General features: G+C 37.4%; 68 protein-coding genes (2 of these 68 cut by a window edge). 14 read left to right on the top strand and 54 right to left on the bottom strand.

Annotated features, from left to right (window positions below):
• The 7 genes from ACQKTA_RS09245 to ACQKTA_RS09215 all read right to left on the bottom strand — a co-directional run.
• On the bottom strand, positions 1-105 hold the 5' end (the start) of the coding sequence (locus tag ACQKTA_RS09245; RefSeq protein ID WP_407855862.1) for a ketose-bisphosphate aldolase. Its footprint begins 795 nt before the window's first position; the window shows 105 of its 900 coding nt (coding positions 1-105); its start codon is at positions 103-105; its stop codon lies off the left edge, out of view.
• 15 nt (positions 106-120) lie between these two features.
• On the bottom strand, positions 121-972 hold the full coding sequence (locus ACQKTA_RS09240; protein WP_332580212.1) for a class II fructose-bisphosphate aldolase: 852 nt from the start codon (positions 970-972) through the stop codon (positions 121-123).
• Between the two features lie 111 nt (positions 973-1,083).
• Positions 1,084-2,169, bottom strand: coding sequence for a PTS fructose transporter subunit IIC (locus ACQKTA_RS09235; protein WP_407855860.1), 1,086 nt, complete (start codon positions 2,167-2,169; stop codon positions 1,084-1,086).
• A 40-nt stretch (positions 2,170-2,209) separates the two neighbouring features.
• Positions 2,210-2,524, bottom strand: a complete 315-nt coding sequence (locus ACQKTA_RS09230; RefSeq protein ID WP_071858019.1) for a PTS fructose transporter subunit IIB — start codon at positions 2,522-2,524, stop codon at positions 2,210-2,212.
• 28 nt (positions 2,525-2,552) lie between these two features.
• The gene (locus ACQKTA_RS09225) at positions 2,553-3,050 is read right to left on the bottom strand and encodes a PTS sugar transporter subunit IIA (RefSeq protein ID WP_427813537.1); all 498 of its coding nucleotides are present in this window, start codon (positions 3,048-3,050) and stop codon (positions 2,553-2,555) included.
• 1 nt (position 3,051) lies between these two features.
• Positions 3,052-4,521 (bottom strand): BglG family transcription antiterminator, encoded by a 1,470-nt coding sequence (locus ACQKTA_RS09220; protein ID WP_427813536.1) that lies wholly within the window; start codon positions 4,519-4,521, stop codon positions 3,052-3,054.
• A gap of 304 nt (positions 4,522-4,825) precedes the next feature.
• Positions 4,826-5,428 (bottom strand): DUF1054 domain-containing protein, encoded by a 603-nt coding sequence (locus ACQKTA_RS09215; RefSeq protein ID WP_427813535.1) that lies wholly within the window; start codon positions 5,426-5,428, stop codon positions 4,826-4,828.
• Between the two features lie 258 nt (positions 5,429-5,686).
• On the opposite strand from ACQKTA_RS09215, the gene ACQKTA_RS09210 reads away from it, so the two are divergent.
• On the top strand, positions 5,687-6,694 hold the full coding sequence (locus tag ACQKTA_RS09210) for an alcohol dehydrogenase catalytic domain-containing protein (RefSeq protein ID WP_427813534.1): 1,008 nt from the start codon (positions 5,687-5,689) through the stop codon (positions 6,692-6,694).
• Positions 6,695-6,915: 221 nt separating this feature from the next.
• Entirely contained in the window at positions 6,916-7,647 is a 732-nt protein-coding gene (locus tag ACQKTA_RS09205; RefSeq protein WP_332580218.1) for an MIP/aquaporin family protein, read from the top strand.
• 265 nt (positions 7,648-7,912) lie between these two features.
• Here ACQKTA_RS09205 and ACQKTA_RS09200 read toward each other — a convergent pair whose 3' ends face one another.
• The 3 genes from ACQKTA_RS09200 to ACQKTA_RS09190 form a co-directional block, all read right to left on the bottom strand.
• Positions 7,913-8,866: a Gfo/Idh/MocA family protein gene (locus ACQKTA_RS09200; protein WP_427813533.1), complete on the bottom strand. Its 954-nt coding sequence runs from the start codon at positions 8,864-8,866 to the stop codon at positions 7,913-7,915.
• Positions 8,867-8,927: 61 nt separating this feature from the next.
• Positions 8,928-9,542 carry a TVP38/TMEM64 family protein gene (locus ACQKTA_RS09195; protein ID WP_427813532.1) on the bottom strand — a complete coding sequence of 205 codons (615 nt, stop codon included), beginning with the start codon at positions 9,540-9,542 and terminating at the stop codon, positions 8,928-8,930.
• 56 nt (positions 9,543-9,598) lie between these two features.
• Positions 9,599-10,471 carry an alpha/beta hydrolase fold domain-containing protein gene (locus ACQKTA_RS09190; RefSeq protein WP_407857167.1) on the bottom strand — a complete coding sequence of 291 codons (873 nt, stop codon included), beginning with the start codon at positions 10,469-10,471 and terminating at the stop codon, positions 9,599-9,601.
• 158 nt (positions 10,472-10,629) lie between these two features.
• Between ACQKTA_RS09190 and ACQKTA_RS09185 the strand changes: the two genes are divergently transcribed.
• Entirely contained in the window at positions 10,630-11,628 is a 999-nt protein-coding gene (locus tag ACQKTA_RS09185; protein ID WP_427813531.1) for an acyltransferase family protein, read from the top strand.
• A 33-nt stretch (positions 11,629-11,661) separates the two neighbouring features.
• Here the strand turns inward: ACQKTA_RS09185 and ACQKTA_RS09180 are convergent, their stop codons facing one another.
• The 15 genes from ACQKTA_RS09180 to ACQKTA_RS09110 form a co-directional block, all read right to left on the bottom strand.
• Positions 11,662-12,849, bottom strand: coding sequence for an iron-containing alcohol dehydrogenase (locus ACQKTA_RS09180; RefSeq protein WP_427813530.1), 1,188 nt, complete (start codon positions 12,847-12,849; stop codon positions 11,662-11,664).
• Between the two features lie 61 nt (positions 12,850-12,910).
• On the bottom strand, positions 12,911-13,663 hold the full coding sequence (locus ACQKTA_RS09175) for an alpha/beta fold hydrolase (RefSeq protein ID WP_407855852.1): 753 nt from the start codon (positions 13,661-13,663) through the stop codon (positions 12,911-12,913).
• Positions 13,664-13,808: 145 nt separating this feature from the next.
• Positions 13,809-14,513: a purine-nucleoside phosphorylase gene (gene deoD, locus ACQKTA_RS09170; RefSeq protein ID WP_332580224.1), complete on the bottom strand. Its 705-nt coding sequence runs from the start codon at positions 14,511-14,513 to the stop codon at positions 13,809-13,811.
• 37 nt (positions 14,514-14,550) lie between these two features.
• Entirely contained in the window at positions 14,551-15,369 is an 819-nt protein-coding gene (locus ACQKTA_RS09165) for a purine-nucleoside phosphorylase (RefSeq protein ID WP_427813529.1), read from the bottom strand.
• A 28-nt stretch (positions 15,370-15,397) separates the two neighbouring features.
• The gene (gene deoB, locus ACQKTA_RS09160; RefSeq protein WP_427813528.1) at positions 15,398-16,570 is read right to left on the bottom strand and encodes a phosphopentomutase; all 1,173 of its coding nucleotides are present in this window, start codon (positions 16,568-16,570) and stop codon (positions 15,398-15,400) included.
• 231 nt (positions 16,571-16,801) lie between these two features.
• Positions 16,802-17,755: an ABC transporter permease gene (locus ACQKTA_RS09155; protein WP_071858001.1), complete on the bottom strand. Its 954-nt coding sequence runs from the start codon at positions 17,753-17,755 to the stop codon at positions 16,802-16,804.
• The gene (locus ACQKTA_RS09150) at positions 17,755-18,885 is read right to left on the bottom strand and encodes an ABC transporter permease (RefSeq protein ID WP_332654150.1); all 1,131 of its coding nucleotides are present in this window, start codon (positions 18,883-18,885) and stop codon (positions 17,755-17,757) included. Before ACQKTA_RS09150 ends, ACQKTA_RS09155 begins: the two co-directional genes overlap by 1 nt.
• Positions 18,878-20,413: an ABC transporter ATP-binding protein gene (locus ACQKTA_RS09145; protein ID WP_427814535.1), complete on the bottom strand. Its 1,536-nt coding sequence runs from the start codon at positions 20,411-20,413 to the stop codon at positions 18,878-18,880. Before ACQKTA_RS09145 ends, ACQKTA_RS09150 begins: the two co-directional genes overlap by 8 nt.
• 197 nt (positions 20,414-20,610) lie before the next feature.
• On the bottom strand, positions 20,611-21,705 hold the full coding sequence (locus tag ACQKTA_RS09140) for a BMP family lipoprotein (RefSeq protein WP_427813527.1): 1,095 nt from the start codon (positions 21,703-21,705) through the stop codon (positions 20,611-20,613).
• A 60-nt stretch (positions 21,706-21,765) separates the two neighbouring features.
• The gene (locus ACQKTA_RS09135) at positions 21,766-22,158 is read right to left on the bottom strand and encodes a cytidine deaminase (protein ID WP_332580231.1); all 393 of its coding nucleotides are present in this window, start codon (positions 22,156-22,158) and stop codon (positions 21,766-21,768) included.
• Positions 22,159-22,218: 60 nt separating this feature from the next.
• Positions 22,219-22,881: a deoxyribose-phosphate aldolase gene (deoC, locus tag ACQKTA_RS09130; protein ID WP_427813526.1), complete on the bottom strand. Its 663-nt coding sequence runs from the start codon at positions 22,879-22,881 to the stop codon at positions 22,219-22,221.
• 64 nt (positions 22,882-22,945) lie between these two features.
• Complete coding sequence (locus tag ACQKTA_RS09125; RefSeq protein ID WP_332580233.1) at positions 22,946-24,247, bottom strand: pyrimidine-nucleoside phosphorylase; 1,302 nt, start codon at positions 24,245-24,247, stop codon at positions 22,946-22,948.
• Between the two features lie 144 nt (positions 24,248-24,391).
• Entirely contained in the window at positions 24,392-25,402 is a 1,011-nt protein-coding gene (locus ACQKTA_RS09120; protein ID WP_427813525.1) for a LacI family DNA-binding transcriptional regulator, read from the bottom strand.
• A 153-nt stretch (positions 25,403-25,555) separates the two neighbouring features.
• Positions 25,556-26,155, bottom strand: coding sequence for a class I SAM-dependent methyltransferase (locus ACQKTA_RS09115; RefSeq protein WP_427813524.1), 600 nt, complete (start codon positions 26,153-26,155; stop codon positions 25,556-25,558).
• Between the two features lie 4 nt (positions 26,156-26,159).
• Entirely contained in the window at positions 26,160-26,741 is a 582-nt protein-coding gene (locus ACQKTA_RS09110) for an SGNH/GDSL hydrolase family protein (protein ID WP_427813523.1), read from the bottom strand.
• Positions 26,742-27,263: 522 nt separating this feature from the next.
• On the opposite strand from ACQKTA_RS09110, the gene coaA reads away from it, so the two are divergent.
• The gene (gene coaA / locus ACQKTA_RS09105) at positions 27,264-28,187 is read left to right on the top strand and encodes a type I pantothenate kinase (protein WP_332580237.1); all 924 of its coding nucleotides are present in this window, start codon (positions 27,264-27,266) and stop codon (positions 28,185-28,187) included.
• A 55-nt stretch (positions 28,188-28,242) separates the two neighbouring features.
• Entirely contained in the window at positions 28,243-29,811 is a 1,569-nt protein-coding gene (gene guaA, locus ACQKTA_RS09100; RefSeq protein ID WP_427813522.1) for a glutamine-hydrolyzing GMP synthase, read from the top strand.
• Positions 29,812-30,181: 370 nt separating this feature from the next.
• Here the strand turns inward: guaA and ACQKTA_RS09095 are convergent, their stop codons facing one another.
• The 21 genes from ACQKTA_RS09095 to ACQKTA_RS08995 all read right to left on the bottom strand — a co-directional run bounded on the left by ACQKTA_RS09095 (position 30,182) and on the right by ACQKTA_RS08995 (position 42,108).
• The gene (locus ACQKTA_RS09095) at positions 30,182-30,928 is read right to left on the bottom strand and encodes a hypothetical protein (protein WP_427813521.1); all 747 of its coding nucleotides are present in this window, start codon (positions 30,926-30,928) and stop codon (positions 30,182-30,184) included.
• 186 nt (positions 30,929-31,114) lie between these two features.
• The gene (locus ACQKTA_RS09090; protein ID WP_427813520.1) at positions 31,115-31,921 is read right to left on the bottom strand and encodes a hypothetical protein; all 807 of its coding nucleotides are present in this window, start codon (positions 31,919-31,921) and stop codon (positions 31,115-31,117) included.
• A 202-nt stretch (positions 31,922-32,123) separates the two neighbouring features.
• Entirely contained in the window at positions 32,124-32,567 is a 444-nt protein-coding gene (locus tag ACQKTA_RS09085; protein ID WP_427813519.1) for a hypothetical protein, read from the bottom strand.
• Positions 32,568-32,574: 7 nt separating this feature from the next.
• Complete coding sequence (locus ACQKTA_RS09080) at positions 32,575-32,712, bottom strand: hypothetical protein (protein WP_427813518.1); 138 nt, start codon at positions 32,710-32,712, stop codon at positions 32,575-32,577.
• Positions 32,712-33,167 carry a hypothetical protein gene (locus ACQKTA_RS09075; protein ID WP_427813517.1) on the bottom strand — a complete coding sequence of 152 codons (456 nt, stop codon included), beginning with the start codon at positions 33,165-33,167 and terminating at the stop codon, positions 32,712-32,714. The genes ACQKTA_RS09080 and ACQKTA_RS09075 overlap by 1 nt, the downstream gene beginning before the upstream one ends.
• Before the next feature lie 56 nt (positions 33,168-33,223).
• Positions 33,224-33,418, bottom strand: coding sequence for a cold-shock protein (locus ACQKTA_RS09070; protein WP_427814534.1), 195 nt, complete (start codon positions 33,416-33,418; stop codon positions 33,224-33,226).
• A 17-nt stretch (positions 33,419-33,435) separates the two neighbouring features.
• Complete coding sequence (locus ACQKTA_RS09065) at positions 33,436-33,708, bottom strand: hypothetical protein (RefSeq protein ID WP_427813516.1); 273 nt, start codon at positions 33,706-33,708, stop codon at positions 33,436-33,438.
• A gap of 514 nt (positions 33,709-34,222) precedes the next feature.
• Positions 34,223-34,549 (bottom strand): hypothetical protein, encoded by a 327-nt coding sequence (locus ACQKTA_RS09060; protein ID WP_427813515.1) that lies wholly within the window; start codon positions 34,547-34,549, stop codon positions 34,223-34,225.
• A 199-nt stretch (positions 34,550-34,748) separates the two neighbouring features.
• A protein-coding gene (locus tag ACQKTA_RS09055; RefSeq protein WP_427813514.1) for an IS3 family transposase occupies positions 34,749-35,833 on the bottom strand; the annotation gives its coding sequence in 2 pieces (ribosomal slippage) (positions 34,749-35,596 and positions 35,596-35,833; 1,086 coding nt in all).
• Positions 35,834-35,902: 69 nt separating this feature from the next.
• On the bottom strand, positions 35,903-36,514 hold the full coding sequence (locus ACQKTA_RS09050; protein ID WP_427813513.1) for a hypothetical protein: 612 nt from the start codon (positions 36,512-36,514) through the stop codon (positions 35,903-35,905).
• A 183-nt stretch (positions 36,515-36,697) separates the two neighbouring features.
• Positions 36,698-36,835, bottom strand: coding sequence for a hypothetical protein (locus ACQKTA_RS09045; RefSeq protein ID WP_427813512.1), 138 nt, complete (start codon positions 36,833-36,835; stop codon positions 36,698-36,700).
• Positions 36,836-36,867: 32 nt separating this feature from the next.
• Entirely contained in the window at positions 36,868-37,137 is a 270-nt protein-coding gene (locus ACQKTA_RS09040) for a hypothetical protein (protein WP_427813511.1), read from the bottom strand.
• A 2-nt stretch (positions 37,138-37,139) separates the two neighbouring features.
• A complete protein-coding gene (locus ACQKTA_RS09035; protein ID WP_427813510.1) occupies positions 37,140-37,547 on the bottom strand; it encodes a DUF3206 domain-containing protein in 408 nt (135 codons plus the stop codon).
• A gap of 272 nt (positions 37,548-37,819) precedes the next feature.
• Entirely contained in the window at positions 37,820-39,226 is a 1,407-nt protein-coding gene (locus tag ACQKTA_RS09030) for a DNA primase family protein (protein ID WP_427813509.1), read from the bottom strand.
• Positions 39,223-40,128, bottom strand: a complete 906-nt coding sequence (locus ACQKTA_RS09025; RefSeq protein WP_427813508.1) for a primase alpha helix C-terminal domain-containing protein — start codon at positions 40,126-40,128, stop codon at positions 39,223-39,225. The genes ACQKTA_RS09030 and ACQKTA_RS09025 overlap by 4 nt, the downstream gene beginning before the upstream one ends.
• The gene (locus tag ACQKTA_RS09020; protein ID WP_427813507.1) at positions 40,125-40,331 is read right to left on the bottom strand and encodes a hypothetical protein; all 207 of its coding nucleotides are present in this window, start codon (positions 40,329-40,331) and stop codon (positions 40,125-40,127) included. Before ACQKTA_RS09020 ends, ACQKTA_RS09025 begins: the two co-directional genes overlap by 4 nt.
• Positions 40,324-40,572, bottom strand: coding sequence for a hypothetical protein (locus tag ACQKTA_RS09015; protein ID WP_427813506.1), 249 nt, complete (start codon positions 40,570-40,572; stop codon positions 40,324-40,326). Before ACQKTA_RS09015 ends, ACQKTA_RS09020 begins: the two co-directional genes overlap by 8 nt.
• A complete protein-coding gene (locus tag ACQKTA_RS09010; RefSeq protein WP_427813505.1) occupies positions 40,572-40,736 on the bottom strand; it encodes a hypothetical protein in 165 nt (54 codons plus the stop codon). Before ACQKTA_RS09010 ends, ACQKTA_RS09015 begins: the two co-directional genes overlap by 1 nt.
• A 142-nt stretch (positions 40,737-40,878) precedes the next feature.
• A complete protein-coding gene (locus ACQKTA_RS09005) occupies positions 40,879-41,499 on the bottom strand; it encodes a BRO-N domain-containing protein (RefSeq protein WP_427813504.1) in 621 nt (206 codons plus the stop codon).
• An 80-nt stretch (positions 41,500-41,579) separates the two neighbouring features.
• Positions 41,580-41,852, bottom strand: a complete 273-nt coding sequence (locus tag ACQKTA_RS09000) for a hypothetical protein (protein ID WP_427813503.1) — start codon at positions 41,850-41,852, stop codon at positions 41,580-41,582.
• A 31-nt stretch (positions 41,853-41,883) separates the two neighbouring features.
• On the bottom strand, positions 41,884-42,108 hold the full coding sequence (locus tag ACQKTA_RS08995) for a helix-turn-helix transcriptional regulator (protein WP_427813502.1): 225 nt from the start codon (positions 42,106-42,108) through the stop codon (positions 41,884-41,886).
• A 124-nt stretch (positions 42,109-42,232) separates the two neighbouring features.
• Here ACQKTA_RS08995 and ACQKTA_RS08990 point away from each other — a divergent pair, with 124 nt between their 5' ends.
• The 3 genes from ACQKTA_RS08990 (at position 42,233) to ACQKTA_RS08980 (ending at position 44,688) form a co-directional block, all read left to right on the top strand.
• Positions 42,233-42,967: a helix-turn-helix domain-containing protein gene (locus ACQKTA_RS08990; RefSeq protein ID WP_427813501.1), complete on the top strand. Its 735-nt coding sequence runs from the start codon at positions 42,233-42,235 to the stop codon at positions 42,965-42,967.
• A gap of 41 nt (positions 42,968-43,008) precedes the next feature.
• Positions 43,009-44,166 (top strand): tyrosine-type recombinase/integrase, encoded by a 1,158-nt coding sequence (locus ACQKTA_RS08985; RefSeq protein ID WP_427813500.1) that lies wholly within the window; start codon positions 43,009-43,011, stop codon positions 44,164-44,166.
• Between the two features lie 210 nt (positions 44,167-44,376).
• A complete protein-coding gene (locus ACQKTA_RS08980; RefSeq protein ID WP_427813499.1) occupies positions 44,377-44,688 on the top strand; it encodes a MazG-like protein in 312 nt (103 codons plus the stop codon).
• Between the two features lie 60 nt (positions 44,689-44,748).
• Here ACQKTA_RS08980 and ACQKTA_RS08975 read toward each other — a convergent pair whose 3' ends face one another.
• The 3 genes from ACQKTA_RS08975 to ACQKTA_RS08965 are packed head-to-tail and all read right to left on the bottom strand — an operon-like array spanning position 44,749 to position 46,842.
• On the bottom strand, positions 44,749-45,210 hold the full coding sequence (locus ACQKTA_RS08975) for an S-ribosylhomocysteine lyase (protein ID WP_427813498.1): 462 nt from the start codon (positions 45,208-45,210) through the stop codon (positions 44,749-44,751).
• A gap of 1 nt (position 45,211) precedes the next feature.
• Positions 45,212-45,871 carry a class I SAM-dependent methyltransferase gene (locus tag ACQKTA_RS08970; RefSeq protein WP_427813497.1) on the bottom strand — a complete coding sequence of 220 codons (660 nt, stop codon included), beginning with the start codon at positions 45,869-45,871 and terminating at the stop codon, positions 45,212-45,214.
• 17 nt (positions 45,872-45,888) lie between these two features.
• Entirely contained in the window at positions 45,889-46,842 is a 954-nt protein-coding gene (locus ACQKTA_RS08965) for a PLP-dependent cysteine synthase family protein (protein ID WP_427813496.1), read from the bottom strand.
• 437 nt (positions 46,843-47,279) lie between these two features.
• Between ACQKTA_RS08965 and ACQKTA_RS08960 the strand changes: the two genes are divergently transcribed.
• The 5 genes from ACQKTA_RS08960 (at position 47,280) to ACQKTA_RS08940 (ending at position 51,000) form a co-directional block, all read left to right on the top strand.
• Positions 47,280-47,612: a hypothetical protein gene (locus tag ACQKTA_RS08960; RefSeq protein WP_427813495.1), complete on the top strand. Its 333-nt coding sequence runs from the start codon at positions 47,280-47,282 to the stop codon at positions 47,610-47,612.
• A 143-nt stretch (positions 47,613-47,755) separates the two neighbouring features.
• Positions 47,756-48,781, top strand: coding sequence for an LLM class flavin-dependent oxidoreductase (locus ACQKTA_RS08955; RefSeq protein ID WP_427813494.1), 1,026 nt, complete (start codon positions 47,756-47,758; stop codon positions 48,779-48,781).
• A gap of 378 nt (positions 48,782-49,159) precedes the next feature.
• The gene (locus ACQKTA_RS08950) at positions 49,160-49,453 is read left to right on the top strand and encodes a hypothetical protein (protein ID WP_427813493.1); all 294 of its coding nucleotides are present in this window, start codon (positions 49,160-49,162) and stop codon (positions 49,451-49,453) included.
• A gap of 21 nt (positions 49,454-49,474) precedes the next feature.
• The gene (locus ACQKTA_RS08945) at positions 49,475-49,669 is read left to right on the top strand and encodes a hypothetical protein (protein ID WP_427813492.1); all 195 of its coding nucleotides are present in this window, start codon (positions 49,475-49,477) and stop codon (positions 49,667-49,669) included.
• Positions 49,666-51,000 (top strand): glycosyltransferase family 2 protein, encoded by a 1,335-nt coding sequence (locus ACQKTA_RS08940; protein ID WP_427813491.1) that lies wholly within the window; start codon positions 49,666-49,668, stop codon positions 50,998-51,000. The genes ACQKTA_RS08945 and ACQKTA_RS08940 overlap by 4 nt, the downstream gene beginning before the upstream one ends.
• A 69-nt stretch (positions 51,001-51,069) precedes the next feature.
• On the opposite strand, the gene ACQKTA_RS08935 is transcribed toward ACQKTA_RS08940, so the two are convergent.
• Positions 51,070-52,221, bottom strand: a complete 1,152-nt coding sequence (locus ACQKTA_RS08935) for a CapA family protein (RefSeq protein ID WP_427813490.1) — start codon at positions 52,219-52,221, stop codon at positions 51,070-51,072.
• Between the two features lie 317 nt (positions 52,222-52,538).
• Positions 52,539-53,462 (bottom strand): LysR family transcriptional regulator, encoded by a 924-nt coding sequence (locus ACQKTA_RS08930; protein WP_427813489.1) that lies wholly within the window; start codon positions 53,460-53,462, stop codon positions 52,539-52,541.
• A gap of 116 nt (positions 53,463-53,578) precedes the next feature.
• Here ACQKTA_RS08930 and ACQKTA_RS08925 point away from each other — a divergent pair, with 116 nt between their 5' ends.
• Entirely contained in the window at positions 53,579-54,733 is a 1,155-nt protein-coding gene (locus ACQKTA_RS08925; protein WP_427813488.1) for a cobalamin-independent methionine synthase II family protein, read from the top strand.
• A gap of 57 nt (positions 54,734-54,790) precedes the next feature.
• Here ACQKTA_RS08925 and ACQKTA_RS08920 read toward each other — a convergent pair whose 3' ends face one another.
• The 3 genes from ACQKTA_RS08920 to ACQKTA_RS08910 form a co-directional block, all read right to left on the bottom strand.
• Positions 54,791-55,216, bottom strand: coding sequence for an effector binding domain-containing protein (locus tag ACQKTA_RS08920; protein ID WP_427813487.1), 426 nt, complete (start codon positions 55,214-55,216; stop codon positions 54,791-54,793).
• 171 nt (positions 55,217-55,387) lie between these two features.
• On the bottom strand, positions 55,388-56,482 hold the full coding sequence (locus ACQKTA_RS08915; RefSeq protein WP_427813486.1) for a hypothetical protein: 1,095 nt from the start codon (positions 56,480-56,482) through the stop codon (positions 55,388-55,390).
• 18 nt (positions 56,483-56,500) lie between these two features.
• Positions 56,501-56,730, bottom strand: partial view of a hypothetical protein gene (locus ACQKTA_RS08910; protein ID WP_427813485.1) — the 3' portion only. The gene runs 511 nt beyond the window's last position; only the last 230 of its 741 coding nucleotides appear in the window; its start codon lies beyond the right edge, outside the window; its stop codon occupies positions 56,501-56,503.

Genomic DNA, 56,730 nt, shown 5'->3' with positions numbered 1-56,730 from the left:
TTCGATGACTACTCGTAAAAAATTACTATCTGCTACGTTAAACGCTCCTACAGCGAATTTATTTTCCTTTGCGATTTCTAGCATTTGCTTCATATTAATTAACATTTGGCGTTATCTCCTCTAAGATTTATTTTTAGAACCTGAAAGTTCTATATACTGTTTTACAACTTCTTTTCCTGCTGCTATTGTTTGATGGATCAATGTTGGATAATCTACATTTGGATCATCAGTTAATAATTTTTGAATTTCAGCTTTTTGGGCTTTCATAAAATCTGAACCAACATTGATTTTATTGATACCTAATTCAATCGAACGGATAATATTTTTTTCTCCTGCTCCAGATCCGCCATGTAACACTAAAGGCAAATCAGTTGCCGCCTTGATTTTTTCGACGATATCAAAGCGAAAATCTGGTACATACCCTTCTGGATAATTCCCATGACTAGAGCCATAAGATAAGGCCAGACAATCAACACCTGTTTCTTGGATAAAACGAATGGCATCATCTGGATCAGTATACATTTCATCATTCGTGAAATGATCACCAGCGACAGCCCCCATATCCCCAACTTCTGCTTCTACGCTTGCATTATAAATCTGAGCCAGCTCAACCATGTTTTTAGTGATTCGAATGTTTTCTTCTAACGGATACATCGAAGCATCCATCATGACACTTGAAAAACCTTCGTGTAAACACTGTTTAACAAACGCTACATCCTGGCCATGGTCTAAATTGATCGCTACTTCTACTTTCGCATCATTGGCCATTCGAATGATTGGCTTGGTCACATAGCGAATATCTAAGTGTTCTTGCAAATGGTCTTGCAATAAATCAATGATGATTGGCGAACGCATCTCCTCTGCTGCTTCAATCACTGCTTTGGCAGTCTCAAGATTAAAACAATTGATCGCCATGACTGCGTACTTCTCACGATTGGCTTTTTGCAACATTTCCTTCATTGAAACATACATTTAAAGGTCTCCTTCTTTAGAATCAGGAATTTCTTTACTTAAAGAAAAGTCAGTTTTATTTTTAAATCGGCTATCTTCTTAGTGCTAGAAAAGATAGCCGCTTAAATCAATTTAAGATAATTTGATCGATGAAAAATCTACTTCTTCCTCTTCTTCTTCATCAGGAATATCATTTTCTACAGGTGCTTTTTTCAGTGCAAATAATAAGACACCTGTGATTACTGAACCAATTACTAAAGCAAGTGTAAATCTTAACGGATCAGTCATCGCTGGAATAATGAAGACTCCTCCTGAAGGAACCGGCGAACCGACTCCCCATAACATACTCAAGCCGCCACCGATTGCAGCACCTGTCGTACATGAAACAATCAAGCGAATAGGATCAACTGCTGCGATGGGAATCACGCCTTCTGTGATCATACAAAGTCCCATTGGAAAAGCGATTTTGATATTGTCTTCTTCTTCTTTCGAATATTTAGGTTTGCGGAACAATTTTGATAAAGCCCATGAAATTGTTACACCGAATGGTGGAACCATTGAAGCCAAAACTTTTACAGCTTCTGGGCCTTGAACGCCTTCTAATAACAAGCCGTCAGCAAATAGTGACGCAACTTTATTGATGGGTCCGCCGAAGTCAAAGGCAGCCATCCCGCCAACGATTGCTCCAAATAAGAAGTTCCCGGAACCTTGTAATCCTTCTAAGAAACTAGTTAACGCTTCTGTTGCCCAAACAATTGGTACCCCGATAACAAAGAACATCAATAATCCAATAATTAAAGTAGATAAAAGCGGTACGATCATCATCGGCATCAAACCTTGAGCCCATGTTGGAACTTTTAAATTTTTGACTAAGAAAAGTACGAAGAAACCAACTAAGTAACCACCTAACATTCCTCCAAGGAATCCAGCACCGATCGCATTTGCAATCAGTCCCATGAATAAGCCGGGGCCAATACCAGGGCGGTCTGCAATTGAATAGGCAATCGCTGCTGAAATCACCGGTGCCAATAGTCCCATGCCTAAAACACCGAGCGACACTAACGCATCCGGAATTGAGTATGCAGCTTTATAATCTTCAATCACTGCGCCACCTGTTAAATTCCCAATCGCAATCAGCAAGCCTGCCGTAACAACAACTGGTAACATGTACGAGATTGCCGTCAAGGCATGTTTTTTCAATTGTAGCTTCTTAAACATTACATTCATCTCCTTTGATTTGTATTCAAATTTTTACCAACTAAACCTTTGCTACTTCTTCTTCGATTTTATTGATCAAACCTTTTGGCGCTTTGATTACCATACTAGTCGGAATTTCTACAACCTTTTTTCCAATAAAGCGATCTCTTCCTCCAATTTTGATATCCGCTGCGATAATCACGACGTCAGCTGCTTTGATTTCTGCCATTGTTAATTCATCTTCTGTTCCAATCGTTCCTTGTGTTTCAATATGAACGGTATGGCCAAGTGCTTTAGCTGCCTTCTCCAATTTTTGTTTTGCGATATACGTATGGGCGATCCCTGAGGTACATGCAGCTACTCCGACAATTTTCATTTTATTTTCCTCCATTTTCTATCGTTTTCTATTCTTCATCTTCCATTGGGTCTTTTGATAATAATTCAATTACTTCTGCTTTCGTTTGAGCATGAACCATGTTTTCAATAAAATCCTCATCCGCTAACAACATTGCAACTTTTTGTAATAATTTGATATGCATTGTATTCGCATCCGTATTTCGAACGGCGAAAAGAATGATCACTCGGACTGGTTGGTCATCTAAAGATTCCCATTCAATCGGTTTTTTTGTTTTCCCTACGACTAACGATGTTTTGATCACGCTATCAGATTTCCCATGTGGAATGGCAATACTATTCCCGATTCCAGTCAAACCTTCTGATTCGCGTAAAAATACATCGGCAGCAAAATCTTTTTCATCACTGATATCTCCATGAACTTTTAAAAGCTGTGTCAATTCATAAATAGCCGCTTCTTTTGTTTCCGCTTCCATTTCTAATTGGATCAAATCTTCAGTGATCACATCAGCGATACTAAAGTCGTCCATCATTCTTTCAGGTGTCATTTTATATCTCTCCTAACATTTGCTTTACTCGTTTTTCATCTTGTTTTGTAAACACTGAATTCACTAAAATTGTAGGGGTCATCATTTTGATCGTTAAATTGACTGTCGTTAAGATCAAATCGATATTTTTATATTTTTCAGGCGCCTTAGAGAATTTTCTCGCGGATAATACATCAACGATCTCTAATTCCGGAAATGCCTTACGTACTTTTACTTTTAGTAGTTCTGAAGTACCGACACCGCTGCTGCACATGATCAACACCCGTTTTTGATTGTGGATCATTTCGCGGTATTTAACGAAGTATAGTGTTAAAAATCCTAGTTCATCTTCTGATATCGTGTTCAAGCCATACTTTTTGGTAACTATCTGACCGACTTGTTTTACTTGTTGGAAAATATCTGGATATTCCAATTTGATATCACTCAATAAATCGTTTTTGACGATGATCTCATTTTTCAAACGGTACAAAAGTGGTTCGATATGATTATATAAATCTTGTCGATTAACCTTTTTATCGACTTTCATTCCCATCAAGCAGCTCATCTCTTTAGCAAAAAAATCAGTGATTTCAAGCGCAATTTCTGATTTTCGATTCAATTTGATGTGCTCGTTTTCCATGCGCGAAGAAATCAAATATTGAAATAGAAAGAATGTTTCGCTCTCAGGTAAAATAATATTTAAATAGTGATTCAACTTAGTCATTACCATCCGTGAAATCTGATAAAGCTGATCATATTCAACGATCAATTCTTCTTCATCAGGATCTAGTAGCTCCGCACGAGTATCTGGATGAATCTCTCCCTCTCTGACTCGTTTGACTAAGATGTAGATATGAGAAAAAATATTGCTATTGTAAGGATAAGCGATCCCATTTTGCAATTTCCGTTCAATAAATTCTAAAAGCGACGTAATAAAATTGATATCGTAAGAACTAATTTTTTCATGTTGTGTCGAAAAATCTTCTTCCCAAACTCGGTTTGCATCGATCAGATAATTCACAGCTTTACGAATATGCTTTTCTGATCCTTCAATTGCAATACGTTGTTCTTTTCGAACCAAGGTCAGCTGGTATTCAGCTAGAAACTCACTCATCCGGATCAAATCGTTTTTGATTACTGTTGAACTAAGATAATATTCTGCAAATAATTCTTGGATCAATATTTTCTTAGGAGATTTAAATAACAGAATCAAAAGAATTCGATTTCTTCTTTCTAATGGTCCCTGAATGATTTCTTCGCCTTTTCTTGTGACACTTGCCTCTAGATATTTATCATAATCTAAACGAAAACCTTTTCCTGCTTCAGCTAAAATAATGTCACCCCTATCAGAGGCTTCATTGATTTTTTTGACTGTACGATAAACTGTTTTCGTAGAAACATTGGCAAATTCAGCTAGTTCTTGTGCAGTGAGAGTCATTCCATGTTTGATAAATAATTCGATCAATTGCTTTTCTCGTTTGCTTAGCTGCATTTGGTCAACCTCCTTGTCATTAATATACATTCTTTTAAGTCGAAAATATTTTTTCTTGTGTCCACTAATGTGGACATTTTTATAAAGCGCTTTCAATAACTGCGTATTCATTTGAGTTTAAATAACTTTAGTACATAAATAGATATTTTCCTTTAAATGCTTCAAAGCCCTTCAAATGAATAAATATTATTAATAAAAATTAAACCAGAATATTCAAAAAAAACAAGAGTATTTAGTATATTACTCTTGTTTTTATCAGAATATTTCAAATTATCATTCCATTTAATTCTTTATTAGTTAAATTCTAAACGGTGATCAACTTATATAGTGGCGCCAATTGTTGATAAGTATCGATCATATACTGTTTTGCAGCTTCTGGATTTTTCCACAATGGATCCTCTTTTTTGATGATTCTCCCTATTTGAAATTCTCCTTTTTTCACATCCCGAAACCTTATCAACATTTTTTCTAAGTTTTCTGGGGACAATTCTTCCGTTTGTAGTTTTGTATGATCCCCTGACAAAACAAAATCTTTCGATAGTTGAGCAAAATATGCGGGATTATCCAAACATTGTTGCGCAATGAGCCTCTCATCTTTTGGCTGATCGATGCAAGATAACCACATAAAAACATACTCTGGCCAAATACCTAATTGAAAATGAGGTTCCATCTTATACCCTCTTTTTTGGCGACTTAGCGCTGACCACGTATTTTCCGGTGGATAAACTGAGCGTCGGCGATGTTGCGCAATGTGGATAAATAATTTTTCATCCACTAAGGGTTCTAAGACTTGTTGAAAAGCTTCATCTAATTGTTGAAAAATAGGCTGGATTTCTTGCCGAATAGCCGCCATTCTAGGTTCTAATCCTTCAATTTCAAAGACTTCAAAACTTTTTTCAGTAAACATTGATTTCCTCCTGCTGATCGATTTCCCTATTTAGTTTATCTGTCTTAGTGATTCGCTACAAGTTAAGTGGCTTCTTTGCAGAGCGAGATAAATAAAAGTCGTCTACTTACTAAATAGCTATAAAAATAAAGTTTTATCCGATTGTTGAGTATTTTTAAAGAAATTATTTCCCTCTGATTGTTAAATCAAGTATATTATAAGTAGCTATGTGGATTTAATAGCGATTCAGAAATTTATTTTCTGAGGAGGGTGATACAAATGATTTCAGACGCTATCGGATTTGAAAAAAAATTTCGTTTGAAAGAAGATCAAAAATTCGAACAATATAAAGTCATGTTACCTAAATTGCGTGAACATGATTTAATGATAAAAATTTCAGCTATCTCTATCAGCACGTTAGATACACAGATCCGACAAACGATCAAAGGTCCAAAGAAACCTTATGTTTTAGGTTTTGGCGGTGTTGGAATCATTACCCGTATGGGCAGCAGTGATTCTCGCTTGAATGTTGGCGACCGTGTTTTGTTTGTTAATAAAGTTGGCAAATATGGGAGTTATAGCAACTTCCAAATCGTTGATAGACGTTCCGTAGTTAAGCTACCAGCTGATTTTCCTACGGATGAAGCAGCCGCTTTTTCGTATAGTTTTTTCTTAGCTTTTGAAGTCGTTTTCAAACAATTAGGACTAGCTCCTAAACCGAAAAAGAACTCCGGTACCTTGTTGATTTTGAATACTTCTGACGGCCTCGGTGCAAGCATTATCCAATTAGCAAAATGGGCTGGTTTAAATGTCGTTGCTACGATCAATAAAAATAATTCAGAGATCTGGATCAAAAACATGGGCGCTGATCTAGTTCTATCACAATCAAACCATTTAGCAAGAGATATTAAAAATGCAGGTTTTTCTTCTGTTGATTACGTGATCAACTTAGACACCGAAAAAGAAAAAAGTTTTGAGCATTTGGCTGATTTTGAAGAAACAGCGACCATTTTATTGCTGCATTTTATTAATAAGAAGAAAAAGGCCAATGTCTCTGACTATCAGAATTTTTACTGTGAAGATTTTCTTGAAGAATCGTTTGCGTCAGAAGAAGGAATTGATTATTCCCGTAAAATTATGGAACTTTTGATTTATCTATGGGAGAAAAAACAATTGAAATCGATTTTGACAGCGCAATTAAATGGGTTCTCCGCTAAGAACTTTTACGGTGCTCATAAATTGATCGAGAACAATCCCAATTTCAGACATCTAGTTTTGATTAACTGATTGATTCGCAACTCGCTTTTAAAGCGAGTTTTTTTATCAAGAAAATAAATTTTAAAATAAATTTTTTCTTAAATTATGTGATTAACATTTGTTATTAGCATAATCTAGAGAAATTATCCGCTTTTTTGATGTTAACATTTGCTAATTCACAAAAATGGTATTAAGATATAAAATGAAATTTTTATTTTTATTTTCAGTATCAAATATTTTAGGAGGTTTTTATGGATTATTCACTGACAACTCGGTTGGTAGCTGAGTTCTTGGGAACTGCTTTGTTAGTAATGTTAGGAAACGGTGCGGTTGCCAATGTTGATTTGAGAGGTACAAAAGGTTACGGTAGTGACTGGATGTTGATTGCTGTAGGTTATGGGTGTGGGGTTATGATTCCTGCAATGATTTTTGGTGGTATCAGCGGAAACCACATTAACCCAGCGTTTACAATTGGTTTAGCAGTAAGTGGCTTATTCCCTTGGTCTGAGGTTCTTCCTTATATCATCGTTCAAATTCTTGGCGCAATGGTTGGTCAATTAGTTGTTGTAGCTTGCTACAAACCTTATTATGACCAAACTGAAAACAAATTACATGTCTTAGGAACATTCTCAACAATCAATAGTGTTGGTTCTAAATTCAATGGTTTTGTAAATGAATTCTTTGGATCATTTATTTTATTCTTTGGTGCCCTAGGGATCACTAAAGCGCCATTCTTCCAAAATAATTTAGGAACTGCTCACTTAGCATTAGGTTTCTTAGTATGGACATTGGTTGCATCATTTGGCGGACCAACTGGACCTGGTTTGAATCCTGCTCGTGATTTAGGTCCTCGTATTATGCATGCATTATTACCATTAAAAAATAAAGGCGATTCACAATGGAGCTATTCTTGGGTACCAGTTTTAGCACCGATCATCGCTTCAATTCTTGCAATTGCATTATACAAAACAGTATTCATTTAAATATTCAAACTGACGTAAAGAATTTACGTCAGTTTTTTTTCTTTTTAAATACAAAAAACCTCTTAGAATAAATTCCAAGAGGTTTTTTTCACCAGTACCAAAATGATAGGAAGGTTCTTCGTCCACTAAGCTTCTTCCCGACACGCCTGAAATCCGACAGGTGACTTACGTCATGTGCCTCTGGTATCGAAGGATCTTAAAAAAACTGATCCACTCGACTCGTCGCATGAGACAAACTATAGCACATCTAGCCTGCTTTTACCAATCATTTCTGATTGTTTTGATAAATCTTTTCAATCAGTTCAACGGTTTTGATCGTCAGTGTTTTTGTAACGATTGGACTTTCGAGCAGCTCTTTCTTTAAACAGTCATTGACGTGTTCGATTTCAAAAACGAATTCACTCGTTTGTTTACTCTCTAACAGTTCTTTTCTACCATCTATATAGTAAATTTCAGCTCTATCTGTTTTCCAAAAATTTGGTACAACGATCTTGCCCTGTTCACCATAGACCACTAATTTGTTTTCTAAATCCAAATCGACAGTCATAAATATCGTAGCGAGCACCTTATCAGGAAAAGTTAACGTGACCTGTGCTTGGGCATCGGATTGATTAGGAACAAAAATTAATGTTCCCCGAGCTTCTTCTACTGATGAAGCCAATACATATTGCAAATACTCGAGCGGATAGGTTCCTGCTCCACGCAAAACACCTCCGCCCGACTCTAAATCACGAAACCATTTGATGTGATCAATATCTGGATAGGAAGTAACTGAATCTACCCAACGAATTCGGCCGATTCCCCCTTGTTCGATCACTTGGCGGACTTGGTTTGTGATCGGAAGAAACAGCGCTTTTTGAGCTTCCATCAGAAAAAGTCGGCGTTCTTTTGCTAAAGCATAAAGCTCTTTCGCTTGCGCAACTGTCATCGTAAACGGCTTTTCTAGTAACACGTGCTTGCCATTTACTAAAGCTTGTTTGGCCGCGGCATAATGACCTTGGTTATAAACAGCGATATAAACGATATCAACAGCGTCACTTTGACAAAGTTCTTCATAACTGCCAAATGCTTGGGGAATATCTAACTCCAAAGCCATCGCTTGTGCTTTTTTCAGCTTTCTAGAAGCAATTGCAGTTACTATTCCTTCCTGACTTTCTTTGACTCCGGCAACAAAACGGGGAACAACTTGAGCGGTACTTAAAATTCCATAGCGGATCATACTATTCCTCCTAACTAGAAATAAAAAAAGCTGATAGAATACTATCAGCTTACCGATTCAATCAAATACTTGCAAATGTTTTCTTTAAGACAAATAAACAAACAAAACCATATGAAGCAACGGACCATAATTTAAAAATCAGTACGATCCGCAAATAATCTTTAAACGGCAAATCGGTCATTCCTGCTACTAGACAGGTCAAGTCATCCGGCAAAAACGGAAAGATAAAACAAACGATCAGTAGTCGTTTGATATCTTGCGTATGATCTTGCAAAGTCGTTTCAAATTTTTCAAAATTCTTTTGTGATAAAACTAAGCGAGCAAAGCGCGGACCATAGCGCCGGACCAATAAAAATAAGCCAACTTCGCCTATCACAAGTCCTATATAGCTATATAAAATACCAGGAATGTTTCCGAACATCAGCATTCCAACAATCGTTGCAAAACCGCCCGGCAAAAATGGAACGACAGGTTGAATTGCTTGAACGATAATGAATGCTCCTACCGCAAAACTACCGAAATTACGAATAAATTGTTGTAGATCCGCAATCGAGCTAAACAGACCTGAACGTCTGATATAGATAAGTAATATGATAAATGCCGCTAAACCAACGACCGGTAATAGTTGAATCACCTTTTGTTGCCATGGAGCACGACTACGTGTTTTAGGTTCCAACCTTTTACCCCCTTTTATTCTAAAAACAGTGACCGACTGATTTAGCCAATCCATTATTATTGGTAAAATTCCCCAATTTGATCCACATAAGGCAAGGATTCTTTCAATGGATAGACGACAAAATCATGCATCATCCCCGCGACAACTTCTAACTGCATCGTAGTCCCGCTACTTCTTTTGATTCGCTCCTGTAGCCGCAATACATCAGGATATAAGATTTCGTCGGTCCCAGCGACGACAAACAATTTTCCTAATTGATCAAAGTTGCCATAGATCGGTGAAACCATTGGATCTGTCAAAGATAGCTTTCCTGCGTAATTTTCTCCAGCTTCAGCCAAGAGATCTTTTTCTAATAATACATCTTTTTCTTGAAGTTCCTGTGAACGTGGATCACTTAATGAAGCATCTAACCACGGCGAAGCCAGCGCAATTCGTTTTGGCCGTTTAGGCAGATCAATATTGCGCAGATGCTGCGCCAAGCTCATCGCCAAGCCGCCCCCGGCAGAATCACCAAACAAATAAAAATGGTCATCCGGATAGAGATAGGTTAATTTTTTAAAGGCCTGTTCCGTTAGCGGGACCGTTGTTTCCGCCGTATTTTCAGGTGCCAATGGATAATCAAAATAACTGACTTTTAGATTATAACGCTTTACGAATCTTTCTTGAATCTCTTTATGGAATGGAGAAGCTTCTAGCGCGTAGCCACCACCATGCAAATAAAAAATATGCCTTTTGGTTGGATGGGCTGGGAACAACGTAATCAATTGATGTCCATCGATTTCAGCTATTTTATGTGGCATATCTGCTTGCGATAATTGACGACTGATCAATCGCCGACGTTTGGGAGGATCGACCATAGTTGCGCCTACCAACTTTTTCATATTGATGACTTTAAAGACATTTTTAACTAGTTTCGCTGAATAACGCATCGCATTGCTCCTTCTTTTATTTGGCTGCGGGATATGTTCTAAAAAACAGTTCCTTTAAATAATTCCGATAAAAAGAACCAAGGAATTTTTCGTTTCGTGCTACAATAGACGAGTAGAACATCGTCTCTACTACTTAAGCATAACGGAATCTAAAGGAGGTGTCCACAATCACACAACCGAAGCGCGAATACCTGTACGACAATATTCGCGGGATTTTGATTCTACTTGTCGTCTTAGGACATGCCCTAGAATATTTTCGTTTAGATAACAAGGTCGGTGCATTTATTTATGTATTCATCTATCTGTTCCATATGCCTGTTTTTATTTTCATTTCAGGTTACTTTTCCAAGAATTTAGCCAAAGGCCGAGCAACTGCTGTCGAGACCTTTTTAGTCCCCTACTTATTATTGAACTTGATATTATCTTTGATTATGCTGGCGATCGGTAAGATCGATGCCTTTATGATTTTAAGTCCTGGATGGACACTCTGGTATTTGTATTGTATGTTCATCTGGCGATTATTACTGCCTGACCTAGTCAAAGTACGACGGATTTTAATTTTAAGCTTTATCGTTGGAATTTTTTCTGGTTTTTTAACTGAATTCGGTACTTATATGGCGATGGCACGGACACTAGGCTTTTTGCCCTACTTCTTAGCTGGCTATTTTACCGACCGTTCACTACTGGAAAAAATCTATCATTGGCGTTGGCGTAAAATTATCAGCATCGGGATCATTATCCTGGGCTTGATCGTAGCGTACGTCTGGGTTCAAAGCGATCTGCCGCCTGAAATTTTATGGCGTGATCGGTCATTCTTACTATTTAAGTTACCATTATATCAAAATATTTTAGATAATATTTTACTATATCTTGTTGGTTTTGCTTTTGTTTTTGTCTTTATCAGTTTGGCAGCTCCCAGACCGCATTTTTTTACTTCTTGGGGACAAAAAACATTAACGATCTATTTACTCCATGTTTATCTTGTCGCTCCATTAGTCGAACTTACTGAGGCTGTCAAAAATCCATTATTGCACCTCATTTTATTAGTCGCCGGGACTTTTTTGATTCTCTATCTATTGTCTCGACCAAAAGTAACAACAACACTTCAAAAAACATTAGCTCGTATTTTACACTTTATTATGCCCAATCATGAATAAAAAATGGTGACTCATTTAGAGTCACCATTTTTATTATTCGAAATTGCTTTCTGTTAAACAAGCTGTATAGATTTCTTTGACCGCTGATTCATCTAAAGGAACAAAGGCATCAGTTTTGATTGTACTGTGAGCAACTGCTTGTTTTGCCATCTCTTCAAATTTTTCTTCGTCGATCCCCACTTCTGGCAATGTCATTGGAATCCCACAAGCCTTGAAGTAATCGTATAATTTTTGAATCCCAATTCGCGCAGCTAACATTGGTACTTTTTCTTCAACATTCCAAACGTTCCAAGCAAAATGAGCAAATTTATCAACAGTCTCATCGTTCAAGCTATACTCCATCCAACGAGGAGTCAAAATTGCTAAGCCAACTCCGTGAGTGATATCATAAAAAGCACTTAATTCATGTTCCATTGGATGGCAAGACCAAGCACCTGGTTTACCGTTTCCAGTTAACCCATTCAAAGCTAATGTGCTTGCCCACATCAAGTTTGCCCGTGCATCATAATCAGTCGGATCTTTTAATGCAATCGGACAATTTTTGATGACCGAACGCATCAATCCTTCAGAAACAGAATCTTGGATATCAGCTCCTTCAGTCCGTTTAAAATAATTTTCGATCAAGTGACTCATGATATCGGCCGAACCTGCAGCTGTTTGGTATTTATTCACGCTGAATGTATTTTGAGGATCTAAGAAAGAAACTTTTGGTAACATCGCTTTGCTGCCCGTTCCTAATTTTTGATGGGTCTCAAGATTTGAGATCACGGCACCGCTATTCATTTCACTACCTGTTGCTGCTAACGTCAAAATCGTTACTAATGGTAATGCGCCGCCTTGATAGCCGCGACGTTGTAAAACAAGATCCCAAGCATCGCCATCAAATTTAGCCGCTGCTGCCACTACTTTGGCGCAATCAATCGTTGATCCACCCCCGACTGCTAATAAAACATCGATATTTTCTTTACGACAGATTTCTGCGCCGCGACGAACAGTTTCAACACGTGGATTAGGCTCAACTCCGGCAAGTTCAAAAACCTCGCTGCCATTCGCTTTTAATTGTTCCATCACTTTATCATATAAACCGATTTTTTTGATGCTGCCTCCACCGTATACGATCAATACTTTTTTACCAAATTGGTTCAAAACTTCTGGCAACTCAGCCAATCGGTCTTTCCCAAAACGAATGTCTGTGGTTACATGAAAATCAAAATTTTCCATTAAAAATTCCTCCTTGTTTCTACTATCCTCATATATTAAGTCAAATTTTTCTAGAAAGAAACTACTTTCCCTCAACTTTTGCTAAGTTATCTGCAAAAAACTCAGCAATTCGATCCATCGTTGCGATTTGAACAAAATGACGTTCCGGCGCGCTGATAAAAGTCAGCGGCAATTGCGGATTGTCTTTGATAAAATCAGCGGTATGAGCATAGGGAACTTTCTCATCTTCTGTGCCATGCCAGAAAAATAATGGCCGATCCGCTACTTTTTCAGGTGTTAACGATAAATCATACTTCTCCAACCATGAGGTAAGATACCGATAATCTTCAGGTAAATAGAAACCTAATTCTCTGGCATGTCCACAGATTCGTTCACGATACTTGATTGGCGCCGGTGATCCCATCACACACGCAGCAACATCGATCTCAGGATGTTGTGTCAGTAACATGCACGTAGTGATTCCGCCCATCGAAATACCACCCACACCAATTTTTCCCATTACTAGACCCAGGTTCTCAAAATAATCGACCAAAAAACCAAATTCATAAAGGTTTGTTTGGATACTATCCCAAAAAGTCAGTGAAGGAATTTCTGAAGTCTTTGTCTTACGTTCCCCATGATTTGCAGCATCGGGCAATAAAACCCGAAAATGTTTTGCCGCTAATTTACGTCCTTGGGTCAATACTAACTCTTTCGCAGTTTGCCACCCATGATAATAAATGATAAGTGGTAACGGCTCATAGATTTTGTCTTCTTCAACTACTTCAAGCAAAGGAATATTCCCGACCATTCGTTTTCGTACAACGCTTTTCATCTTTGACCTCCTCTTGATACTCACTTCATTACATTTATTATAGCGGACCTCACTAAAACACGGTTATTGGAAGGCTCTTGTTCAGAAAATTGCTCTCGTTTCAACAAAAAAACTGATCTCCAAAATTGGAGACCAGCTGATTTTTCTAGCCAATCAATGTTTCCAGACCGACGTACATCATGTCTTTGAATGTATTTTGTCGCTCTTCTGACGTTGTATCTTCTCCCGTCACCAAATGATCACTAACGGTCATGATCCCTAATGTTTGAACATTGAATTTTGCTCCTAAATAATACAAGATCGCGGCTTCCATTTCAACGCCCAAAACACCATATTCAGCTAAGTTGAACGTCGCTGCTAAATCATCTTTGTAGAATGTATCTTCTGATAATACATTACCCACATGAGTCGTAAAGCCTTTTTCTTTAGCTACATCGTAGGCCTTCATCATCAAATCAAAATCAGCGATTGGAGCAAAGTGAAAACCTGGGAAATGTTTTTCGACCATTGAAGAACTTGTTACCGCACCTTGCGCAATAATCAAGTCACGAACATGGACCGCTTTAGATAAAGCACCGCATGTTCCCACACGAATCAGTTTTTTCACACCATATGATTGAATCAATTCTTGTGCATAAATCCCTGCTGATGGCATGCCCATTCCTGTTCCTTGAACAGAGACACGTTCGCCTTTATATGTTCCCGTATACCCTAGCATCCCTCGAACATTATTATAACAAACGGCATCTTCTAAGAAATTCTCCGCAATGAATTTTGCCCGTAGTGGATCTCCTGGCAATAAAATTTTATCAGCAATCTCGCCTTGTTTCGCTTCGATATGAACGCTCATTTTACTCCTCCAATATAGTATATTTTTTGTTAACTGATTATAGAACTACTAATGTTTCTTTCACTAATGTTTTAAAGTCTTCTTTTACTCGTTCAGTTGTTTCAACTACTTCAGCATGATTCAAATTCGCTTGCATCCCTGCAGCCAAATTCGTGATACAAGAAATCCCTAATACCTTCATTCCGCTATGAGCAGCAACGATAACTTCTGGTACTGTCGACATCCCAACTGCATCAGCACCGATTGTGCGCGCCATTCTAATTTCTGCAGGCGTTTCATAAGTCGGACCCGTCATTCCAAGGTAGACACCTTCTTGCAAACCGATTGATAATTCTTTAGCAACTTCACGAGCTTTTTCTTGATACTCTTTCGTATAAGCCGCACTCATATCTGGAAAACGCGGACCCATTTCATCATCATTTGGTCCAATCAATGGATTTGTTCCCATAAAGTTGATGTGATCTGTGATCAACATCAAATTACCTGGCTGAAACCCTTCATTCACACCGCCAGCAGCATTTGTCACTACTACTGAATGAATGCCTAACTCGGCCATTACACGAACTGGGTAAGTGACGGTCTCCATCGGATTCCCTTCATAATAGTGGAAACGTCCTTGCATTGCTAAAACATTTTTTCCAGCTAATTGACCGTAAACTAATTGACCAGCATGACCAACAACCGTTGATACAGGAAAATGAGGGATTTCATTATAAGGAATAACAATTGGATTTTCGATTTCTTCAGCTAGTTCACCTAACCCAGATCCTAAGATCAAGCCGAAAGCAATATCCGCCACTCCTTTATCTTGGATATAGCTCGCAGTTTGTTGAATTTTTCCTTGTAAGTCTGTCATAAAAACCTCCTGATTTATCTATCTGAATTTATTTTAGTAATTTTAAGAAACTTTCGCCATTCTCTGTTGCTGGTACATCGAAGTTTTCTGCAATCGTAGCTGCGATATCTGAGTAATAACCTTGTGGTAATTTACCTTGTGCGTTCATCTTTTTACTATAGACCAACAAAGGCACGTACTCACGAGTATGATCCGTTCCGGTAAAGGTTGGATCATTTCCATGGTCTGCTGTGATCATCAATAAGTCATCCTCTTGCATCGCATCTAAAATTTCTGGCATCCGTAAATCAAATTCTTCAATCGCATGAGCATACCCTACGACATCGCGACGATGACCAAATAGCGCATCAAAATCAACCAAGTTGGTAAAACTTAACCCCGTGAAATCTTCCTTCATGACAGCTAACAATTTATCGACACCATCCATATTACTCTTCGTGCGAACAGCATCCGTCATTCCTTGGCCATTAAAAATATCATTGATTTTACCAACAGCAATGACGTCCTTGCCGTTGTCTTTCAATGAATCTAAAACGGTTTTGCCAAATGGATCCAAAGCATAGTCATGGCGATTGCTTGTACGAGTAAAGTTTCCTGGTTCACCTAGATATGGGCGTGCAATGATTCGCCCGATCATATATGGATCGTCTTTCGTAATATCACGTACATACTGACAAATTTTATATAATTCTTCTAGGGGAATAACTTCTTCATGAGCTGCAATCTGTAAAACAGGATCTGCGGAAGTATAAATGATCAAATCACCTGTCTTCATTTGTTCTTCACCAAAATCTTTGATAACCTCTGTTCCAGAATAAGGTTTATTCGCATCCATGATAATGCCTCGACCTGAGAACTCTGAAATTTGATCTAGCAATTCTTGGGGAAATCCTTCTGGAAATACACGGAAAGGTGTTTTGATGTTTAATCCAGCAATCTCCCAATGGCCAGTCATTGTATCTTTCCCTACTGATATTTCTTCTAATTTAGTTGCATAACCGTCATGATCAGCAACATCCTTCACGCCTTTTAGTGGACGAATCGTTCCTAATCCAAGCTGTTCTAAGTGTGGAATAGTCAGTCCGGCTTCTTCCGCAATATGACCCAAAGTATCTGAACCTACATCGCCAAATTTTTCAGCATCTGGTGCTTCTCCAATACCAACTGAATCCATGACAACTAAGTGAATACGCTTAAACATTTCAATTCCCTCTTTCTATTTTATCTATCAAATAAGTAGAAATGAATTCCACTCATAACTTAACCATTTAAAGTATAAAAGCTTCTTTCCAACCTGTGAACTAAAAGCCTTTACAATTCATTCAATGAACCAATCACTGATAAAAATCCAATCAGCCCTACTGATTTTTAAAAGAAAAAGGGCGTGACTAAGTAACTTGTCCCATAGTCCCACCCTTTAATTACAAAAGAATTATTTTGTTTTGATATAGTTGACACCATCGGCTTTTGGCGCAGCTGATTTTCCTAAGAAGAGAACCAATACGACAATCGTCAAAATATATGGTGCTGATTGTAAATACACATCCGGAATCTGTGAAATAACTGGTAAGTTGGAACCGGCAATACTCAAGTTTTGTGCAAAACCGAAGAAAATTGCTGCTCCCATCGCTCCCAATGGATTCCATTTACCAAAGATCATCGCTGCTAAAGAGATGAAACCTTGTCCGGCGATCGTTGTTGCTGCAAAACGTCCGGCAATCGATTGTGCAAAGACTGCACCACCCATACCGCCTAAGAAACCTGAGAATAAAACACCTGCATAACGCAAAGCATAAACGTTGATTCCCAAAGTATCAGCCGCTTGCGGATTTTCTCCGACAGAACGTAAACGTAAACCAAAACGTGTTTTAAAAATAATAAACCATGAAAGTACTGCAATCAAAATAGCGAAATAGGCAGGCAAACTTGTATTTTTAAAGAACAATTCGCCAATCACTGGAATTTTACTCAAACCAGGAAAGTCAAAATAACCAAATTGTTGTTGGATCGTATCTGTTTGTCCTTTGCCGTAAATCACTTTGATCAAGAAAATGGTCAATGGCGGCGCTAATAGATTCATTACCGTACCACTGATGATATGGTCTGCACGGAAATTGACTGTCGCTACAGCGTGTAATAGAGAGAATACCATCCCTGCTAAACCACCGACTAATACACCTAACCAAGGGGTCATCGCACCAAATTGATCTGCAAAAGCTAAGTTGAAAACAACTGAACTAAAAGCACCGACAACCATGATGCCTTCTAAACCTACGTTTACGATTCCGCTACGTTCAGAAAATACACCGCCCAAAGCGGTCAAGATAAGTGGTGCCGAATATACGAGTGTTTGAGCAATAATTGAAGCTAACAAATCCATATTCATTAGACTTTGCCCCCTTTTTCTGATTCTTCGTTCGGAGCAGTTTCTACTTCTTGAACTTTTTCAATTTCTTTCTTGCCGCCCATTACTTTTGCAAGTCCTACACGAACGATATAATTGATTGCTACGAAGAAGATAATCAACGGAATCACACTGTTTGCTAATTCGCTCGGGATACCTGAGAATTGCATTCCTTGTCCACCAAGTTTCAAGACGCTGAATAGCAATGCTGATAACAAGATACCGATCGAACTACCGTTACCTAGTAATGAAACAGCCATACCGTCAAATCCGATACTGATAGAAGAGCCTTGAACAAAGTAGTTCATAAATGTTCCTAATCCATAAACAACACCGCCAAGACCTGCTAACATGCCTGAAATAATCATTGAAATAATGATTGTACGTTTACTGCTCATCCCAGCGTATTCTGAAGCAAATGGATTAAGTCCCACAGAACGAATCTCAAAACCTAAGGTTGTCCGTTTCATCAAGAACCAAACAAGGACTAAGAAAACTAACGCTAAAATAATACCGATATTGACCCGCGAGCCACCAAATAAATTAGTCAGCCAAGGTTCTCTTAGTGATGCATTCAAACCAACTGCTTTGGTTACCCCTTTATTCGCAATCACATCTGGTGACATTACATGATTGACGATGTGATTTGAAAAATAAAGAATCACATAGTTCATCATGATCGTAACGATAACTTCACTCGTTCCGAAGAAGGCCCGTAATACACCAGGAATAGCAGCAGCACCAGCTCCGGCTAATCCGCCAGCAATAATTGCTAATGGTAAAACAACGATCTTAGGCGCATCTGGCATGCTTAATGCTACCCAGATACTTGCGACCCAACCACACAACGCTTGACCGGAAAGCCCGATATTGAAAAAGCCAGCCGAATTGGCTACGGAAAAACCTAACGCTGTAAAAATAAGTGGACCTGCGATTACTAAAATCTCACCGATCGACATCGTGCTTTGGAAAGCAGAGCTAAACATCGCATTGTAGCCATCGATTGGATTAAATCCAAAAATTGCCATCAAAATGGCTCCAAGAATAAATCCTAAAACAACTGAAATAATTGGTACTAAAATATTTCTAATACGCTCTGAGCGATCATTCATTTGTCTCACCAGCCTTTGCTAATTCTGCGCGCGCTTCTTCTAAACTATAACCAGCCATCAATAGACCCAATTCGTTTTCAGAAGTTGCTTTTGGATCAACGATCCCAACGATCTCACCAGCATGGATCACTGCGATCCGATCTGAGACATTTAAAATTTCATCTAACTCAAAACTTACTAACAAGACACCTTTTTGTTTGTCACGTTGTTCCACTAGACGTTTATGGATATATTCGATTGCACCAACGTCTAACCCACGTGTCGGCTGTGAAACGATCAATAAATCTGGATCACGATCAACTTCTCGTGCAATAATGGCTTTTTGTTGGTTACCACCAGAAAGCGATGCAGCTGGCGCTTTCTCACTTGTTGTCCGCACGTCGTATTCTTCAATCAAACGTTTAGCATAGCGATCAATCTCTCCATAATTCAAAATCCCGCTCTTACTGAACGGTGCATGGTAATAAGATTGTAAAGCGATATTTTCTGATAATGGCAGTGGTAAAATCAAGCCGTATTTATGACGGTCTTCCGGAACGTGTCCGACACCCGCTTCAGTAATATGTCGTGGCGCTTTACCTGTAATATCTTTACCATTAAGAGTTACTTTCCCACTCTCAACTTTTCGCAAACCCGTTAACGCTTGAATCAGTTCAGTCTGACCGTTACCGTCAATCCCGGCGATTCCGACTACTTCACCACGATGGACATCTAATGATAGATGCTTGACTGCTTCAAGTCCGCGGCTTTCTTTTACGACTAAATCGTTGATTGAAAGAACCACTTCACCTGGAACAGCTGGTACTTTATCTGTTTTAAATGAAACAGAGCGTCCTACCATCATATCAGCCAATTGTTGTGAGCTGACATCTTTTACATCAACTGTCCCGATATATTGTCCCCGGCGGATAACTGAACAACGATCTGCTACTTTTTTGATTTCATCTAATTTGTGGGTAATCAAAATAATTGATTTGCCTTCTTTGATCAGTCCGCCCATGATCGTAATCAACTCATCAATTTCTTGCGGAGTCAATACGGCAGTTGGCTCATCAAAAATCAAGACATTTGCTCCACGATACAAAGTTTTCAAAATTTCTACCCGTTGCTGCATCCCAACCGAAATATCTCGGATGTAAGCATCTGGATCAACTTTTAACCCATACTCTTCGGATAAACGAACGATCTCTGCTTTTGCTTTCTTTTTATCTAGCATGCCTTTTTTACTTGGCTCACTACCTAAGATAATGTTTTCTGTGACGGTAAAGGCATCAACCAACATGAAATGCTGATGGACCATTCCGATCCCTAATTGATTGGCTCTAGTCGGACTTGAGATATCGACCTTTTGTCCGTCCATTAATATCTCACCAGAAGTTGGTTGTAACAAACCTGACAAAACATTCATTAATGTTGACTTTCCAGCGCCATTTTCTCCTAAAAGCGCATGAATCTCGCCTTTACGGATCTGTAAGTTGATGTTGTCATTTGCTTTAAACGTGCCAAACTGCTTGGTGATGTTTCGCATTTCGATGACATTTTGTTCTTCTGCCACTTTTTTTCACATCCTATCGCTTTTTAAATCTGACGAAGTATTACAACGCTAAGGGCGTTCTTCCCTTAGACAAATCCCACTCAAAGTGAAACTTGTCTAAAAAAAGAAAATTGAATTTTAAAAGAGAACCATAACCTCATACGTATGAGGTTATGGTCAAATCCTAAAAATTATTTTTCAGGAGTTTCTGGAACTTCAACACTACCATCAATAATGGCATCTTTTGCTTCTTTAACAGCGTCTTTTGCTTTGTCTGAAAGGTATCCGTCAGTTAGAGATACACCGCCGTCTTTCAAACCATAAGTTAAGTGTTCGCCGCCAGGGAATTTATCTTCTAACGCACGAGTAGAGATATCTTGAACAGCTGCCCCCACACCTTTAAGTGAAGATGTTAAACAGAAGTTGCTTTCTTTACCATCTTTAGAAGTATATTTACCTTCTTTTTGTTGGTCGCTATCTACACCGATAACCCAAACTTTATCTGCTTCGTCTGCTTTTTCGTTACGAGCTTTTGCTTCAGAGAAGACCCCTTGGCCTGTGCCGCCTGATGCATGATAAATAATATCTGCTCCACTGTTATACATGTTAGCAGCTAAGGCTTTACCTTTAGCTGGGTCACCAAATGAAGCCGCATATTGAACATCTACAGAAATATCTTTGTCTAATTTTTTAGCAGTATCCGCTACACCTTTTTCAAAACCAGCTTGGAAACGGTCGATAACGGCACCTTCTTCACCACCGATAAAACCAACTTTGTCAGTCTTAGTTGTTTCAGCTGCTGCAACACCTGCTAAGTAAGCTGCTTCTTGGTCTTTAAATGTTGCTGAAGCAACATTGTCTTTACCTTCAATCACTGAATCGATAATAACGAAGTTTGTATCTGCATTTTGATCTGCTGCTGCTGAGATTGGATCAGCTAGTAAGTAACCAATCCCAAAAATTGTTTTGAATCCATTAGTAACGGCTTGTGAAATATTTTGTTCATATTCAGAAGCATCATTTGATTGGATATAGTTATATCCGCCGTTCCCTTTTTTGATATCATGATCTTTACCCCAAGCTTGAAGTCCTTCCCAAGCTGATTGGTTGAATGAACGATCGTCCACGCCGCCAATATCTGTTACGATCGCAACACTATGTTTTGAATCTTCTTTTCCTGAACCGCCTGAAGAATCAGTTGAACTGCTGCCCCCGCCACAAGCTCCTAAAGCTAACAATGCTGCCATTGCCACGGTACCTAGGCCAAATAATTTTGCTTTTTTCATTTCTGTAAAGCCCCCTAAATATGATTTTTTTCAACAGTGCGATGACTGAATGAACTTGGTTTATAAATCTTTGTCGGTAAATGAATATGGCAGTAATCCTTCAACGGTCATCTCTTTTACGACACCGTCGTCACCAACTAAGGTTACTGGCATTGATGGGTCACAGAACTCTGCCATGACTTGGCGACAAGCACCGCATGGAGAAATAGGTTCTGGTGTATGCCCTGCAATCACTAAATGACTAAACTCTCTTTCACCTTCTGAGACAGCTTTGAAAAAAGCTGTTCGTTCAGCACAATTTGATAAGCCGTAAGAAGCATTTTCAATATTCAATCCTTGATAAGTTTTCCCGTCTTTTGTTACAAGACATGCGCCAACTGGAAATTTTGAATAAGGAACATATGCTTTATCGAGCGCATCGATTGCAACATCGATCCATTCTTGTTTATTCATGTGCCGTCCTCCTGGTTCATCATACTCTTTGATTCTTCTTTGCTTAATTACATCTAAGGATTAGTAGCCAGTACCTGTAAGACCATTCATGATCGCTACTCCTGAGCTTGCACCTAAACGTGTAGCACCAGCTTCGATCATTGCTTCCGCTTCTTTAGCATTATGGACACCGCCAGAAGCTTTGACACCCATTTCAGGTCCAACTGTCGCACGCATTAGACGAACATCTTCTACGGTTGCACCGCCTGTTGAGAAACCAGTGGATGTTTTTACAAAATCGGCACCCGCTGCTTTTGCTAATTCACAAGCTGTTATTTTTTCTTCATCCGTTAGTAATGATGTTTCGATGATCACTTTAACTAACGCTTTATCTTTCGCCGCCGCAACTACTGCTTCGATATCTTTTTGAACTTTTTCAGTATTGCCGGCTTTTAATTCACCAATATTGATAACCATATCTACTTCGTCTGCGCCGTTTTCAATTGCATTTGCTGCTTCAAATGCTTTTATTTCAGTTGTTGTCGCACCCAGAGGGAAGCCAATCACTGTACAAACTGCTACTGGTTCGCCTTGTAATTCTTTGGCTGCTAATGATACCCAAGTAGGATTGATACAAACCGAATAGAAACGATATTTTTTTGCTTCTTCGATTATTTTCATGACATTTTCTTGCGTTGCATCTGCTTTTAAGAGCGTGTGATCGATCATTCGATTGATTTCCATTGCTAAGTCCTCACTTTGTTTTATTATAATATACTTTTTATTGTTATAAAAAAGTTTTAATTACCTATTCTGTAATAACATCATGAATCAAAATGGGTTCTTTCGGAACATTTCCAATTGAAATATTCTCATAAAGTAACTTCTCCACATCGCTAACTTCTTGCGTATTCGCATAGATTGTCAGTAAAGATTCACCTTCTGTTACTTGATCTCCGATTTTTTTGTGTAACTTGATCCCGACTGCATGGTCGATAGCATCTTCTTTTGTTTTTCGGCCAGCACCTAAAATCATCGCCGCAATTCCGATTTCATTGGCAACTAACTTAGTCACATACCCCGATGATTTTGCGGGTAATTCGATTTCGTATTTAGCGGTCAAAATCTTGTCTGTATGATCAATAACAGTTTCGTCCCCGCCTTGATCTCTAACCATCTCACGGAATTTTTCGAGTGCTTTACCAGAATGAAGTGCCTCTTCTAACATCTTTCGTGCGTCTTCTAATGAATCAGCTTTGCCAGCAAGTACCACCATCTGACTTCCTAGGACATAACACATTTCAGTTAAATCTTTAGGACCGTTTCCTTTTAATGTATCAATGGCTTCGACAATCTCCAAGCTGTTTCCAATAGCTTCACCTAATGGTTCTGACATATCTGAAATTACTGCCATTGTTTGACGTCCAGCTAACTTACCGATCCTAACCATCGTTCTAGCTAAACGTTTAGCATCTTCAATATCTTTCATGAAGGCGCCATCACCCGTTGTTACATCTAATACGATAGCATCTGCGCCAGCCGCGATTTTTTTACTCATGATCGAACTAGCGATCAACGGAATTGAATCGACAGTCGCAGTCACATCTCGCAAAGCATAGAGTTTTTTATCAGCAGGGGCTAAATTCCCTGACTGACCGATGACTGCCACTTTACTTTTATTTACGATATCAATAAATTCTTGTTCGGATAATTCAATTTTGAAGCCAGGAATCGATTCAAATTTATCAAGCGTTCCACCTGTAAAACCTAAACCTCGTCCAGACATTTTGGCAACTGGAACTCCCACACTCGCAACTAGCGGTGCTAAAACGATCGTTGTCGTATCGCCCACACCACCTGTCGAATGTTTGTCGACTTTGATTCCTTCAATTGAAGACAAATCAATGATCTCACCTGAATTCGCCATAGCTAATGTCAGCTGAGAAATTTCTTCGTCCGTCATATCTTGATAAAAAATAGCCATCAATAAAGCACTCATTTGGTAGTCCGGAATGCTTTCTTCTGTATACCCTTCAATAATGAAATTAATTTCTTCCTTTGATAGGGCTTTACCATCTCTTTTTTTCTCGATCAAATCTACCATTCTCATAGGTTTTCCTCCATGCTTCAAATTTATTATACAACAAAATGGCGAAAGGTAAACCACTTTAGTAAAACAGTTTACTAACCAGAGAAGCGCTTTCTGTTAGCGCTACCATTGCTATCATAACGGGTAGTAACCCCGTTGTCAACCCTACTTTATATTTTTCACACTCTCACGAATAATTAATTTGGTTTGGAATATTTTATTCGGGATTCGCTGAGAAGGAAAATTAATCGCATCTACTAAGAATTTGGCTGAAGAGAAGCCGATTTCAAAACTAGGTTGAAAGACTGTTGTTAACGGCGGCACCATATATTGGCTTACTTCTAATCCATCAAATCCGACGACAGAAATATCTTCTGGAATTTTTAATCCTACTTCGTAAATAGCCTGATAGCAGCCAATTGCCATTTCATCATTCCCACAAAAAATCGCAGTAATTTTTTGGTTTTTCAAGACTTCTTTGGCTGCATGATAACCACCTGCAATTGTTAGTTCGCCCGAACAAATATAACTTTCATCAAATGGCAACTGGTATTCAAAAACAACTTGTTGATAGGCTTTGACCCGTTCCGTCAATTGATAATAGCCTGCACTTTCTTTCAACATCCCGATATGTCGATGACCTTTTTTTACTAACATCCGTAATAATTCCTGTGCACCTGCGTATTCTTGCACCAATAATTGACCCCAGTCACGATCGTTTAGTCCCCGGTCGATCAATACGATAGGATGACGACGATAGAACTCACTTCCTAATTCATGATCTGCATCTAATCGATTCGGTGTAGCCATCAAGATACCGTCGACTGAACGATGTGAAAGTTCATTTAAATAGCGGTTCTCTTGTTCTATATCATGACGAGAATTACATAAAATAATCATATACCCTAATGGATTCAGGTAATGCTCGACACCTTCGATCACTTTGGAAAAGAAGAAATCTGTTACATCTGGCACGATCATCCCAATGGTTTTCGAATGACGATTGATCAGATTGGCTGCAAAAAAATCGGGTTTGTATTGGTATTCGTCTACGATTTCCATGACTCTTCTACGTGTTTGTTCGCTAAAACGACTGCCTTTATTATTTAAAATCTGCGAGACTGTCGTCACAGAAACGCCTGCAAGTTCAGCGATTTGTTTGATGGTAATTTTCATCTTGGCCCTTCTTCCCCCATTTTTTTTAAGTGTAGCAAAGGCAAAAATAGAAAGAAAGCTTTTTTCATTAAAAGGATTTTTAGAAAATGAACAAATAATCTTAAGCAATAAAAAAATCCTATCCACTAAAAATCGAGTAGATAGGATCTAGACTTATTCTTTAACACTGCGAATAATATAATAACCTCTGTCTTTGGCGACGATCTCGGCATTGCCGAAAACCTCTTCCATTTTACTTTTGGCACTAGGTGCACCTTGTTTCTTTTGAATCACGATCGTTAAGCTGCCACCAATTTTTAACAGCGGTGCTGCTTCGCTTAAAATTTGGTGCACAACTTTTTTTCCTGCACGGATCGGCGGATTGCTGATAATCGCTGCATATGTTTTTTGATTCAATGTTTCATAAATATTCGATTGATGAATATCGGCTTCAATGCCATTACGTTTGGCATTTCCTTGCGCCAATTCAACCGCTCGATTATTAACATCAATCATTTCGACCGGGCGTTTAGTTTGATAAGCCAACGCTAAGCCAATTGGGCCGTAGCCGCAACCGACGTCTAATAACGTCCCTTCCGGTAATTCCGTTGCATCAAAATGTTCGATCAAAACACGAGAACCATAATCGACGGTCCCTCGGGAAAAAACGCCACTGTCGGTAACGAATTGGAATGTCTTTCCTGCAAGTTCAAACGACCATTGATGCAGGTCATGTGCTGTTTCAGGATTTTCTGAATAATAATGGTTTGCCATAATTTTACCCTTCTGCTAATAATTTTTCTTTGATGTCACGAGCGATCAATGCCCCTAAGAAATGGTAACCTTCCATCGAAGGATGAATCCCATCTGCGGCTTGGACAAACTCGTTTGGTTCTGGATAGACGGTCATATGGTGATAAAGATCGATCACATCGACGCCCATTACTTCTGCCACTTGTTTTGCTCTTTCGGCAAAAATTTGTTGGCGCTCATTGTCGCCGTCTGTTCTGAGTTTGGTATTCAAATAACCTGGTGTCAATAAAATAATCTTAGCCGCATCAAACGAACGAAGCATTTGCTCGATGTTCTCACCGAAAAGATTGATACTGTTTTTTTGTTTCAATGAATCATTCGTACCAAAGGAGATTACCACAAAATCACCTTCTGCTTCCACCGCTTCGTCGATTCTTTTCAATCCATCAGAGGAAGTCTCGCCTCTGTGGCCTAATTTTATTAAACGGTAGCCTGGAAATCCCATCTCACTGAGTTCATCAAGAATATAGCGATCCAGAATATCACTGGTTTCACCATTCATTACGCCGGTCAATAAGCTATCTCCAAACAAAACAATTTTTTTCATCACTACAACCCACTTTCTAGTTGCTTATAATCATTTTCGACTATCTTTTTTAGCAAAGAATTCTTCTCTATCATAGCATGAAATGTCACGATCATTCAGTTAAATAGAATTGAAAGACTGCTCATTGAATTTTATCAATTACTCTAATTTAGTCTAGACCTTTTTATTTCTTTCATCCGATTTCTTAATATCTTAAAAGTTTTACCGCTCTCATCTAAAAAAATGATGAAACTCCTACTATTCTGATAGCTTTTTAGCTTTTTTTTCGGATAGAATGAGAGATAGTACTTTTTAAATGGAAATTATTCGGATTTCTTGAGAAGTGAGCACGCTTTGAAGAACTTTTTTATGTTAGAATAAGCGCAGTTATCAACGACTATCTGTTCCACTTTTCATAAATTATTATGATAGGCTAAAAAGCACAAAATCAGTCCGATGAATTTGCCTACAGAATGGATAGACGAGATGAAAAACTCATTTTAACTAAAGATGAGTACTTAGTATATGAGTATGGAGGCTGCTATGAACGAAAGAGGGAATTATTATCGGATTGCCCGGGATGATTGGCAAGATTTTTATACCCCGGAAAACACCCCGTTAACCCAAGCTGAGTTAGATAGTATCAAAAGTTTGAATGACCGCATCTCTATGAAAGATGTAGCAGATGTTTATGTTCCATTGTGTCACTTGATCCATCTGTACATGAAAGATTTTGAATCTCTGACATTAAGTAAAGGCCTATTTTTACATCGTTATGTAAAAATGCCGCCCTTCATTATCGGCATCGCTGGTAGTGTAGCTGTCGGAAAAAGTACCACCGCTCGTTTATTACAGACATTGTTGAGCCGTTTGTTCAAACACCAAACCGTTCAATTGATTACTACCGATGGTTTTTTGTATCCCAATGCGATTTTAGAAGAACGTGGGATTATGGACCGCAAAGGATTTCCTGAAAGTTACGACATGGAAAACTTGATCGATGTTTTGAATGAAGTCAAATCCGGTAAAGAAAATATCCCGATCCCGACTTATTCCCATGATGTATATGACATCGTTGAAGGTGAATATGAACTGATCGATTCGCCCGATATTTTGATCGTGGAAGGTATCAATACCTTGCAGCTGCCAGCAAACCAACAAATCTATATCAGCGACTTTTTTGATTTGTCGATATTTGTCGATGCAGAACCAAAAATGATCGAAAGATGGTACTTAGAACGCTTTGAGTCTCTATTAGACACAGCTTTCAAAGTTCCTGATAATTATTATTATGATTACGCCATTGGCGACCGCAAAGAAGCCCTTGCAATGGCACAAGATGTTTGGAAAAATGTTAATTTAAAGAATCTGGAAGAGTACATCTTGCCAACCAGAGGCCGAGCTGATATCATCTTGCACAAGGCAAAGCATCATATCATTGATGAAATTTATTTGCGTAAATACTAGCTTATAAAGAAAGCTTGCTTTCTTTTATAATATAACTTGAAAAGGGGTAATAATTGTGACAAACATTTCTACTGAATTAACAAATGTAGAAAAAATTATCGTACTTGATTATGGTAGCCAATATAACCAATTAATCACTCGTCGTATCCGTGAATTCGGTGTTTTTTCAGAACTAATGAGCCACCGCATCACTGCTGAAGAAGTCAAAGCCATCAATCCTAAAGGAATCATCCTTTCTGGTGGACCAAATAGTGTCTATGATGAAGGTGCCTTCTCGATCGATCCAGAGATCTTCGAATTAGGAATCCCAGTTCTTGGTATCTGTTATGGTATGCAATTGATCACCTATAACCTAGGTGGTAAAGTTGAACCTGCCAAAAATCGTGAATACGGACAAGCAACATTAGAAGTTCTTTCTGATAATGCCGTTCTTTTTGCTGATACACCTAAAGAACAAACTGTTTGGATGAGCCATGGTGACTTAGTTACTAAAGTTCCTGACGGTTTTGAAAAAGTTGGTACAAGTAAAGATTGCCCGATCGCAGCGATCCAAGATACGAACCGCAACTTCTACGGAATCCAATTCCACGCAGAAGTACGCCATTCAGAATACGGTAATGACTTGTTGCGTCACTTTGCCCTAGATGTTTGTCAATGTAAAGGCGACTGGACGATGGATAACTTCATCGACATGCAAGTAGCTAAAATCCGTGAACAAGTCGGCGACAAAAAAGTCTTACTTGGCCTTTCTGGCGGTGTTGACTCAAGTGTTGTCGGTGTGCTTTTACAAAAAGCAATCGGTGATCAATTGACATCGATCTTCGTGGACCATGGTCTATTACGTAAAGACGAAGGCGAACAAGTAATGGAAGCATTAGGCGGCAAATTCGGCTTAAACATCATCAAAGTCGATGCTAAAGATCGTTTCTTAAACAAACTTGCTGGCGTTTCTGATCCAGAGAAAAAACGTAAAATCATTGGAAACGAATTTGTGTATGTTTTTGATGACGAAGCAACAAAACTCGCCGGTGAAGAAGGAATTTCATTCTTAGCCCAAGGAACGCTTTACACTGACGTAATCGAATCTGGAACTGAAACAGCTCAAACAATCAAATCGCACCACAATGTTGGTGGTTTACCAGAAGATATGCAATTCGAATTGATCGAACCTTTAAATACATTATTTAAAGATGAAGTCCGCGAATTAGGAACACAACTTGGCATGCCTGACTCAATCGTTTGGCGCCAACCATTCCCAGGTCCTGGATTAGGTATCCGTGTGCTTGGCGAAATCACTGAAGATAAATTAGAAATCGTCCGTGAATCAGATGCGATCCTACGCGAAGAAATTGCCAACGCTGGTCTTGACCGCGATGTATGGCAATACTTCACTGTCTTACCTGGCATCCGTTCAGTCGGTGTTATGGGCGATGGCCGTACGTATGATTACACAATCGGTATCCGTGCCGTTACTTCTATCGACGGCATGACAGCTGACTTTGCTCGCATTCCTTGGGATGTCTTGCAAAAAATCTCTGTCCGTATCGTTAATGAAGTCGCACACGTAAACCGTATCGTGTATGATATTACGAGCAAGCCACCAGCAACAGTTGAGTGGGAGTAACTTTAGTTATTTCATACATTACCAAACATTGATTTATAGACGATTATTCGCTATTAAAAATAAATTATTCGTCATGTAATCGTGCCTATTTTTATAATATGGCATTAATAATGGCATTAATTTTTACCAATTTGTTTGGGGGCATAATTAAGTATTTATCCTTTTGGATAGATGCTTTTTTTATACTAAAAAAACACGCCCATAACAGACGTATTTCTATTATTAACACATAAGTTCAATTGTCCACTCACATACTGTAGCATCAAATTACATTGCAATAAACATACTACCAACAACATAAAACCATCAAGAAATATCATTATTTTTCAACTAATTGGCATTCAAAAAAACTTCAATACGCCGTGGGGGGTTATTTACCTAATTTTACTTTTTCCCATTCTTTTTTATAATAATCTCTTAATATTTCAGTTAGTTCATTCACTTTCTTCGCGCTATTATCGCGAATTCGCTTTGCTTCCTCAATTGATTTAATCAATTCTTTTTTTTCTGAAAATTGATTCCATCCATTTCTAAGTGAAAAAATCCTTAACTCTTCTTCAATCGAAAATACTATACTTACTATTTTATTGTTCTCTGTGTTATTGCTGAAATTCAATTTAATCATAATGTAATTATCAAAAAGTCTATTTAAAAGATCATTAATATTTTCTACTCTTTTTATCATATCTTCATCAAAAATAACAGATCCTTTATTTTTCCAATGAGAATAATAATCTCGCGCCTCTTCTCTCTTTCTTTTAGGCAAAGACATGTTCTCACTACTTTTTTTTGCTGCAACAGCATCACTATTATTTTGATTGTATTGTAAAATTTTTTCATTAAACATGACAAACTGCGCAGACAAACTTAAAGAGTCATTTAAAAATTGTGCAGTAATTTTTTTCGCATTATCCATCCAAGACATTCTAGACTTTGAAATTATGTCAGCATCAATTTTCTTTTGATCCATCTCCTTTTGAATTAACATTGATTTTTTGGTATTTCGATAACTTAAAAAAGAAAACACTAAAGAGATTATTGCTCCTACACCAGCTATAACAGCGGCTACACTTGCCCATTGAAAATCACCATTGAAATCAAAAAATATTTTTCCCATATATTTACCTCACGATTTTTTCTACAGTTAAGTATAACAAAAAACACGCCCGTGTTGAACGTGTCTCTATTATCAACATATAGTTTCGCTTACACTCACAGGCTACCAACGCCAAATACATTTCTTCTAAATTTTTACGTTTATAGAAATTTATGACTTATTATAAATGAATAATGTTCCAAGATACTATATATCCTTTTTTTCTTGAGCATATTCAAGGAATTTTTCCAACATTCCTCTATCGACTGGATGGAATTTCTCCTGTGCATATTGACCTTTTCTAATAATTTTTGCGACCCCTACTTTATCTATTTTTAAAATCCTCGAAAAGAGTTCAAGTTTGTATCTAGGAACCACAGCGATTATTTGTAACCTTACTTTATTATATTGATTCTTAAAAGCCATAACATAGTATTTCTCCACTAATCCTTGAATTTCCACAAATAAATCATCAATATAAATTTTTTCTTCATAATTTTTTTCAATAAATTGACAATCTAATTTTTTTAGTCGTTTCCTCAAAAAATCTTCTTTCGATATAAAAATTTCCTTACTTATCGTAAGCCTCTCGTCCGAGTATTTCCACTTCTCTACAGCACTTTTTAACGGTAATGAGTGATGTTGCGCGTAATTTCTCATTAATCTTAACATTCTGTACGTCGTGTTTGTTTGATCCAAAGATGAAAACACTTCTTTAAGCCCGGTGTCCTTTTCACCGATATTTTCAAAACACATACGTGCATAAAATATATATTTTAGAGCTCTATCTAAAGCTTCAAAGTAAAAATCTGTTAATTCTAAATCACTATTGTCCAGAGCTTGAGAAATATAATTCTGATAATCATTAAAAGTCCTATCTACTAATCTTTTCAGATTATATATATCCTCAAAATCATGGAAGCTGTTAAAGCAGTATTTCAAGTTGTTGAAATCTTTTGGGGCAAGTTTAGTCACCACTTTTAAATCCCCAATAAGTACTAAACACTTCCTCATAGCGATGTTCACCTCCTTGAATGTAAATTCATTATATCATTTACAAAAAAAGCAGGTTACAATCTCCAGAGATTTCTATTTATCTTCATATTATTATCATTTTTTATGTATTCTTTACGACTTAGACCTCAGTGATAACAGTAATCTATTTTTTATTCTTTGCTGATTCGCTAGCCCATTCTCGCGATAACATTATTCACTCTTACACCCTCACATCTAAATAAAAGCTACTTGTTTCAGGTTCTTCTTTGGTCAAATTGAATCCTATCGCCAAGCCTCTGCCTTCTTCGCTCTCATACGTAAATACTTTTGCTTGTGACTTATCTTGAGTGAAAACAATCTCTTCTTTGACTTGGTCAAACATACCAATCTCATATCGTTTTAAGTACAGACTATTCATTCGTAACACATAGCTTGGTAGTTCTTGCCTAACGCTAGCTTCTATTTCATCAGCGTATTGCTTTAACTGTATTCTAAGACGATTCTCTGCACGAATACGAGCGTCTCGATACTCTTTTACATTGATACCCATACGATCAGTCAGAACACTATCAGTAATTGGCAATCGCCCCATGTATCCGTCATGTTCAGGAACATATTGTGTCTTGTGTTCACCTTTTAGATACTTCTCCGCTAACAGTGCCACATCTTCTTTATCTTAATGAAGCTAACGCTTTAAAGAATACTTTAGCTAAGCGCTTTTCTCCCTCGGTTAGTTCGTTCCGATACTCCATAAACCCTGCCCATAAAACTAGATAATATTTAGGCTTTCTTGATGCTCGAAAAGTCACTACAACACCTCCGCTAGTAACCCAATATCGAGAAACAAATCGTCTTTTAATTCAATGGGTGCTTCTGGTGGCTCGTAACCATATCTAAACGCTACTGCGGTTTCTATTTCTCTGATTTCATCTAATGCACGATCATTCAGACTTCTATTTCCTAGTCCTTGTATAAGGCTTTCACGTTCGATTACAGGCAGGCTTGATAAGAACTGATTGAAACACTTCTGACGAAAACACCAGCGTATTATACGCCTATCAATTAACCCACAAGCTTCTAAACAGTCTGACACAAGAGAATCAATTCTAGGCGCTTGAACATGGATAGAAAGTTCATCATAAGTTAAATGTGTCGCTAATGTTCGTTGATACAATTCTTTTTGAATAAGCTGTTTTCTTTGCTCTAAACGTTCAAGGTAATTAGATATGTTCAGGTAACGCTCTAAGTTATACTCGCTATCCATGTAAGGCCTCCTTATCTAAATAAAAGGTAGCGGAAAAAATCCACTACCTCTTTTTGTTATTCAACAACGACATTCGTGGCGATTCCACCTTTATTGTTTTCGCCGATTGTATAGCTAACCGTTTGCCCTTCTTCTAACTGGTTCTGGTCAACGAGGCCTGAAGAATGAACAAAGTAATCTTGTCCGCTTTCGCCTGCAATAAATCCATATCCTTTTTGGCTATCAAACCATTTTACTGTTCCTTTTTGCATCATCATTTTCCTTCTTTCTATTTATTTTCCAGTTGCTCAATGACAAGATATTCAAAGTTCTCATCATGAATATCAATGCCACCGACAAAGTGATGGCCTTTATAATTAAATTCTTTTTCAGATTCTAAAATTTGTTCTTTGTACAACCGCCAGTATTCTAACGGTTCTTCTTGTATTAACGTGAGCTGTTGTAAGGTGCTTAGACTATCTGAGTTAGCTTTCTCTGCATAGTGTCTTTCTTCGATATCCTCATGTACAGGAACGTTAGACCGTCTTTTATTTCGTGCCAAACGTCTACATGATTCACCACAATACAAGGAATTGCTTCGGCTATTAGAAAAGGATTTCCCACAAATTAAGCACGTTTTCATTGCTAATATCAGCCCTTCTTTCCTGTTTTGGCATAGGACGCGAGAAAATATGTACAGTGACTGCGTGAACGACGGCGCTCAGCCGGGAGGGGGAGGTATGCCCCCTTAATCTTTCACTCAGTTGATTTCAAAATAAATTTTTTAAAATTATTTTTGATGAATCTTTTTTTATTTATTTATTTTTTCTTTTATTAAACAAACAAAGATTATTCATTAAAATATTTTTTCTTTTTTATTTATTAATCGGTTGAACTGACGAACGCTAGCGTTGGCTCTGACTCCCTTGACTGGTTAAGGTCACGCTCACAACTTCAAACGTTACACGCCTCTGATTGCTAAGCTATGGTTTGCTTTATCAGTTAGCTTATTCATAATGTATTGAAGTCATCCACTACCTTATCTTCTTTACATTGCTAAGCCTTATTGGATACCTTTATAGATTCAGGTTGTTTAGCATACTTTTATACGCTTGGTGTCTCTTCTTTGTTTCTGCTGACGGGACACCCTGGGACTCATACCTATCTTCTATCTCACCTAAGAGTCTTGCATTGTCTCGGTCTATCTCAGCGTCACGTGCCTTCTGGGCCTCGGCTTGCTTCTGTTCGATTCCTTTAGCTACTAGCGATTGAAGCTTTTGCTGTTTCTTATTCTCCCCGTCTGCTAGGCCGTTTAGGAATTGGTGGAACTCTTCTGTTTTCTTTTTGTCTTGCTCTGCCACTCGTTCTCTCATCTTCTCTAAGTCTAAATAGTTTTTAGTCATTACTTTATCTCCTGGCTCCTATGTCAAGAATCCGCACACAAAAAGGCGAATACTTTTCAAAATAATTTACGATACTTCTTTATTCAAACAAAAATCCCCGTTTTAACCTATTTTTTATAATTTTATTTGGAGTTTTCCTGAAAAAGAGTAGCCTAAATAACCGTTTTTAGATAAATTTTAAAAACGGTACGGGCATAAGCTAGGAAACCAATGAAATACGGTCATTATTGTACCAACGGATATAGCTGTCAATTCCCACGATTGCTTCATCCAGTGATTGGAAGCTTTGAAAATTTACATATTCTCTCTTTAAAATAGAATGAAAGCTCTCAATTCTTGCATTGTCTCCAGGACATCCTTTACGGGAATAAGAATGTTTGATATTTAGCTGTATTAAACTATTTTCGAATAAATCACTTGTGTATTGACTTCCCATATCGCTATGAATTATTTTTGTCCCTAATGATTTTAAAATTTGTTGATCAATCACGCTGATAGCGAGCTCTTTTGTCATGTTAGCTCCTATTTTATGTGCTTCAACCCGTCGGGTTTCAGGATTATAAAGACTGGCTAAGTAGACCCATTTACGTTTCACAGGAATATAGGTAATATCTGTTAACAAGACACTAGATTTATTTCTTAATTTCTTTATCAAGTTAGGCCGCTGAGCGATTTCGGTATAGCTTTTCGGTTTCTTCATTTTCCGAACCATTCGTGATTTGATTCCTAATTCCCGCATGAGACGATAACTAAGATAGCGACTAATTGAGAGATTTAACTTTTCTTTAAAGTATTTTGTTATTCGAGGATAGCCGTACATGGGGTGTTTTAACCAACAATCTAATACTTGTTGCTTAAGAAATTGACGTCTCTGCTCTGATTTGCTCGGCTTCCACTTCAAAAAATCGTAGTAAGTTGATCTAGAAATATTCAAAACCTGTAAAATTCGGGTAATGCGGTGTCCTGCATCTAAGTTACACTGAATGATTCTTAAAATGACCTCTCTCCCTTGCTTCTTTAATTTTTTGCCAGAAGCACCGCTGCTCGCTTTAAAATGTCGAGTTCCTCTCTCAATCGTTTGTTTTCTTTTACTAACTCACGTTCTCTTATTGAAAGAATACCCCTATCATTGGGATCTGCTTGGCGAATCCATTTGCTAATTGTTGAGACGCTCACGTTATATTCTCTAGACAATGAGTTAGCAGACCGCCCGGTCTGACTCAGAGATATCATGGATTCTCTAAATTCTTGTGAATATCTTGTAGCTGAATTTTTTGTTTGCATAATAAAAAACTCCTTTAATAGATTATAGCGAACAACTTGTCCGTAATCATATTATAGGAGCCCCTTTAATTAAATCCATGATGGATAATTTCGTTTTTCTTCCGTTTCACCTGAACGCTTAGCCAATGGTGTTCCTTTAATTTTTAACTGATAGAAACCATGAACCGTTTCATTATTGTTATATGTTTTATCAGACGACCACGTTGTACCACCACTAATCGCAGGAATTTTGCCTTCAGGTTCTTTGTATACTTCACGTTGTACTAAATGCATTAACTGATTGGCTTGTTGCCAAGTTTGACTGGATTCTTCCGAGATTTCTTTCAGTTCAGCGATAAGTTTAGCAGCACGATTATTTTGATCTTCATGTTCGCTATCTGCGCTTCTAGTGATCTCAGCTAATAGCTGTTGGTACTCTTTGCGAGAAATTAATGGCGCCTTTTTAAGTTTTCCTACTTGTTTCAGATACAATTCTTTTGCGTGGTCTGCTGACCAAATAGCATTTTTTGCTGTGTTGTATTCATCTACATCCACTTCACTTTCTGCAGTCAATAAGTCAGCATCTGCTTTCTTTTTCGAGTCTTCCACCTTTTGAATCTTTTTCGCATACTTCTGAATTTCTTTTTCATTCTCGCTTAATTTTCCTTGTAGTAACTCCTCAATCTCGTTTAATGACTGCATGTTCATTCTCCTGTCTATTTTTTAATTAATTCGGACAAAAAAAGAGGACACAAGAGACTGCACACGATTATGCAAACCTCTTATATCCTCTGGTTCTTCCTAGTAAGATACGGTTATTATTCTATGTCTATTATACCATATAAACGCCTTTAAAACATTGATAAAACAGCATTTATAAGCAATTTATTTCTTTAATACATGTGATTCTATGGTATAGTATTGCACTACTTTCCCCTCTTTAATAATCAGTTTTACTTCACCATACTGTGGTAGTGTTAGTGCCTCTGATCGTTGATTGCCGTCAATATATACTTTGTCCATTTTATCGTCTCCTTTTTTCGATTAATTCAAAATTATTCTAGCTTTGATTTTTTAACTAACTGATTAAATGTAGCGACTGATTCTGCACCAACAATCTCAATACGATTATCCCGCTCATCAATCCACTTCGGGTTATTCAAATTAAGCAATTGTTCAAAATCATGTAATGCGTCATGCAAACTACCCGCTTCAAGATATAATTCATCATCACATACACCAGCCATATACTTCTTAACCAATTCTTCCAAAGTGAACCGCATTTGATACATTGCGATTTTTTGTTCTTCTCTATTAGTTACCATGATTATTCTTCCCCCAATAAGTTGGTTATCAATTCATCATCAGATAACAACAAAGCTAAGAACTTATCATGAATGTTCAAAAATAAATTATTTTCACTTGGTGTGAACTCCCGACTTCTAGCTACATCGTATAAATTAAGGAGGCAATTAAACTCATTGATTACCTCATCTGCACTATCATAGTTTCCACTTTTTAGTAGCGATTGGATAATCGTTGCTTGTAACCAATTAGTGACCTCGTACAACCAATCAGCTTCCTTCTCCATTTGTTCTAATACTTCAGGTGAAAAGGTTGAATAGTCTTTTGTTTTGAGTGCTACGCTAAACGATAAGGCGTTCATTAATACTTGACCGATTTCTTTTGTATATTCAAAATGAATCTTTTTGTTTATTTCAATCATATTTAACATCTAATCTCTCCTTAGTAAAAAATATGCTGACCCCTGTGATTTATTGTTTTTTTATGGACATGTTGGACACGTCCTTATAAACGCTGTTAAATCAACGTTTTATAGTCTTTCTTTTAACGAATTTACTATTTATCGTTGGACAGTTGCTTGGACACTTTATTTACCTGTCCAACTAGGTGTCCAAGCGTTTTCCCGATATTCATTGCATGTTATCCTCACAAACGTTGTTATATCAATGATTTTAGTATCCTGTCCAAAGTGTCCAATATATATCAACTTATTATAGGGGTGTACTCATTTTTTAGCTTTAGATGAGTGTATCTCCACATTCTAGTTGCATTGATACTTTGTTTTCTTCTGAAAATACCCATCTTCTCCAATTGTTTGGTGAATCTTGGTTGTGACAATTCTTTTAGACTTTCCCTGTAACAAAACTTTCGATACTCTTCATAAACCATTTTCGATGAGTCGCCTTCTTTTGACTCCACATCTAAGTCACACATTTCTTCAATAAACCGCAAAACATGGTTCGATTCTTTCAGCCACTTTTCTTTTGTTTCCTTCATCTTCACTGATTCGGTCAGTTCTCCACGTTGGAACGCTTCATAAAATGCTCGCATACATTCAACAGTAAATATCGGAATCTCCTCTTCAATTGCTCGTAAATCATGTGTCTGTTTAAAGGCTTCATCAATCACACAATCAAACGGAACCACATTCAATCGTCTATCCCAGCCTAATGTAAAATCACTGAATGGTGGTAATTCATTAGCAGAAAATATCAGCTTTGCAAAATTGATAAACATAAAAGCGTCTTTCCCTTTTTGTTCAGCAGATAAACGATCACCACCAGTTAGAGCCTTCAATAAATCTGTAGACTTGATAAAATCTGCTCCAATATCCGCAAATACATTTGCTAACTTCTGAAACAAGTTACTGCTGGCAAAGCGATTTTGTTTGTTTCCTAAATCTTGCAACGTCACATTACTAACATTACTTTGACCGAGTATCTTTGTTAGCATAGTTAAGAAAGTCGATTTCCCATTCTCTCCGCTACCTTGTAGAATCGTGATACATTGAAAAGGCGCATAGCTACGATAGAAGCAATAGCCGATAATTTCCATTAAATACAGTACACTGTCTTTGTCTCCAGTTAAATCACTTAACCAACTTACTGTCTTGATCGGATATAATTTATTATCCGGGTCAATTGCGTACTCTTGACTTTGTAAAATGTAGTCCTTTATATCATGTGGTTTGAGTTTTCCCGTTTTGATGTTGTACGTGCCATTTTTAAAGTTTGCTAGATACGGCTTACTCTTGTTAAACGGGTTCTCCTTCATGGAACTATCATAAATTTTAATGAATATAAATTTCTTGGTTTCGTTTAGTTTTTGTTGGCTCCACTTGCCGACTGATTCTAACTTTTTAGTGATATACCCCTCTAAATAATCATTCAAACTATCTAAGCGCCATGCACCAATAGACCTATCGAATCTTGCACCAAAGGATAATTCACTGGCTCGAATCATAGGAACTTCTTTCATGACTTCATAGCCTAATAATTGAGCATTTACTTTCATTGTTCCATTTTCGTCATAATAGACCCAGTTAGGTAAATCCTGTGCTTGTTCCTGTTTTTTCTTTTGTATGTCTTGTAATTCAATTAATTCACTCAATTAGCGTTCAACTCCTTTTTAGCGATTGAATAAAAGGTCGTTTCAATCTCCTGTTCTGATAGTGGTTCTGTAAAGTAGCTATTGGCTACCTTAACCAGCTCTAACACCACCGCTACATCAACTGCACGAGCTAAAAGCCCACCAGTTATTTGTGCAATACTATTGTTACGGTTGCCTTCTTCGCACCCTGTGACTAAACTTTCAAATAATTCAGTCGTAGTATTGCGGTATCGGGACCCGCCTTTTTTGAACTTACTTGTATTGTTTTTTAAGCTATGAGAAGTTATTCCACCAGATTCAGACCTGTGAACCTTTATCCAGTGTTTAGCAGTTTCCAGTGCTTCATCTACAGGAAATAAATTTCTCACCTCATGAATGAGGATTTGTTCCTGTTTAGTATATTGAGTAATTACTGGCAGCAATTGAATTTGCGACCACGTTAGGTTTGATTTATCCGCATGGTGGATCACCCCTTCAAGAGCCTTGTTAGTGAAAAAGTCAACCAGCAATTTATAGTCTTGTTCATTCACTGGCTTATCTAGCGGAATAACTAACCGATAACGAACACCTTTCAAGCCGTTACTGATACTTGGGTATAACACATAATCAAATCGTTTTAGTTTTTGCTGAATCATTCCAACTAAATCTGATTCTGTTACGATTACATCATCTAAGTCTAGTATCAAACAATCCCGACTGATCACATTCTCATTCTTACGAATCAATGCGGACATTTCCCCAGCAATAAACCCATCAATTCCCATCGTTTTTAATTTCTTTTGACCCACTTCATCATCAGGAACGGTCACATTAACAGGTTCGTACGATCTAAAAAAATTAATGAGTGATTTATCTATTGGTGGTTCCATGATTGAAGGTCTAACTTTACCTATATAAATCATTCTGACCCCTCCAGGCGATGAATAGAGTGTTCTACATGTTTTTCTGACAAGGCTTTGATAGCAGCAATTAGTCCACTTAACCCACTAATATCATCTACAGTAATTGAATTAACTCCCGAAAATCGGTCATAAATATAACTATCCAATCCCATTAAAGAGCTGTTCAAATAATTGGCTTCCATAATTAATTCATCTTTACTCATCATCCGAAACACCCCAATCGGGACAGATTTGATTTGAAACATCCTCAATGTCTTTCTTTATGGCGGATAAGCTATCTTCAATATCGTTTAATACACCAGAATTGATTTGATGGTGGAGTAAAAAATTGTCTCCTGTTAATCGTGCATATTCAATGTTGCCTAAAAGTCTCTCTAAAATCCCTATCTGATTGGCAATTACTGTTAGGTCGCAGGTTTTTTCCAATAATTCATCTTTACTCATCATTCAGCACCTCCAATAGTATGATCGTGGTTATAAGACCATTCGTCATACTTAAAGAATAGATACACTGCTAAACCTGTAAAAATGGATAATTTAACAATTACTGGTAATAAGCCGAAAATTCCGCCGATTAAAATACTTCCTATAATTAAGTTTCGTTTCATAATGATTCCCTCCGATTTTTTAATATGTTATAATCGGAACAAAAGAATATCGGGTTTTATCCCAATACGTTTGCCTTTATCCAGTCCGCCAAGACTTTTAATGGATAAGGCTTTTTCTTTGTTCTCGATCATTTTTTTACTCCTAAGCTGTCTGCAATTCAACAGAACGATTGTAAATTTTCTCACTCACTGAAAACTGCAACCCATATTTTTCTTTAACAGACATCAATTCTACCGTCTCATCTAAAATAGGTTCACGATCAACCAACATTTCAGGTGTCATATCTTCTTTTTTAACCATTTTTGAATGACCATAAATAGTTGATACAGCCTTATTGGCAATCGTATTCGCTTTGATGTAGTCTTTTGGTTGCGGTTCAGTAATAGCGTGACTTAATTTAGTCATTGCTTCCTTTTGGTGTTCTTTATCCAGCATGCGGAACACTTGAAAACCTTCAAGTCCTGTTGATTCACGTAATTCCTTAATGACTTTAAAAACCCACTCTTGAAATTCTTCTGCTTCTTTCTTATGACTTCCGAATACTGCTTTATATATACCAAATTCAGAAATAATGATGTAACTACGTTTCTGTACCTTATCGTCCAATTTGCACGATGAGGTGTATTGGCTTGGAACTAGATTCATCATATTTCTAGTTTCTGCATAATCTAAAGCACCAGCAATATCTTTCGCTATCGCCCACCATTCGTTTTTATTCTCAACAAATCTTATAGTATGTCCATTCCAAATTTCTGTTTTCATTTAGTAATCCTTTCTATATAAATCCCAAGTAACTGACGATTATTTGACATCTCCGACTTCCACTTGCCCCCAGTATTTTTTTACTTTTCGAATTGTGACATCCACTCATCTACTTTTTTTCGGTTACAGCGTTTTGTCTGATTGATAGTAGAAATTGGAAAATCTAAGTCTTTAATAAATTTAGATAAATTAGAACGAGATACCTGTAAATATTCGCAAGTCGTTTCTAAATCCATCCATTCAGGAAATATTGTTCTCTGAATTTCTTGTTGCATTGTTTCTGCCCATACATGCTTGGCAACCTCTGTTAATTGTTGTTCAATAGTAGGGCTTAAATCTACTTCAAGTTTCATATCATTCACCTTCTTTCAATTTCTTTGCAAGCTAGTTAAAAAAAATATCATCTATTGTTATGTTAGGAAAAATCGGAAGTAACAATTCTTTAAAAAGTAATTTCTCCTGATCCGAAAATGCGACTTTGCCATTTTCTTTCTTAAAATATGCTTGTAGTGAAATCCCAAAACTTTTTGCCATCTCCTGTTGAGTCATTCCTAACATTTTTCGATAACCAGCAACTTTATATTTCATAATATAATTTGCCCCTTTCATAATAGTCTGAACATTTCTTTCAATTTCTTTGTAAGACTATTAAAACATATTGTTCAAATTATTACAACTAGTTCTTTCAATTTCTTTGCTCAGATGGTAAAATTTAAAAAAAGGAGTGAGTAGTTTGGAAGTAAATCTACATGAAGTGGGCAATAGAATTAGAAATATTCGATTGAATCAAGGCTGTAATATGACTGAGTTTGGAAAAAAATTAGATAATTACGATCCTAATGGCAAAACTAAAAGTGGAACAGTTAGTAACTGGGAGACAGGAAAAAATCTTCCTAACAACGATCGCTTAAAACAAATTGCTGAGATAGGAAACACAACTGTTGATTATATACTATACGGATCTCTTGATGATTACGCTCATATCCTACTAAAAAATTTAGAAGTCGAATTGAAAAAAAATACTTCGGTAAGTAATGCTGTAATTCCTTTTATTATAAATGAATTAAATAAAGATTTGTTTCCTTTATATTTCAAACAACAATTTTCGGATTCTAAAACTCTTGAAATTTTTTTTAATGAGCAAAAGGAGCAAGCGATAAAACGTTGGTCTGATCCAACTCAAATAGAAACTAATATTTTGGATATACTAAGCAAATCTTTAACCGATGATATCTACAATACAATACCTTATCTGTATTCAGATCGTTATAAAGATGATTATTCAAAAATCAAAAATGCCGACGGAGTGACACCTCTATCAGATTTGAAACGAAAGTATTTGAGTGTACTAGATAATTATCAAAAAAGCAGTGTTGATATTTTAAGATACAATAATGAAGAAATGATAAATCAAGCTATTGACGATCTTCAAAAACTGATTAATAAGTCACCTACTATGTTTTTATGATCTAACCTCCCACTTGCCCCCAGCAGTACAGGAGGTTAAAAATGACAATTAAAGCATATACAAATAAACAAGGAGAACGGCGCTATAAATTTCAAGCGTATCTTGGTATAGATCCAATAACTGAAAAGCCAAAAAAGACCTCTAAACAAGGTTTTAAGACCCGTAAAGAGGCTAGCTTAGAATTAGCTCGTATCAAGTTAGGAGCTGAAAAGCAACTAACCAATTTCAATAAAAAAGATTATACCTATAAAGAAATGTTTGAACTTTGGAATGAAAGTCATGCCCTATCCATCAAAAAGAGTACACAATCGGCCATAGACACTATTTTTAAAGTAAGAATATTGCCTTATTTCGGTAAAATGAAACTAACTAAAATAAATACGTTTTACTGTCAAAAAATTCTAAATCAGTGGTCTAAAGAATACCGTTCATTTAAAAGCGTTCGTTCTTACTTCAATATGGTTATGAATCACGCTATTCGTTTAGGAATAATTGAATTTAACCCTATGGAACGGACTATATTACCACGTTTACAAGTAAAGAACGAGGTAAAAACTGGACGGTTCTTTGAAGTTGAAGAACTGAAAGCTTTCTTCCAATTTGCTAAGGAGGATTGTGACATTAGAATGTATACGATTCTCCGACTACTTGCTTTCACTTCAATTCGTAAAGGAGAATGCTTGGCTTTAACTTGGAATGATATTGATTTTAAAAATAAAGAAATCAGTATCAATAAAACTGTTTACTACTTAGATGGAGAATATCAGGTTTCGACACCTAAAACTAAAGCAGGCACACGCTCTTTTGATTTAGATAATATTACACTGACTATTCTCAAAGACTGGAAACATTATCAAGCAAAGCAGTTGCTAAAAACGGGAAAAGGAACCGATGGAAATAAGAACAATTTACTATTTAATAGAATGATTGGTAAGAAACCTTATGACTACTTTCATGGCTCACAAATTAATAAGGCAGTTGCAAAAATATGTAAGGATCATAATTTGAAACCTGTCACAGTTCACTCACTTAGACATTCTTCTTGTACTCTGATGTTTGAAGCTGGACTTGACCTTAAGAGCGTTCAATACAGAATGGGGCATGATGACGTTTCGACCACTCTGTCCGTCTACTCCCACTTCACTAAAAAAATGAAACAGACAAGTGGTGAAAAGTTCCAAAGATACGTTAATTTTTAGCATATGGCATTAATGATGGCATTAATTTCAAAATAAGCTATCATAAAAAGAGCTACAAAGCTTGATACAGAGCTGTTTAAATGTGTATTTATAAGTATTCGCAACAGTTGAGTGGGAATAGTATACTTTAAAGCCAGTCAATATTGACTGGCTTTTTTTCTTTACTTAGATATACTGCTAGGTATTAGAATATTTTAAGGAGTTGATTTTATGGACATCAAAGAACTGGCTGAACGCAGCAATGCGATTCGTTCGCGTTATCATGAGTTAGAAGTAAAGCATCATCAAAGTAAATGGTCAATTGAAGAAGATCTGCTGGCTCTTTCGAATGATATCGGAAACTTGAATCGGCTAACGATGACAAAACTAGATCGTTATTACGATGAGACACCTTATACTTTGGAACAAAAATTAGCTGAGAATATCTGGTGGTTGATGGAACTTTCTAATCGCTTAGAGGTAGATATCGAAGCAGAGTTAGCGAAATTTTTGATGGACAAAGAAGAACAATTAGGTTTATAACATCAGGTTTAGCGCAAATAAAAAGCCGATACTCACTTAGAGTATCGGCTTTTGGTTTGCTTAGGCTGGATAAACGTTGCCCCATTCAGCACGTTTAGCTAAAAATTCTTGTGCTAATTCTTGCGCGCCTTCTAAAGTATGGCTCGCTGCCCATCCACATTGAACAGGATTGCTGGCAGGTACTTCAGTCGCTGTCAGAACATCTTTCATGGTTAATTCTAAAACATCCATCACTTCATCGATGTTGTCATGATTTAGAACTGTTAAATAAAAACCTGTTTGGCAACCCATTGGTGACCAATCGACGATATAGTCCGCATGATTACGGATCAATTCAGCTGTTAAATGTTCTAATGAATGCAATGATGCCATTTCCATATGTTCTTTATTTGGTTGTTTGAAACGAACATCGTATTTTACGATCAAGTCACCATTTGCGCCGATTTTTTTATCAGCTACACGGATATATGGTGCTTCTACTTTCGTATGGTCCAAATTGAAACTTTCTACGTTCATTCTCATTTTATTTCTCTACCTCCGTTGATTTTTCTGCAACGACTAACCAAACAAAGCGATTCATTTGACGAAAGCTTGTTTGAAAGCCGCTAGTGCTAAAATAGGCTTCTAACTCAGGGATGAGTGGATAATACTCACGCTCAAGGTCGGCCGCTAACTCGGTTCGGCTATGCGCTTTTTCAGCTGCCACGATCTCTTTATAATCCTTTTCCGATAAAAACATCGTATCACCAAAAATAATCTTACCGCCAAGCGGCAACAATTGATTATACCGTCGGATCGCCTGTTCTTTTTCACTAGCTGTCAAATGATGAAAAACGAGATTCGAAACGATCGTATCGATTTTTTCCGGAAGCACTGGAAAATCTTCCATGTCGCCAGCTAAAAAAGTAACGTCTTTAAGCGCGGATTTTTGTTGCGCAATGTTCAGCATTTCTTGTGATGGTTCCACCGGATAAACAGTCTTACCTGCAGCAAGTAATTTCTCCGTGAGATTGCCTGTTCCACTACCAAACTCTAACACAATTTCACCAGATAATGTAGTGATTTCCTCGAGAATCCGCCAATAGCCCGCAAAGACTTCTTGGTATTCCGGATTGCCTCCATTTACTTCATTGTCATAATCTGACGCCCATTCTTCAAAAATCGGCATAAATTCTAATCCCATCAAATATCCTCGCTTTCTTATTTTACTGGCTGTGCGGTCATATAGTCTTCGCGTGTATAAATATCTTTTGATAGATAGCGATCCCCTGCATCAGGAAAAATCGTAACAACTTGGCTGCCTCGTGGTAACTGACGAACTTCTGTTAAAGCCGCTACCATCGCTGCCCCAGAAGAACTACCGATTAAGAGTCCTTTTTCTTTTGCCAAACGCCGTGTCATCGTAAATCCTGCTTGATCACTGATCGTCGCATACTGAGTAATCGGTAGATCAGTCAAAAATTCGGGAATAAATTCCACTCCGATACCTTCAATTTCATGCCCATGGCTTTCCCCTCCATTAAGAATCGAGCCTTCTGGTTCTACACCAATCAATCGAATGGCTGGATTTTTTTCTAATAAGTAACGAGCGACTCCACTAAATGTCCCGCCACTGCCGATGCCAGCTACAAAGCTGCTGATTTTTTCACCAAGATCTGTTGTTAATTCAGGCCCTAGCGTTCGGTAGTATGCCTCCGGATTCGCTGGGTTTTCAAATTGTAACGGCAAATAGCTGTCGGCCAACTCCATATGGATGTCCTTAGCTTTTTTTATTGCACCAGTGATGCCCTCTTCCGTCGGTGTATGAACAATCGTCGCTCCTAAGGCCCGCATCAAGGCCTGTTTTTCTAAACTAAATTTTTCTGGTACGACGAAAATCGTCGGAAGACCGGCATCAACTGCGGCTAGAGCGACTCCGATCCCCGTATTTCCAGCGGTCGGTTCAATAATCGTCGTCGTGTGTTTTATTTTTCCACTTACTAAGCCTTCTTTGATCAAATAATCACCTAGGCGATCCTTGATGCTGCCACCGGGATTCAAATATTCTAATTTCGCATAAATCGCTGAACCTTCAGGAATCTCCTCAAAATCTTTCGCTGTGAAACGTAATAAAGGTGTTTGGCCAATCGCTGATTGGATCGAATCTATAATCATAATGAACTCCTCCAATTAATTTTTTTAGCAAAACAAAAAAGGTGCTGACTATTAATCAGCACCTGAACACTTCGTTAAACTGAAACTAGAAATTGATCTTTTTCTCTAGTTCTAAAAACGACTGAATGTTGGGCAGTTAATAGGCATGACAAAAGGGTGTACTGCTTTACGCACCACACAACAACAGCAAGATTCAGTTACATTATGATTGCTGATTGTCATTTCTATTTCCTCCCAATCGATTCTAAAACGTTTTCGTATTGCAAGAAAATTAACACAGCTAAAATTATCTGTCAATGAAAACACTCTTTGTCCGTCTCTCATTTGGTGTAAAAAGAGAAGGCTTATGAGAAATTTTTATTGCTTTCTTTGCTAAAATTTTGTATAACAAAAGTGAATTATCCCTGGTGATAATTCAAGAAAGGAAGTCCTGTAACATGTATTCATTAGTTCCTGAAAATATGTATGAAGTGGCAGAAAAATTAACGTATTTCAAAGAAAAAGGTACCCCGATCACTGAAGAAGAAATCATTCGACAAGCTGTCCGAGACAATAGTCAGCAAATATTGGATGGTTATCTGGAAGGACCTTATTGGAAAGCTAGTTGGAAAACAGAGGATACTACCCTCGCCTTTTTTGATATCATGGATAATGAAGTCGGTACGATCGACAGTCTTTCTGATTCATTTATTGAAGATTTTCGTACCAGCGCACCGAATTTGATTCGTCGTTTAGCTGAAAAGATCCAAAAAATCGTAAATACTCATTAAGCAAAGTGGCTAAGACAAAAATAATTTCTATTTTTGTCTTAGCCACCTTTTTAAGCTCAATTCTTCGCCTTTTTTAAATAAATCTAGTACAATCATTTAAACTTATTAAAAGTAAGTAAAAACTTTCAAGGAGGATCTTCTACATGAAGAATCTTGGTTTTTTAAGTTTTGGCCATTGGATGGATCAAGGATCATTGGTCAAAACAGCAAGCGATGCGTATCTACAAGCGATTGATTTAGCAGTAGAAGCTGAAAAAATCGGTATTGATGGCGCTTATTATCGTGTCCATCATTTTGCGGATCAAAGTGGCTCACCTTTTCCTTTATTAGCCGCGATCGGCGCAAAAACAAAGAAGATCGAAGTCGGTACTGGCGTTATCGATATGCGTTACGAAAATCCCTATATGATGGCAGAAAATGCCGGATTGACTGATATCATCACTCAAGGACGTGTGCAACTAGGTGTAGGTCGTGGTTCACCTGAACAAGTAATGGATGGCTGGAAATACTTTGGCTATGACTACAGTGAAGATGAGATCAAAGAAATTGCTCGTGATCGAACCTTAGAATTTTTAGCTTTGATTGAAGGCAATCCATTTGCTGAACCAAATCCTCAACCGATGTTTCCACAAAAACCAGGAAAATTACGTTTAGAACCTTTTTCTGCTGGTTTACGGCAACGTATTTGGTGGGGCGCTGGTTCACAACAAACAGCGATTTGGGCGGCACAACAAGGGATGAATCTTCAATCATCTACATTAGTGACCTATGAATCCAATGAACCTTTCCATGTTCAACAAGCTAAACAACTACGCGCCTATAAGGAAGCCTGGAAAGAAGCCGGACATGATTTTGAACCTCGCACATTGGTAACTCGTTCAATTCAACCGATCACTACCGATTTTGATCGGCAAATTTTTGGCCATCAAGGTGCCGAAACAAAACAAGATCAAGTCGGTTACCTAGCCTATCACCAAGACCCGACGATTTTTGGTAAAACCTTTGTGGGTGAGCCAGATAAACTAGTCAAAGAGTTAGCAGAAGATGAAGCAATCAAAGAAGCAGACACGGTTCTATTGACGATTCCCAACACATTAGGGGTCGATTACAACGTCCATATGCTAGAAACGATCGTTAAAGAGATTGCTCCAGAATTAGGCTGGCGTTAATTTTTTTTAATAGTCTTTCAAAAAACCTAGAATCTGGTAAAGGATTCTAGGTTTTTTATCCGATCCAATCATTGGATAAAATAGCAATATTTTCGTTATTATTAAAATCAAGAGATAACGTTTTCTAATATAATATTTCTTCTAATAAAACATATATTTTTTTAAAAATTTCTTCATAAATAGAGTCTACCATAATCTTAACAGAAGACCGAGCTAACCTGAGCGAAATTAGCATAATAGCGAATTTTAAATAACATATACATAAAAATGATGATAGAGATTAAGAAGTTATTATTTGAATGTTCATTATATTAATGACACACTAAACTAAGTTAATAGTCATTTTTTAAAAATAAAAACCAGAAAGAAGGCAAAAAAGTGAAGCGAACACTCAGTCGAGAAGAGGCTCAAAAAGATTTAGTCTACGATAGTTACTATCAAAAGGGAAATTATGGAACTAAAATTTGGCAAACAGTAGTAGGTTTTTTAGGATGGGCTGCGGTGTTGTTGCCTTTTTTCTGGATCGCGCTTCCCTTCGTCTTTCCTAATATTGCCAAGAGAGAGCACTTTTTAGTTTACAAAGAAGAACTGCAAACTTTACCCTTTCTTTTTATTTTTTTAGCTATTGTTTTCGTTTTCCTCGTTATATTATATGTATCATTGACTTTTTGAAATAATCATCGGTTTAAAACATTGCTTCAAAAGAATGTCCAATACGATGAAGAACGTTTAGAAAAGCGGCGGAAATTATTGAATGATGAATACAATCAACGGTTTGGTCCAGAAGAATTTCGCAAAGAGGTTCGTTTCTATTCAGTAAAAGAAGAACAAAATTTAGACACTGACTTCGTTCGTACTTTGTATAAAGAAGGCGGGGTCAAGCTATGATCACCTTAGTTCATACTGGAATTCCTATCGTAGATGTAATCCTAACGATCGGCTTTTTAGTTTTGATCACTTATCCGATCATTGGTGGTTTTGCTTGGTTTATTGGTGTATTGTGTTACACCTTTTTATTCAACTATCGGCAAAAAGATTGGGATGAGATTCCCGAAGAAATCGAGCCCTTTATTACGATCATGGTGCCTGCTCATAACGAAGAAATCGTCATCGAAACGACGATCGAATACCTGATGACAAAAATTAATTATGTTCATTATGAAGTCCTAGTTACCGATGACGGTTCCACTGACAGTACCCCAGAAATCTTAGCTCATTTACAAGAGAAATACGAAAATCTGCGTGTATTGCGCATTGAAAAGAACAAAGGTAAAGCCCATGCCTTCAATATCGGCTTAGGTTTTGCAAAAGGTAAATTGATTTTAAGCAATGATGCCGATACTGTGCCAGAACCAGATTGTTTGAATCGTTATGTTAATTACTTCTTACGCTCGGATTCTACGAATATATCGGCCATCACAGCCAACATGGATGTCTTGAATCGTTCAAAACTCATTGCTAAATCGCAAACAGTGGAATTTTCTAGTATCGTTGGGATCATCAAACGGACACAAATCGGTGTACTTGGTAGTATCTATGCGTATAGTGGCGCCAATACGATTTATCGAAAAGATGCTTTGATCGATGTCGGCTTGTTCCGTCAAGATCGGGCAACAGAAGATATCAGTATTGCTTGGGATCATCGAATGGATGGTTGGCTCTCGCTTTTTGCACCACAGATCATGTTTTTCATGGAAGTGCCTGAGTCCTTGAATATGCTTTATCGTCAACGAAAACGCTGGGCCAAAGGCGGAACAGAAGTTTGGCTGACAAATTTCAAAAAAATTATTTTCCATCCGTTTCGGAATATTGGGCATACCGTCATGTTCGTCGATCAAACCTTTAGTATTGTCTGGTCCTTTTTCTTTTGGATTTCTTCGGTGATTTTCGTCTTTACACTTGGTCAATTTTTGATCACTGGAAACGGCGAGCGGATCTATCATATGCTAACGATGGCCTTTCTATTTGTTTGTTTTGAAATGATCTCAGGTACGATCCAATTGATTGCTTCGCTGATCGTAGATGACCGTGGCAGGAAAATCAAATACCTCTTTTTCGCTCCTTTGTATATGGTTTTTTATTGGATCATGAACGCCTTGACCATCGTTACGACTTTTGTGCCCGCCGTCAAAACGATTCTCGGATTAGGATCAGGAACTTGGAAAAGCCCTGAACGAAAAGGTATGATCAACACAAATTCCGATTCAAATCAAAAATAAAAAAGAAGCTAGAACAAAAGTTGCACTTACTTTTGTTCTAGCTTCTTTTTATTGCTTTAATAATCAGCCTTAATACACGATAGGTACTTTATCATTCATAATTTGTTTTGTTCGCCCTATGAAATAATCTCTTGATAAATCTTGCCCTTGGTTCAGATGGATCATGTGTTGCTCCCCAAGTTCATTAGTATAATCTTTTAAAGCATAGGTTTTATATGTTTGATAATTATCCCCAATGTAGGTAACTGTTGGCCAGAACTCAACTTGATCGAATGTCACAACTTGGCTATTTTGATCATAATCAAGGGTCCAACGTCCCATCCCACCCAGCATTTGATCATTTTCGGCCTGAGAAGAAATAAAATTTCCCAGTGAATACATCACTAATGTTTGATTGCCAGATTTCCCTGTTAAATAATCCATTGGTTGGATCACATGAGGATGGCCGCCGACAATTACATCTACCCCACAATCACTTAGCAGCTGTGCGATCCGTAGTTGTTCTGCATTCGGTACGAACTGGTACTCCTCACCCCAATGCATGCTGACAATTTGGATATCACTATTTTGGTTCAATACATCCATATCCTTTTTGATTTGATCTTCATCGATCAGGTTTACTAAATAGTCTTTTCCTTCGGGCAAAGTCAAACCATTTAATCCATACGTATATGTCGTCAATCCGACTTTAACCCCATCGATTTCTTTCACTTTAAATCGTGGTGTATCTGCCGATTTTTGTGACCCCGTCACAGCAATATTGGGATATTTTTCAAGATAATCTAATTGTTTGATAATACCTTCTTCACCACGGTCAAAACTGTGGTTACTAGCTGCTGATAACCAATTAAAACCAGCTTGATGTAACGAATCCAATACTTGAGTTGGTCCATTAAACGAAGGATAACCTGACAAGCCTAATTCTTCCCCCGCACAAAGTGTTTCTAAATTGATATAGGAAATATCACGATCTTGATCTAGATAACGCGTCGGCTCATAGAGCTCATCAAAACGATAGCTACCATCCGCTCGCCTCAAGTGATCATAGATATAATCATGAATCAAATTATCGCCAACAGCAGAAAATTTGATTTTTACGTGTGTATTTTTTTGACTTTCCGTAGAAGTCGTCGGTTTTTCTTCACTGCTTATTGTTCCTCGGCCCCCACAGCCGGTCAGTAAAAAAAGCTCGATCAAACCAATACCTATTAACTTTTTCAATTTTTTTCTCCTTAACTGATCATTATTCTTTTACTCCATCCTTAAAACTAGTGTTACATGTTCTAAAAAAGATTGCAAGAGTTATTGAAAGCGTTAACTTAAAAATGACCTGGTAATTGATTGTTGTGATCATTTTTTTGATGCTTAAAGAACATGACGTCTACTGAGAAGTGTTCGATGAAAAGAGTTATTTACTTTGCTTAGGCCATCGTTTTAACTTGGTTGCTAAAGAAAACAGGCTTTCTTGACTTGATTGATTAAACTTATTAAAAAACTCCATAAATATACTTCAGAAAAAGCAACTACGTTTCGTTGCTCTATTCAAAAATCTCAAATCCGTAATTTCGGATATGTTGTTTTAATAATTCAATATATTCTTGTCCCACCGGACTTAAGGCAATTTTTTTCTGCTTCAAATAACCTAATGTCATCCGATCATCGACTGCTAGTGGAATCGCTACGATTTTTTCATCGTTTAATTCACTACTGATGATTCCTGAACTGATCGTATACCCGTCTAGTCCCACCATTAAATTAAAGATCGTGGCGCGATCACTGATTTTGATCTGTTTTTTATGATGCATCGTACTCAATATCTCTTCTGAAAAATAAAAAGAATTCGTATCCCCCTGTTCATAAGACAAATAAGTATAATCAGTTAAATCCTCCAGAGTAATTTTTTTCTTCTGAGTCAATGGATTATTTCGCCCTACAAAGACATGCGGCTGCGCTTCAAAAAGCGGAGTAAATTCTAATTCCTTTTCGTTGATCAAGCGTTTCAGAACCATTTCGTTGAACGAATTCAAATAAATGATCCCGACTTCACTCTTGAAAGTTTGGACATCATTCAACGCATTTTCAGTGATAGTCTCCCGCAAAGTAAAATCATACTCTTCTCCACCGACTTTTTTTACTAATTCTACGAAGGCATGAACAACAAAGGCATAATGTTGTGCGGAAACACTAAAAATCTGTTTGCGGATCGTTGTGTTTTTAAACTTCGCATTCAATAGATTTACTTGATCTAAAATCCCCCGAGTATAGTTAATAAATTCTCGCCCTTCATTCGTCAAGGTCATCCCGGTTTTACTACGATAAAAAAGTTGAATCTGATATTCTGTTTCTAATTCTTTGATTGCTTGTGTCAAACTAGGCTGTGAAATAAATAATTGTTTAGCTGCTTCATTCATTGAACCAGTCTCAGCAATTTTTTCTAAATACTGCAATTGTTGGATACGCAAGAAAGTCCCTCCTGTTAATAGGTAATACCTATAGTTAATTAAAGATAATACGTATTATTTATTATACCCAATTTTTGATACGATAAGTGCACAAAATTGGTAGGGGGAATTCTTCAATGACAAAATCAAAATTTCAGTTAGTCGGTTCACTATTACGTCCACAAAATTTATTGGATTATAAAGATCAAATCCAAGAACGTGATGATATCACTTATCCTTTCTACAAGGACTTTGAAGGGTATCAAGAAGTTGAAACGAAAGCCATCGCACAAATCATCCAAGATCAAATCGATCATAAAATCGATGTGCTGACAGATGGCGAGTTTTCAAAATCAATGTGGCATCTGGATTTTATTTGGGGACTTGCAGGAATCGAGCGTTTTATCGCTGACCACGGTTACAGTTTCAAAGATTTTGATGGCGATCATTTTGAAACCCGTAAAGATATCGGTATTCGGATCGTTGCTCCTTTATCCGGTAAAAACCATCATTTCATCGATATTTTTAAAGAAGTTAAAGCACAAGACCAAGGCAATGATGTTAAAACAACTGTTTGGAGTGTTGCTCATGCCTTTACAGAACTTTCTGTCTTCAACGGGTTATATGGAGAAGATCAAGTCTACAAAACAAAAGAAGAATTAAAAGCGGGTTTGATCAACGCGTATAAAGAATTCTTGACTGAATACAAAGCTGCTGGCGGCGAAATCGTGCAATTTGATGATTGTTTGTGGGAACTATTTGATTCAAGCAATAAAGACAGCTTTTTCGCAGAAGGAAATGTTGACCTTGTTGGGTTGGCACAAGAATTTGTGACAGTAAATAATGAAATCATCGACTTTGGTCATGAGATCGGATTGAAAATTTGGACCCATAATTGTCGTGGAAATTACGAATCACGCCATGCTTCTGGTGGAACCTATCAAGCAATCGCTGAAAAATTCTTAGGCGAACAACACTATGATCGCTTCTTCTTAGAATGGGATGATGAACGTGCCGGTGAATTATCCGCTTTGAATGTTTTAGCGGAAAAAGATCAAGTAGAAGTAGTGTTGGGATTATTATCAAGTAAAACCAATACATTAGATGATGCTGACCGAGTCTTACATTACTTAGAAAAGGCTAGCACGATCATTCCAAAAGAACGTCTTTTCTTATCTCACCAATGCGGTTTTGCTTCTTGCGATAGCGGAAATAATCTAACCGTGGATGAACAATGGAAAAAAATTGATCAAGGGCAAGAAATTGCCGCAGAGTTCTTTGGCAACAACTAAAACAATCTTATTATTTAAAAAGCTGTCAATCCGATCGGATTGGCAGCTTTTTTTAATCTATTTTTTTTGCACTGGCAGATAGAGCGTAAGTTTTCCAACTGCGGTATATTCTTCTAAATTATAATTACCCAACAACTTGACGGTCTCATCTTGCATCAACTCACCGTAGCAGTTGCTGATTTCCTGATCTAATTCTACTTGATCCTGATAATCCAAATCAAAATATGCATACGTTCCAGCCGGCAATAAAATTTCTGAAGGACGGGTTTTATTCAAATCTTTATTTCCGATCAAATAACATTGGTCCCCATCGATCAATGCATTCACAACAAATAAATCTTCTTCTATTTTTGAGGCGTATTCCTCTTTTTCCCGCATTTTTTGCTGACTGATCCCTATCAGTCCCTCAGCAGAGTCTGATGTATCCAAAGTAGTGATCCAGCCGTGAATCACCATTGATTCTCGTTCAATTGTCTTTACCATAACGAACACCTTCTTCCTGATATTCTTGATCCAAAGAAAACGAGTAGCTTATTTCCATATAACTACTATAAGCGCCTCATAGATACAGCACAATAAAAACGCTTGCAAAAAAATGCTCATCTATTTAGGCAAAATAAAAAAGCATCCAAATATTTTGGATGCTCTGTCCACTTACAGACTGTCATTAGCAGAACTATCTGTCGAAAATACAGTCGTTGCCATTTTTGTTTTTGAAAGCATTTCAGTTCGCGTCTGCATTTCTTCAAATAATGACAAGATCGAACTGCGAGACTCGTTGACTTCTTCAGAAATTTCTTTTGCTTGTTCATTGATTAAGACCAACTCTTTTTTTGCGTCTTCGATGATTCGATACGCATCAACCTTTGATTTTTCAATCATTCGATTGGCTTGTTTTCTCGCTGAAATCAATACTTCACCGATCTCTTGCTGATTTTCGATAGCTTCTTGTTTCAGTTGCTCATTTTCCGCCAATAGTGTCGAAACTTGTTGGTTCAATTCTTGTAAGATTTGTTTTTGTGATTCATTAGCTTCCTGTTTTTCAGCCATTTTATCGATTGCTTGATCTTTTTCTACGATTTCTTTATCTAACTGTGTATATTGCTCATCTTTTTCATTTAACTCTTCCAATAACTCTGCGATTTGACGTTCTAATTGACGAACTTTTTCTAAGCGTTGGATTTCTTCAGCTTTTTGCTGGGCTACTAGTGCTTGATGTTGTTCATGGATCGCTTCTAATTCTTCTTCTACGGTAGCTAAATGTGCAACAGAATCTTTCAAATTTTTATTTTCCTCTTCTACTAGTTTTAGCTGTTGGCGTAATTGATTCAACTCTTGTGCTTCTTTTAGTTTGTCAATCTCTTCACGGCTACGCTGAACCTCATTTTCCAACTCTTGGATCTTGCGCCGTTGCTCTGCCTTCTCATCACCGATTTGTAAAACAGACTGGCGATAGTTTTCATTTTCTTTGGTTAAACGGTCTTGTTTTTCTTCCATTTCTTTTTTGTATTTTTGCAATGTCTGTTCTTTTTCAAAGATCAGACGTTTCAATTCCTTGACCTCTTCCGGCAGCGGCTCTGTTGTGGAAAAATTGGATAAATCTCCAACCGTATTATCAGAGACCATTTTTAATGTTGGTGCTGACTTCACGTTTATATCGCCACCTACTTTCTCTTCTGGAATAGAATTGATTTCATCGATAATGTTTTTATTAAAAAACCAGCCATTCTTTTTTTGTTGCGCGACCATTTCTTTCCCTTCTTTCTTTTATTCTTCTTGGACTATTAAAAATTGTTCGTCACTATTTTCACGTGAAAATAAACAACGATACTTTTGACTTTGCTTACTGCCATCACTTACGTTCAACTGAAAAGTGATTTGCGTTAATTGCGCAATCGCTTCTGCTTCTTTCGCGAACGCTGAAAGATTTGATTTGATCTGCCGCTCATTTTCAGCGTTGACCCATTCACCAGCTAATGCAATATTCAATGTTTGTG

The sequence above is a fragment of the Enterococcus sp. 22-H-5-01 genome (assembly GCF_050310005.1).
GTDB classification, from domain to species: Bacteria; Bacillota; Bacilli; order Lactobacillales; family Enterococcaceae; genus Enterococcus_A; species Enterococcus_A hailinensis.
The sequence above is the reverse complement of the archived record's forward strand: the minus strand, read 5'-3'. Positions and strand labels throughout refer to the sequence as shown.

What these genes read in the sequence shown, in the direction of transcription:
- ACQKTA_RS09240 (WP_332580212.1), bottom strand. Translation starts at nt 972, where the DNA reads ATGTATGTTTCAATGAAGGAAATGTTGCAAAAAGCCAATCGTGAGAAG.
- ACQKTA_RS09235 (WP_407855860.1), bottom strand. Translation starts at nt 2,169, where the DNA reads ATGTTTAAGAAGCTACAATTGAAAAAACATGCCTTGACGGCAATCTCG.
- ACQKTA_RS09230 (WP_071858019.1), bottom strand. Translation starts at nt 2,524, where the DNA reads ATGAAAATTGTCGGAGTAGCTGCATGTACCTCAGGGATCGCCCATACG.
- ACQKTA_RS09225 (WP_427813537.1), bottom strand. Translation starts at nt 3,050, where the DNA reads ATGACACCTGAAAGAATGATGGACGACTTTAGTATCGCTGATGTGATC.
- ACQKTA_RS09220 (WP_427813536.1), bottom strand. Translation starts at nt 4,521, where the DNA reads ATGCAGCTAAGCAAACGAGAAAAGCAATTGATCGAATTATTTATCAAA.
- ACQKTA_RS09215 (WP_427813535.1), bottom strand. Translation starts at nt 5,428, where the DNA reads ATGTTTACTGAAAAAAGTTTTGAAGTCTTTGAAATTGAAGGATTAGAA.
- ACQKTA_RS09210 (WP_427813534.1), top strand. Translation starts at nt 5,687, where the DNA reads ATGATTTCAGACGCTATCGGATTTGAAAAAAAATTTCGTTTGAAAGAA.
- ACQKTA_RS09205 (WP_332580218.1), top strand. Translation starts at nt 6,916, where the DNA reads ATGGATTATTCACTGACAACTCGGTTGGTAGCTGAGTTCTTGGGAACT.
- ACQKTA_RS09200 (WP_427813533.1), bottom strand. Translation starts at nt 8,866, where the DNA reads ATGATCCGCTATGGAATTTTAAGTACCGCTCAAGTTGTTCCCCGTTTT.
- ACQKTA_RS09190 (WP_407857167.1), bottom strand. Translation starts at nt 10,471, where the DNA reads ATGCGTTATTCAGCGAAACTAGTTAAAAATGTCTTTAAAGTCATCAAT.
- ACQKTA_RS09180 (WP_427813530.1), bottom strand. Translation starts at nt 12,849, where the DNA reads ATGGAAAATTTTGATTTTCATGTAACCACAGACATTCGTTTTGGGAAA.
- ACQKTA_RS09175 (WP_407855852.1), bottom strand. Translation starts at nt 13,663, where the DNA reads ATGAAAAGCGTTGTACGAAAACGAATGGTCGGGAATATTCCTTTGCTT.
- deoD (WP_332580224.1), bottom strand. Translation starts at nt 14,513, where the DNA reads ATGAGCGTTCATATCGAAGCGAAACAAGGCGAGATTGCTGATAAAATT.
- ACQKTA_RS09165 (WP_427813529.1), bottom strand. Translation starts at nt 15,369, where the DNA reads ATGACAGACTTACAAGGAAAAATTCAACAAACTGCGAGCTATATCCAA.
- deoB (WP_427813528.1), bottom strand. Translation starts at nt 16,570, where the DNA reads ATGTTTAAGCGTATTCACTTAGTTGTCATGGATTCAGTTGGTATTGGA.
- ACQKTA_RS09155 (WP_071858001.1), bottom strand. Translation starts at nt 17,755, where the DNA reads ATGAATATGGATTTGTTAGCTTCAATTATTGCTCAAACACTCGTATAT.
- ACQKTA_RS09150 (WP_332654150.1), bottom strand. Translation starts at nt 18,885, where the DNA reads ATGAATGATCGCTCAGAGCGTATTAGAAATATTTTAGTACCAATTATT.
- ACQKTA_RS09145 (WP_427814535.1), bottom strand. Translation starts at nt 20,413, where the DNA reads ATGCGAAACATCACCAAGCAGTTTGGCACGTTTAAAGCAAATGACAAC.
- ACQKTA_RS09140 (WP_427813527.1), bottom strand. Translation starts at nt 21,705, where the DNA reads ATGAAAAAAGCAAAATTATTTGGCCTAGGTACCGTGGCAATGGCAGCA.
- ACQKTA_RS09135 (WP_332580231.1), bottom strand. Translation starts at nt 22,158, where the DNA reads ATGAATAAACAAGAATGGATCGATGTTGCAATCGATGCGCTCGATAAA.
- deoC (WP_427813526.1), bottom strand. Translation starts at nt 22,881, where the DNA reads ATGGAAATCAATCGAATGATCGATCACACGCTCTTAAAAGCAGATGCA.
- ACQKTA_RS09125 (WP_332580233.1), bottom strand. Translation starts at nt 24,247, where the DNA reads ATGAGAATGGTAGATTTGATCGAGAAAAAAAGAGATGGTAAAGCCCTA.
- ACQKTA_RS09120 (WP_427813525.1), bottom strand. Translation starts at nt 25,402, where the DNA reads ATGAAAATTACCATCAAACAAATCGCTGAACTTGCAGGCGTTTCTGTG.
- ACQKTA_RS09115 (WP_427813524.1), bottom strand. Translation starts at nt 26,155, where the DNA reads ATGGCAAACCATTATTATTCAGAAAATCCTGAAACAGCACATGACCTG.
- ACQKTA_RS09110 (WP_427813523.1), bottom strand. Translation starts at nt 26,741, where the DNA reads ATGAAAAAAATTGTTTTGTTTGGAGATAGCTTATTGACCGGCGTAATG.
- coaA (WP_332580237.1), top strand. Translation starts at nt 27,264, where the DNA reads ATGAACGAAAGAGGGAATTATTATCGGATTGCCCGGGATGATTGGCAA.
- ACQKTA_RS09095 (WP_427813521.1), bottom strand. Translation starts at nt 30,928, where the DNA reads ATGGGAAAAATATTTTTTGATTTCAATGGTGATTTTCAATGGGCAAGT.
- ACQKTA_RS09090 (WP_427813520.1), bottom strand. Translation starts at nt 31,921, where the DNA reads ATGAGGAAGTGTTTAGTACTTATTGGGGATTTAAAAGTGGTGACTAAA.
- ACQKTA_RS09075 (WP_427813517.1), bottom strand. Translation starts at nt 33,167, where the DNA reads ATGGATAGCGAGTATAACTTAGAGCGTTACCTGAACATATCTAATTAC.
- ACQKTA_RS09070 (WP_427814534.1), bottom strand. Translation starts at nt 33,418, where the DNA reads ATGCAAAAAGGAACAGTAAAATGGTTTGATAGCCAAAAAGGATATGGA.
- ACQKTA_RS09060 (WP_427813515.1), bottom strand. Translation starts at nt 34,549, where the DNA reads ATGACTAAAAACTATTTAGACTTAGAGAAGATGAGAGAACGAGTGGCA.
- ACQKTA_RS09050 (WP_427813513.1), bottom strand. Translation starts at nt 36,514, where the DNA reads ATGCAGTCATTAAACGAGATTGAGGAGTTACTACAAGGAAAATTAAGC.
- ACQKTA_RS09045 (WP_427813512.1), bottom strand. Translation starts at nt 36,835, where the DNA reads ATGGACAAAGTATATATTGACGGCAATCAACGATCAGAGGCACTAACA.
- ACQKTA_RS09040 (WP_427813511.1), bottom strand. Translation starts at nt 37,137, where the DNA reads ATGGTAACTAATAGAGAAGAACAAAAAATCGCAATGTATCAAATGCGG.
- ACQKTA_RS09035 (WP_427813510.1), bottom strand. Translation starts at nt 37,547, where the DNA reads ATGTTAAATATGATTGAAATAAACAAAAAGATTCATTTTGAATATACA.
- ACQKTA_RS09025 (WP_427813508.1), bottom strand. Translation starts at nt 40,128, where the DNA reads ATGATTTATATAGGTAAAGTTAGACCTTCAATCATGGAACCACCAATA.
- ACQKTA_RS09020 (WP_427813507.1), bottom strand. Translation starts at nt 40,331, where the DNA reads ATGAGTAAAGATGAATTAATTATGGAAGCCAATTATTTGAACAGCTCT.
- ACQKTA_RS09015 (WP_427813506.1), bottom strand. Translation starts at nt 40,572, where the DNA reads ATGAGTAAAGATGAATTATTGGAAAAAACCTGCGACCTAACAGTAATT.
- ACQKTA_RS09010 (WP_427813505.1), bottom strand. Translation starts at nt 40,736, where the DNA reads ATGAAACGAAACTTAATTATAGGAAGTATTTTAATCGGCGGAATTTTC.
- ACQKTA_RS09005 (WP_427813504.1), bottom strand. Translation starts at nt 41,499, where the DNA reads ATGAAAACAGAAATTTGGAATGGACATACTATAAGATTTGTTGAGAAT.
- ACQKTA_RS09000 (WP_427813503.1), bottom strand. Translation starts at nt 41,852, where the DNA reads ATGAAACTTGAAGTAGATTTAAGCCCTACTATTGAACAACAATTAACA.
- ACQKTA_RS08995 (WP_427813502.1), bottom strand. Translation starts at nt 42,108, where the DNA reads ATGAAAGGGGCAAATTATATTATGAAATATAAAGTTGCTGGTTATCGA.
- ACQKTA_RS08985 (WP_427813500.1), top strand. Translation starts at nt 43,009, where the DNA reads ATGACAATTAAAGCATATACAAATAAACAAGGAGAACGGCGCTATAAA.
- ACQKTA_RS08980 (WP_427813499.1), top strand. Translation starts at nt 44,377, where the DNA reads ATGGACATCAAAGAACTGGCTGAACGCAGCAATGCGATTCGTTCGCGT.
- ACQKTA_RS08975 (WP_427813498.1), bottom strand. Translation starts at nt 45,210, where the DNA reads ATGAGAATGAACGTAGAAAGTTTCAATTTGGACCATACGAAAGTAGAA.
- ACQKTA_RS08970 (WP_427813497.1), bottom strand. Translation starts at nt 45,871, where the DNA reads ATGGGATTAGAATTTATGCCGATTTTTGAAGAATGGGCGTCAGATTAT.
- ACQKTA_RS08965 (WP_427813496.1), bottom strand. Translation starts at nt 46,842, where the DNA reads ATGATTATAGATTCGATCCAATCAGCGATTGGCCAAACACCTTTATTA.
- ACQKTA_RS08960 (WP_427813495.1), top strand. Translation starts at nt 47,280, where the DNA reads ATGTATTCATTAGTTCCTGAAAATATGTATGAAGTGGCAGAAAAATTA.
- ACQKTA_RS08955 (WP_427813494.1), top strand. Translation starts at nt 47,756, where the DNA reads ATGAAGAATCTTGGTTTTTTAAGTTTTGGCCATTGGATGGATCAAGGA.
- ACQKTA_RS08940 (WP_427813491.1), top strand. Translation starts at nt 49,666, where the DNA reads ATGATCACCTTAGTTCATACTGGAATTCCTATCGTAGATGTAATCCTA.
- ACQKTA_RS08925 (WP_427813488.1), top strand. Translation starts at nt 53,579, where the DNA reads ATGACAAAATCAAAATTTCAGTTAGTCGGTTCACTATTACGTCCACAA.
- ACQKTA_RS08920 (WP_427813487.1), bottom strand. Translation starts at nt 55,216, where the DNA reads ATGGTAAAGACAATTGAACGAGAATCAATGGTGATTCACGGCTGGATC.
- ACQKTA_RS08915 (WP_427813486.1), bottom strand. Translation starts at nt 56,482, where the DNA reads ATGGTCGCGCAACAAAAAAAGAATGGCTGGTTTTTTAATAAAAACATT.